The organism is Nitratireductor sp. PBL-C9 (genome assembly GCF_050877045.1).
GTDB classification, from domain to species: domain Bacteria; phylum Pseudomonadota; class Alphaproteobacteria; order Rhizobiales; family Rhizobiaceae; genus Nitratireductor; species Nitratireductor aquimarinus.
In genome coordinates this window covers 628,121-682,397 of the sequence record NZ_JBPAXW010000002.1, presented here as the reverse complement: position 1 = coordinate 682,397, position 54,277 = coordinate 628,121, and the positions used below count along the sequence as shown (strand labels likewise).

The window sequence follows — 54,277 nt, the reverse complement described above, 5'->3', positions numbered from 1 at the left end:
CGCGGCAACGCGATGCTGCAATATTTCTACGTGAACGGGCGGCCGGTGCGCGACAAGCTCCTGACCGGGGCCATTCGCGGCGCGTACATGGACGTGCTGCCGCGCGACCGGCATGCGGTCGTCGCGCTCTTCATCTCGCTCGATCCGGCGCTGGTCGACGTCAATGTGCATCCGGCCAAGGCCGATGTGCGGTTCCGCGATCCGGGCCTTGTGCGCGGTCTCATCGTCGGCGCGGTCCGCCATGCGCTGGAGATCAGCGGCATGCGCGCCTCCACCTCCGGAGCGGACGCCATGCTGGCAGCCTTCCGCCAGCCGGAGCACGCAGCGCCCGGCGGCCTTTCCGGCGGCGGTGTCGAGACCGGCGGCGGCAGCGCACATTATCGCTACACCCCGCCACCGCGCCCCGCGCAGGACTGGCGGCTCGACACCTCCCCCACCCGCCCTCTGGACATGACGGGCAGCGCCTCCATTGCAGGCGCAGCGCCCGCCGCCGGCGGCTTTTCCGCGCCCGCCCAGTCGGCTTTCGATGTCGGTGCCGGCCTGAGCGCCGATGCCCGCGCCGGCGAGGTCGAGGCAGCACCCGAATTGATGCGCTCCCCGCTGGGCGCCGCGCGCGCGCAGGTGCATGAAAACTACATCGTCGCGCAGACGGAGGATTCTCTCGTCATCGTCGACCAGCACGCCGCCCATGAGCGCCTTGTCTACGAGGCCCTGAAGGAGGCGCTCCATTCGCGCGCCCTGCCCGCGCAGATGCTGCTTCTGCCTGAGATCGTGGACATGCCGGAAGAAGACGCCGACCGCGTCGCCGCCCATGCCGAATTCCTCGCCCGTTTCGGGCTGGGGCTGGAGCGTTTCGGCCCCGGAGCCATTGCCGTGCGCGAAACCCCGTCCATGCTGGGCAAGGTCGACGTGCCGCAGCTCGTGCGCGACCTGGCCGACGAGATCGCCGAGAACGACACCGCCGACACGTTGAAGGAGCGCATCGACCACATCGCCGCGACCATGGCCTGCCACGGTTCCGTGCGGTCCGGACGGCGGCTGCGCGCAGAGGAGATGAACGCGCTTCTGCGGCAGATGGAGGCAACGCCCGGCTCCGGCACGTGCAATCATGGCCGCCCGACCTATATCGAGTTGAAGCTGACCGATATCGAGCGCCTGTTCGGCAGGCGTTAGAGCATCGGACCGAAAAGTGGGTACCGGTTTTCGGGTTAATCCGATGAACCAGACCGAGGCCTCACGCGGCCCCGCCGGCGACAAGCAGGTTTACTTGGCGCGGCAGGAAGGTTAAGGCCCAGAGTTGATGACAAGAGGCACCAGACGATGAACCGTTTCGAAGGACCCGGCGCGCGCGAGGCACGCATTCGCTATCTGGATGGCGACTTTCAGGTCATGACCCCCGGCGCTTTCGTGCGCTGCGCCGTCACCGAACAGCCGATCCAGCTCGATGACCTGAAATACTGGAGCGTCGAGCGCCAGGAAGCCTATGTGAGCGCCGATACCTCGCTCGCCCGCGAACTGGAAATGCATCCCGAACTGCGCAAACGCGGTTAATCGGGAACCGGTTTTCCGTCCGGGATTGCGAAAAAACAGAGAGATGGAGCGGTGCAGCGTTTCGGTGAAACGATGAACGGCTCCAGACCTATTTGAGGCTGCGTTCGCGCCAGTTCTCGATCGTGTTTTCGATGATCGTCACCGGCATATCCGCTGCCTCAAACACCGCTTCCACCTGAAGCACCCGGCTTGCCTCGGCCAGTTCGCCGAGCGCACCGCTGCCGCCGCGCAGCCGCACAAGATCCTTCTCCGTCGTGATGAGCTGAAGCCCGTCCCTGCCGGCGGCTGCGATCAGATCGCGCGCGTCGTCATCATCATAGGGGTGATGATCGGGAAAGCTCTTCCCCTCCACCACCGCACCGCCGGCCTCGGCAACGCTGTCGAAGAACTTCTTCGGGTTGCCGATCCCCGCAAAGGCGAGAAACCGCCCGCCCTTGATGGCGCGCATGCCACGCGGCTTGAGCCGCGCCTGAAACACCGGTCGTCCCGCCCGCGAGGTCTGGCGCACCACATGGTCGGCCGCAGTGCCCTCGCCCATGGTCAGCACCGCATCGGCAAAGCGCAGCTGGTCGATCAGCCGCGCCCGCAGCGGGCCGCCTGGAATGACATGGCCATTGCCCAGCCCGCGCCGCGCATCCACCACCATCACCGCGTAATCCATGTGAATGCGCGCGCTCTGGAAACCGTCATCCATGATGATGAAATCGCAGCCGATGCCGACCAGCTCGCGCGCGCCCGTCAGGCGATCCGGCGCTACCATGGTCGGCGCATGCCGCGCCAGAAGCAGCGGCTCGTCACCCACATGGCGCGAGAGATCCTTTTCCGCATCCACCAGATGCGCCGTGGTCATGGAGCCGCCATGCCCGCGCGACAGGAAGCCCGGCTTGCGCCCCAGCTTCCGCGCCTGTTTCGCCAGCGCGATGGAAACGGGCGTCTTGCCCTCGCCGCCAACGGTGAAATTGCCCACGCACAGGACCGGCACATCCACTTTCGCGCGTTTGGCAGACGCCATCCGGTAGCCGGCCACAAAACCGTAAAGCGCAGAGAACGGGGCAAGGCTCCAGGCCCGCCAGTCCGCCGGTTCCCACCAGAACGGAGGCGCCTCGCTGGACCGCCGCGCGTCCATTCGCACGCGCGAAGGACGATCTACACTGTTCACGGAGCATCGGGATGACCGAAAACCGGTTTCCACTTTTCGGCCCGATGCTCTAGCCATGGCCCTCATCGTCCTCAAGACGACTCTTGACGATCAGTGGATGAATATAGGGATCGAGCGCCTGCAGGGTGCGGTTCAGCGCGCCCGACATGTCGTCAACCGCAGCCCGCCCGGCCTTGATCATGGTGCGCCGTGCGGAATAATTGTTGAGCAGGAAGTTCACCCCGCCCGCCAGCATCTCGCCATCGCGCACCAGCCGCGCACCGCCCGCATCGATCAGGCGGCGATAGGCGTCGCGGAAATTCTGCACATTGCAGCCAGAAAGAACCGCCGTGCCCAGACGCGCAGGCTCAATCGGGTTCTGCCCGCCCTCGCCCGTCAGAGACCGGCCCACAAAGGCGATCTCGGTCAGGCGCAGATAAAGTCCCATCTCGCCAATCGTGTCGCCGAGCAGGATATCGACATCGGCAGACACCGCATCATTGCGGCTGCGGCGCGCCACCTTGAGGCCACGCGCCTTGAATTCCTCTTCCAGCCCGTCGGCGCGCTCGGGATGGCGCGGCACGATGATGCTGAGAATGTCGGCATGCCGTGGCTTCAGCTTTTCATGAACATCCGCCGCCACGGTCTCCTCGCCCTCATGGGTGGAGACGGCAGCCCAGGTCTCGCGCTCGCCGATCTGCCCTTCCAGAAGCGCCAGCGCCTCCGGGTCGACCGGCGGAACATGCGTATCGACCTTGAGATTGCCCGAAACGGTCACGGGCCGCGCACCCAGCGTGCGGAAGCGCTCGCCGTCAACTTCCGACTGGGCAACCACATGCGCCAGGTTCTCGAACAGCGCCTCGGCCAGATAGGGCCGCTTCTGCCAGCGCGCGAAAGAGCGATCCGACAGGCGCCCGTTGACGAGAACCTGCGGCACGCGGCGCGCGCCCAGTTCAAGGATCGTCATCGGCCAGATTTCAGACTCGGCCATGATGGCCAGATCCGGCTTCCAGTGGTTCAGAAAGCGGCTGACAGCCGGCTTTAGATCAAGCGGCACATACTGGTGGATCACATTGCCGCCAAGCCGCTCTTCCGCCACCTTGGCGGAGGTCACCGTGCCGGTGGTCAGAACGATATTGATGCCATAGCCAAGCAGATGCTCGATCAGGCCGATCACGGCCGCCGTCTCGCCAACGCTGGCTGCATGCATCCAGATCAGCGGGCCTTCCGGGCGCGGCTTTCCGGCCTTGCCGTAACGCTCGTGCCGGCGCACCCGGTCTTCCTTGCCCTTGCCGGCGCGCCAGACGATATAGCCGCCAATCAGCGGAAAAACCGCCGCGCCTGCCCAGCGATAGGTCGTAAGGATGGTCCGTGCCCAGCGTTCACTCATGGTCATCTATCGTCGACCAGGGCGTAGGCCTTGCGGGTCGCTTCATTGAGCGAATCCGTGACCTCGCGACGCTTCTCTTCCATCACATCCGCATCCGCATCGGCGGCGACAAAAATGGGCTCACCCAGAATGACCGCGCTGCGCCCGAAGGGCAGATTGATGGTTGTCTTGTCCCATGTGCGCTCAAGCACCTTGCGGCGGCTCGTGGCAATGGCGACCGGCACGATTGGCCGGCCGGAAATGCGCGCCAGCGTGACAATGCCAAGCCCCGCCTCGCGCGGCGTGCCATGGGGAATGTCGGCGATCATCGCAACATTGCAGCCGCGGTCGATCGTCTTTTTCAGCGCGATCAGCGCCTTCGCGCCACCCTTGCGGATATCGCGCTCGCCCTTGCGCCCGCCGGAGCCGCGCACCGTATCGAAACCGAGTTTCTCGGCAACGAGCGCATTCAGCTCGGCATCGGCGCTGCGCGAAAAGAGCGCAACGATCTTGTGCTTGCGCGGATTGATCGCCGGACCAAGAATGTGCTGGCCGTGCCAGAGCGCTGCAATGGCCGGCGAATGCTGATCAATCGCCGCCTGCAGGTCGTCAGACCCTTTGACACGCGGATTGGTGCGGTCGATCAGGCGAATTGCGCCCGCCATCAGCGTCGCCAGCGCCTGTTTCACAAAGCGCGACTTCGCCAGCGGCTTGCGAATACGGCGCCACAGCTCCTTGAAAGGGCGCGGTCCCGTCTTCTTCCGCTTTGCGGTTACGGCAGGGGAAGGCGCAGTCGCCTTGTTTTCCATATGTGGGTCCTTGCTATCCCTTGGTCGTTTCCGACGCGGGATCGAGCAGGCGGTGTAGGTGAACGATGAAATAGCGCATATGCGCGTTATCAACGGTCTCCTGCGCTTTTGCGCGCCAGGCCTTTTCGGCAGATTTGTAATCTGGATAGATTCCAACGACGTCGAGATCATCGAGGTCGCGGAAAGTTACTCCGGTCAGCGAGGACAACTCGCCGCCAAAGACCAGATGAAGAAGCTGGGAATTCTCTTTTTTCTCGGACATGACCAAGCCCATTTGCAGACGAATGTGGCAATAAGCAAATCGCTAACCGCCCGTGTAGAGGAAAACCTCGGATTTTGGAACCGTTTAGAGCAACGGACCGAAAACTGGACACCGGTTTTTCCGCTGTTCCGACGCTCCACCAACAATGTACTCCTCGCACCCGTATGAACGCATGACGATCCAACGGATGTCATTGCGTCTTCTCACGGGAAGACGCTTACGGGCGATACTCGGGAAGCGTGGCCGTCATCGTTTCCAGCAACGCGCCACTGCCGGCAGCCAGCGCACCCTTGCGCGGATCAGCCCCGGCATAGACCGGTAATCTGCCATTGGCATCATGCAGCGCCCCACCCGCCTCGCGCAGGATCACATCCGCCCCCGCCAGATCCCAGTCATGGGAATTGGGTTTGACGAAAGTGGCGTCCAGCGCGCCGCTCGCCACCATGGCGATACGATAGGCAAGCGACGGCACATAACCATAGGGCGTCGTCTTCTGGCCGACCTCTTCCGGCAGCGCCTTGACCATGGGCTTGGGGCCAGCAATCACAAACGCATCGCCTGCCGGTTTTACCACAATGCGTTCCCCATTGCGAAACGCACCGCCGCCCTCAAGCCCCTGATAGGTTTCGGAAAGCTCCGGGCACTCCAGAACACCCACGACACTTCTGCCGCGAAACGCAATCCCGATGCTCACGCACCAGATGGGTCGCCCGTCGATGAACGCGCGCGTGCCGTCGATGGGATCGACGATGAACACCCGCTCGCGCGCCAGTTCGTGGTCGACAGCAGCCGTTTCTTCCGAAAGCCAGCCATAGTCCGGGCGCGCCGTCATCAGGCGTTCGCGCAAAAACCGGTCCACCGCCAGATCCGCTTCGCTGACCGGCGACGTGCCGCCCTTCCACCACACTTCCGGATCGCGTCGGAAATATTTCTGCGCAATGCCGCCCGCCTCGCGCGCCACCTCGGTGACCAGCGCCAGGTCGTCCTTCAGAAGATCCTGTGGGCTGTTATTTTCCGGCAAGCGTCATGCCTTCCAGAAGCAGCGTCGGCGCGGCCGTGCCGAAATTGCGGTCAATGTCATTGGCCGGGATCATGTTCAGGAACATGTCCTTCAGATTGGAGGCAATCGTGACCTCCGACACCGGATAGGTGATTTCGCCATTCTCGATCCAGAACCCGGCAGCGCCCCGGCTGTATTCACCGGTCACGAGATTGACGCCCTGGCCGAACACTTCCGTCACGTAGAACCCTGCCTTGATGCCCGCAATGAGCGCCTCCGGCGTCTCCTCGCCCGGCTCCAGCGCCAGATTGGTCGATGACGGGTTGACGGATGACGCACTGCGAACGCCGCGCCCATTGGTGTCGGCCAGACCAAGCTGACGCGCTACCGCAGTGGAAAGGAACCAGTGCCGCAACACGCCATCTTCCACCATGACCAGCTTTTCGCCGGCAACGCCTTCGCCATCGAAGGGGCGCGACGAAGGCCCGCGCCGGCGCAGTGGATCGTCGGTGATGGTGATGCCGGCAGCAGCAACCGTCTTGCCCATCATGTCGCGCAGAAAGCTCGACTTGCGCGCCACCGACGCGCCATTGATGGCAGACGCCAGATGGCCGGCAATGCCGCGCGCCACGCGCGGATCGAAAACGACCGGGAAGCGGCCCGTATCGACCTTGCGGGCGTTGAGGCGCTTGACCGCCCGTTCACCGGCACTGCGACCGATCTTCTCCGGCGCATCGAGATCCAGAAAGTGAAGCCGCGACGAGTAATCATAGTCGCGCTCCATGCCCGTGCCCTCGCCCGCCAGAACGCTGACGGAGCGGGCAAAGCGCGTCGCCTCATACTGACCGATGAAACCGTCGGACGTGGCAAGCACCATGCCGCCAGCGCCGGCGCTCGCACCGCTGCCGGAAGAATTGGTAACCCCGGCAATGTCGAGTGCGGCCGCCTCTGCGGCAAGCGCGTCTTCCTTCAGGCGGTCGGCAGAAACCTCGGTCGCATCGAACAGGTCCAGATCCGCGATGTTCTGCGCCAGCCGGCCGGGCTCGGCAAGGCTCTGATACGGATCTTCGGGCGAAGCCTTGGCCATGGCCACCGCGCGCTCGGCAAGCGGAACCGGATCGGCATTGGCGGGGGCCGAAACACTCGCCACGCGCTTACCAACGAAAACCCGCAGCGACATGTCATCGCTTTCGGAAGCCTCTGTGCCTTCCACCTTGCCCAGGCGCACCGAAACGCTCTTGGAACGGGCGCGCATGACCACCGCATCCGATGCATCCGCACCGGCCTTCCTGGCGGCCTCCACAAGGGCAGCGACGCGGTCGGCCAGCTGCTGCTTTTCGTTCTTGTCTGTCATTGCGATCCCGAATGGAAAAACGTGGCGAAAGGGGAATATCTATTTGTTTCATTTATGGTTCGCGGGCCATATGTGCAATGGTAAGCTGAAATTCCAAACAGAATCCGGAGTATCCATGGCCGTCGAAGCTGCCACACCGCTCTACTACGAACCCCTTCTTCTTCTGGGTGGAGCCGTGATCGCAGCGCCCTTGTTCGCGCGCATAGGTCTGGGCACGATCCTCGGTTATCTGGCAGCCGGCATTGCAATCGGCCCGGTCCTCCTTCTGATCTCCGATGGGCGGGAGCTTCTGCATGTGGCGGAGCTCGGCGTCGTCTTCCTGCTCTTCATCATCGGGCTGGAACTTAAGCCCGCGCGCTTGTGGGCAATGCGACGAAGCATTTTCGGCATGGGCATGATCCAGGTGTCAGCCACCGGTGTGGTGCTGGCGATGATCGCAATGCTCCTGACCGATCTTTCCTATGGCGCGGCCTTTGTCATCGGCTTCGGTCTGGCGCTCTCATCCACGGCCTTTTCCGTTCAGACACTGGAATCCCAGGGCTCACTGAACAGCCGCTATGGCCAGACGGCCTTCTCCATCCTGCTCTTTCAGGATCTCGCCATTGCGCCGCTTCTGGCGCTCATCCCGCTGCTTTCGCCGGGCGCCGAAGGCGCGGACGCCATCAGCCTCGAACGGTTCGCAATCGCGCTTGCAAGCGTTCTCGGACTAATTCTGGCCGGCCGCTACCTGCTCAACCCGCTCTTTCGCGTGATCGCCAACACCGGCGCGAAGGAAGTGATGATCGCGGCCGCTCTCCTCGTGGTGCTGGGTGCCGCCGCCCTGATGGAGGTGGCCGGCCTTTCCATGGCGCTTGGCGCGTTCATCGCCGGCGTGCTTCTGGCTGAATCCTCCTTCCGGCATGAGCTGGAAGCCAATATCGAGCCGTTCCGCGGCATTCTGCTCGGCCTTTTCTTCATGGCCATCGGGCTTTCGCTCGACCTCGGCATGGTCATCGACAACTGGCTGACAATCCTGATTGCGGTGCCCATTCTGATGCTGGTCAAGGCTGTCGTGCTTTACGTGATCAGCCGGGCATTCAGTTGTCAGCACAATGATGCGTTGCGCGTGGCAGCCCTTCTGCCGCAGGGCGGCGAGTTCGGCTTCGTGCTTTTCACGGCCGCTGCCTCCGCCTTCATCTTTCCCCAGGCCATGGCCTCGCTGCTCATCGCCATTGTCACCGTGTCCATGGCGCTGACACCGCTTTCGGTGCGGATCGGCGAAATGCTGGTGCACAATGAACCCGACGAGGAGATGGACGAGGATTTCGAAGGCGCAGGCGCTGGCGTCATGATGATCGGCTTCTCCCGTTTCGGGCAGATGGTCTCGCAGGTGCTTCTTTCGGGCGGCACGGACGTAACCATCATCGATCATTCGGCAGACCGCGTGCGTGCGGCGGCGCGGTTCGGCTTCCGCATCTATTTCGGCGACGGACGGCGCAAGGAAGTGCTGGAAGCCTCCGGCATCCGCCACGCAAAGATCGTTGCCGTCTGCACCAATGGCGCGGCGTCCACCGACCACATCGTCAACCTGATCCGCGCGGAGTTCCCGCATGTGCGGCTCTTCGTGCGCTCCTATGACCGTGCCCACACGCTCTCGCTGCGCGAGCGCGATGTCGAGTACGAGTTACGCGAAACGGTGGAATCGGCGCTGATCTTCGGCGGCAAAACGCTGCAGGCGCTCGGCACAAGCGAAGAGATCGCCAGTGAAATCGTAGAGGATGTGCGCCGACGCGATGAAGAACGCCTGGCGATCCAGGCAGTCAAGGGCATCTATGCCGGCAACGACAAGATGCGGGTGCGCCCGGTCACGCCGGAACCGCTTGTAAAGCCCAAGCGGGAAAGCCAGCGTCTGGATCACGACAGCGAACAGTCCGCATAAAAGAACAGGGCCGCGATGAGGCCCTGTCTACCTTCACGCATGATGCCAGGGAGCATTGCCGGAGCTGTCCGGATGCCCGGGCATGGATCCTCGGGTCAAGCCCGGGGATGACGAGTGTGTTTTGACGCTTGTACGCAACCGTATTCGAACCGGACTGGACACCGTCCCCCATCGTCATCCTCGGGCTTGACCCGAGGATCCATGCCGGATCGTCACAACCGCATGATCACGCAGCCAAAGACTGCCAGCGCCACGGCTAAACCCGCGCTTTCTCGAAATTCGCAACGGCGGCCTCAACCGCCCGCTTCAATTCATCCCGAATGCGCTCTGTTTCACCGAGAATGGCCTCGACCTTCATGAAATCAAGCACCCGGAACCGCGAAACCGGCGGACGGATGAGAATGTCGGGCCGCCCGTGTTCCAGCTTCATAGCGATGATCGACATCATCATCAGCTGGCTCGCACCGAACATGAGCTCGATGGAGGTCGGCGGCTTGCCGCCCGTATCGGACGGAGAGCCCACCACATCGACGGCGATCAGAATATCGGCCTCGCCATCGATCAGGTCGAACGGAACCGGATTGTAGATGCCGCCATCGATCAGGGTGCGCTTGTTGCGCTCGATCGGGCGGAAGACGGCGGGAATGGCGGCGGAAGCGGCCAGCGCCTCCACCAGCGGACCTTGATCCAGAACGACCAGAGAATGGCCAAAGTAGTCCGTCGCGGTAACCTTGAGCGGGATTGCCAGCTCCTCGAAGGTCTCCGGCACCTCAGGCGGCAGGAAGGCGCGGATGATGCGTTCGGCATTGAACTGACCAACGCGGAAACCGCCTTCCATCATCTCGGCGAAATTGCCGGGCCGCGCCTTCCACAGGCGGCTGGCGACTTCCGTGCGGCTGCTGAGGATCGCGCGCGCATGGGCATGGATGTCCGTGCCGCGCATGCCGGCGGCAAAGCCCGCGCCCATCAGCGCTCCGATGGAGGAACCGGCGATGACGGTCGGCTTGATCCCCAGTTCATCGAGCGTTTCGATAACATGAAGATGCGACAGGCCGCGTGCGCCACCACCACCGAGCGCCAGCGCGAAAGTCGGCCCGCTGCCGCTTCCCTCGCCGCCTGTCTTGCCTTTCGTCACCGCCGTTTCCATCGCTTACTCTCCGCCTTGCTTCGCCGGTCCAACCACGAGAAGCGCTGGCTTCTGCGTCAGGAGGCGTGTTGCCGCCTCCTTTACGTCATCCAGTGTTACCGCGTTGATAAGATCGGCACGGCGCTCGATATAATCAACACCCAGATCATCCTCCTGCAGGCCGACAAGCGTGCGGGCAATCGCCGTGGAGGAATCCAGATTGTTGATCGCATAGGAACCGATCACATAGGTCTTGGCTGTGTCGAGCTCTTCCTGCGTCGGCCCTTCATCGCGCAGACCCGCGATCACCTCTTCCATCACCGCAAGCGTTTCATCCGCCTTCTCGGAGCTGGTGGCCGTCTGGATCGCCAGAGACTGGGCGTGGTCGCGGCTCATCAGATAGGACGATGCGCCATAGGCAAGACCGCGCTTCTCGCGCACTTCCTGGAACAGACGCGAAGAGAACACGCCGCCGCCGAGGATCTGGTTCATCAGATAGGCGGAGAAGAACTCCGGATCGTCCCGCTCGATGCCGGGATAGACGAGACGCAGCGTGGTCTGCGGCAGGGGATAGTCGACGCGGACTTCCTGACCGAGCTTCGGTTCGATGTCTTCCACGACCTGCAGCTCCGCCTCTTCCGGGAGCGCGCCGAACACCGTGTCGAGCACGGCGGCCAGACGCTCGGCGTCAATGTCACCGACAACGCCGATGGTGAGGTTGGAGCGGCCAAAGACGCGTTTGTGGAACGCCTTCAGGTCTTCCGGCGTGATGCTCGCAAGCGTCTCCAGCGTGCCTTCCGTCGAACGCGCATAGGGGTGATCGCCATAAAGCGCCTTGGCCAGCGCTTCCCCGCCCTGCTTGCTCGGATTGCGCTCGTCGGCGCGAATGCCAACGGCGATCTGGCTGCGGATGCGCTCCACCGGGTCGATGTCGAAACGCGGGCTGGTCACCGCCAGACGCACGAGATCAAGCACCTCATCGCTGTTTTCCGAAAGCATCCGCACCTGGCCGGAGATGGCGTCGGAGCTCGCATTGAACGACATTTCCGCGCCGAGTTCTTCCATCTTCGTCTGGAAGGCGTCGGAATCGAGGTCGCCCGCACCTTCATCGAACAGGCCCGTCATCAGGTTCGCCAGACCGGCCTTGCCGTCCGGATCCTGCGCAGCACCGCTGTCGAACGAGAACTGCATGGTGATGATCGGCAGCGAATGGTCCTCGACCAGCCACGCCTCAACGCCCTTTTCGGAGGAAACCTCCTGGATTTTCACCGCGGCCTGAACAGGCCCGGCAACGAGAATAAGGGCCAGCAGCGTTCCGGCCTTGAAAAAACTGCGCATGAAAGCACCCGGTATGAAATTCAATGTCTGGCTCATGAACGCTCTTCCCCTTCGGGAAGGAGATAGCCTTTGACCGCACGGTCAAGGTCCAGATAGCGCTCGGCCGCAGCCTTCACGTCTTCCACCGTCACGGCATCAAGCCGCTCGGGCAGGCTCGTAACGTCCTCGACCGTTCCGCCGGTGGTCAGCACCGCGCCGAACAGGTTTGCGCTGCGCACCTGGCTGTCGCGCAGGAAGATCTGGTCGCGCTGGATCTTGGTGCGCGCCGTGTCGAGTTCTTCCTGGGTAACACCCTCGTTCTTGATCTTCTCGATCTGCGCGATGATCGCCTTCTCGACGGTCGCCAGATCCGCGTCGCCACGCGGCTGGCCATAGAGAACGAGCGCGGAATAGTCATAGGCCGAGCCCTGCAGATAGCTGCCGGCGCTTGCCGCGACACCCTGCTTGACCACGAGTTCCTGATAGAGACGGCTGCGCAGCCCCTCGCCCAGGATTTCCGAGAGAATGGCAACGGCCTCGAACTCGCCCTTCTCGGCGGTCCGGTAGGAGGGCACGAACCAGTTGATCGAAAGGTTCGGCACGCTCACGCGCGGATCGCGCAGCGACACTTCGCGTGCGGTCTTCTGCACCGGCTCCATGGGGCGCGCACGCGGCGCAAGGTCCGGCCCGCGCGCGATCTTGCCGTAGGTTTCCTCGGCCATCTCGCGCACGTTCTCTGGGTCCACATCGCCGGCGACCACCAGAACGGCGTTGTTGGGCGTGTAGAAGCGGTCGTAGAAGCTCTTCAGGTCGTCATGGGTCAGACCCTCGATTTCCTGCTGCCAGCCGATCACCGGAATTCCATAAGGGTGGTTCTGGTAAAGCGTGGCGTTCAGCTCTTCCGACAGGATGGAGGACGGCACATTGTCGACGCGCTGGTGGCGTTCTTCGAGAACCACCTTGCGCTCGGTCTCGATGTTTTCTTCCGAAAGCACCAGATTGCGCATGCGATCCGCCTCAAACTGCATCATTTCCGGCAGTTCCGAGGGGGCGACCTGCTGGTAATAGGCCGTGAAATCGTAGGATGTGAAGGCGTTCTCATTGCCGCCGACCGCAGCGATGGCGTCGGAGAACTCGCCCGAAGGATAGGTGCTCGTGCCCTTGAACATCAGATGTTCGAAGAAATGGGCGATGCCCGATTTTCCCGGATCCTCATCGGCGCTGCCAACCTTGTACCACAGCATATGGGTGGCGACAGGTGCCCGGTGATCCGGGATCACGACAACTTCGAGGCCGTTCTCTAAGGTGAAACTGGAAACGGCAGTGTCGTCCTTGGCTTCCTGCGCGATGGCTATGGACGGCGCTGCAACTGCAACGATAACTGCGAATGCCGCATGACGCGCGACACCCGCGATGGGATTTTTCATGGACAAGCCCTGTTTGTTTCTGGTGTGCCCGCGCACAATGGCACGAGCTCATAACAGGGCAAAGCTATCGGTGCAAAAGTGACGAAACTCAGGCGAGCTCGACAAAGCTCGCACAGGAGGTGCCATATTCACGCCGCTCGATAAGGCGGAATCCCTCCGGCGGCTGGAAGGGAGAACCCGCTGCTTCCTCGACCATGATCAGCGCTTCGGGCTTCAGCCAACCGCCTGAACGGGCCGCTGCAAGCGCCTGTTCTCCAAAGCCTTTGCCATAGGGCGGATCGGCCAGAACGAGGTCGAATGGCAGCATCGTCCCCACCTCGCCGAGACGCGTTGCATCACGGCGAAAGATCTTGCTGCGGCCCTGAAGGCCAAGATTCTCGACATTGGTGCGGATCAGGGCGCGGGCCGCCGCCGCTTCTTCCACGAAAAGGGCAAATGACGCCCCCCGCGAAAGCGCTTCCAGCCCGAGCGCGCCCGTGCCGGCGAAGAGGTCGAGAACACGCGCATCCTCGATGCGGTCCGCATAACGGTGCTCAAGAATGTTGAACAGCGCCTGCCGTGTGCGGTCCGTCGTCGGCCGAATGGCGTCCGAAGCGGGCGTCACCAGATTGCGGCCGCGAAACTCTCCACCCACAATCCGCATGGCCTAGCTGTCCCGACCCGGCTTCTTGCCCGCAGGACGCCCCTTGCCCGGGCGCGGCGCGCCACCCGGCTTGCCTGCTCCGGGTTTGCCAAAGGATTTTCCCGCTCCCGGCTTGCCGCCCGGTTTTCCAAAGCTTTTCCCACCGGGCTTGCCGCCCTTTGCGAAACGCGGCTTGTCACCCGATGCTGGACGGTCATCGCGCGAGCGGAAAGGCCTGTCCTGACGGTCCCCGCGTCCTTCACCGGACGGTTTTCCGTCCCGCGAGAAGCGCGGCCTGTCATTGCCGCCGGAGCGCTCGTCACGATCCGGACGGCCCTTGCCGAAAGGCTTGTCGCCACGCGGGCGGAAAGGCCTGTCCTCGCGGTCGCCGCGTCCCTCGCCCGACGGTTTGCCGCCACGGGCAAAACGCGGCCTGTCGCTGCCACCCGAACGCTCGTCACGATCCGGACGGCCCTGTCCGTAAGGCTTGTCGCCGCGCGGACGGAAAGGCCTGTCCTCGCGGTCGCCGCGTCCCTCGCCCGACGGTTTGCCGCCACGGGCAAAACGCGGCCTGTCGCTGCCACCCGAACGCTCGTCACGATCCGGACGGCCCTGACCGTAAGGCTTGTCGCCGCGCGGACGGAAAGGCCTGTCCTCACGGTCGCCACGTCCCTCGCCCGACGGTTTGCCGCCACGGGCAAAACGCGGCCTGTCGCCGCCACCCGAACGCTCGTCACGCTCCGGGCGGCCCTGACCGTAAGGCTTGTCGCCACGCGGGCGGAATGGCTTGCCGCCGCGCTCTGCGCCGCCCGGCTTCGGCCCGCGCTTCATCGGCTGATCGCCGGCGGCTTCCGCCTCGGCCTGTTTCTTCTTGCTCAGCGGCCGGGCGCCGGGCGCCATCCAGACGTGGCTGCCACGGTTCTGGCGCGGTCCACGCTCTTCCTCGCGGCGGGCCGGACGCGTCTGCAGACGGTCACGGGCGGCTTCGCGTTTGTCTTCACGGTCGCGCTTGCGGTTCTTGATGAAGATCTTGCCGCCATCGCGTTCACGACCGGCCTGCTTCTCCTCGGCCTCGGCCTCGCGCTGCTTGTAGCCTGCGCGCACCGGCTTGTTGGAGAACGGGGTCGTGATGGGCGCATCGAAATTCGCACCGGCCTTCTCGACCAGACGCTCGCCAAGCTGCTCGCGCAGGGTGCGGCCCTTTACTTCCTGCACCTCGCCTTCGGCCAGCGCACCAAGCTGGAAGGGACCGTAGGAAATGCGGATCAAGCGCGTGACCTCAAGGCCCAGCGCGCCAAGCACGTTCTTGACCTCACGGTTTTTGCCTTCGCGCAGGCCCAGCGTCAGCCAGGCATTGCTGCCCTGCTCGCGGTCAAGCGACGCCTCGATCGCGCCATAGAACACGCCATCAACGGTAATGCCGTCCTTGAGGCCTTCAAGCGCCGTCGCATCGACCTTGCCGTGAACGCGCACGCGGTAGCGGCGCAGCCAGCCCGTTTCGGGCAGTTCCAGCGCGCGGGCCAGACCACCATCATTGGTCAGAACCAGAAGGCCCTCGGTGTTGATGTCCAGACGGCCGACCGTGATCAGACGCGGGAGCCCTTCGGGCAGCGTGTCGAAAATGGTCTTGCGGCCCTCGGGGTCGCGGTTGGTCGTAACGACACCGCCCGGCTTGTGGAACAGGAAGAGACGCGTGCGCTCGACTGCCGGCAGCGGCTCGCCATCCAGCAGGATGCGATCGGAATCCCCGACATTGAATGCGGGCGTCGTCAGCACCTTTCCGTTCACCGAAACACGACCGGCCTCGATGATCGCCTCGGCGTCGCGGCGCGAGGCAACGCCCGCGCGCGCCAGCCGCTTGGCGATGCGCTCGGTGCCGGCCCTGTCAGCGTCCTGCGGGGCCGCGTCCTTCCGGTGAGCGGATTTCTGCGGTTTGTCTTCCCGGTTTGTATCTTGGGGCCGGTTCGTGTCTTTGGATCGGTCGTTCGTCATGATGGCCTTTTGCCCTGGGTCTCCGCAATGCGCACTATGCGGCGGAAACGCTCCAGTAAATTAAATCAGAGATCGCACGGCGCGAAAATCGATTCCGATTTCAAACCCGATGCTATAGAGGCGGCTAGGTATCAAGTCGCAGTGCCACTTGCGAGCAAAAAGATTGAGCAGACCGACGAAAGCGAACTACACCGGCTTCATGGATGCCGCCCTCGAAGAGGCGCGGCTTGCCGCCGAACGCGGCGAAGTGCCGGTCGGCGCAGTGATTGTCCATGACGGTGCGATCATCGCCCGCGCCGGCAACCGCACCCGCGAATGCAACGATCCCACCGCCCATGCAGAAATCGTCGCCATTCGCGAGGCCTGCGAAAAACTCGGTTCCGAGCGCCTGACCGGCGCTGATCTTTACGTGACGCTGGAACCCTGCGCCATGTGCGCCGGCGCAATCTCGTTCGCCCGCATCCGCCGCCTCTATTTTGGCGCAAGCGACGAGAAAGGCGGTGCCGTCACCAGCGGTGCGCGCTTCTACACGCTTCCCACCTGCCACCACGCGCCGGATGTCTATCCCGGCATCGGTGAAGCAGACGCGGCCAAAATGCTCAAGAGCTTCTTCAAGAAGCAGCGTTGAACGAAACCAGCCTGCTGACGAAAACAGCGGGCCATGGCCCGCTGTGTCTCAATTGATGATCATTCGGCAATGATCATTCGGCGATGATCAGCCGCCCCAGGGCCAGAGACGGCCCAGGTCGAATCCGCCGCCGCCCTTCTGTGCGGCCTTCTTGGCTTCGCGGGCCTTCTTGGCCTCATCGTCACCCAGCACACCTGTCGGCGCGGTGTCTGCCGGCTGGCGATAGGTTGTCGGCGGCTCGCTCAGATAGCGGCGCTGCGTCGGCGTGCCCTGTGCGGAGACGGATGCGGCGCGGCGCTTGAAATATTCCTCGCGCTGCTTCTTGGCGACTTCGGGATTGATGAAGCCGTCATCGCTGCGCGCGTTCACGCCAATGTCGCGCTCGACGGGCGACTTGTAGAAGCGGTTGTCCTGGTTCTCGGTGGCTTCGGCGCGGATGCGGGCAAGCCGCTCTTCCGGCGATTCGGGCCATGCCGGGTTCGATGTCGAAGCCACGTTTTCCTGCGGCGGCGGCAGAACCTCGGTGGAGGACGGCATCACGATGCCGGCGCGCGGCTTGTATTCGATCTTCTCCCTGTCACGCGGACCAAGAGAGAGAACACCCGTCACATCCTCGATAAGCTGCTGGTCGGCCGTTTTGTCGGTGCCATAGGTCGGAGACCCCATGCAGCCGGACAAAAGGACAGCCGAAAGGCACAGCGCGCCCGAAGCCGCAACCGCGCGCACGGAAGGCCGTGACGTTGTGGTTTCCGTTCTCTTCACTGCCACCTCTCTCCCAGAGTGCCGCCGCTCGGGCTTGGCAATCTGCTTGTCGTCCATTGTTCCAGACCGTCGGGGTATTCAGTTTCCGCGTGTCGCGCATGAATCCGGCGACAACGTGGCGTCCCTACCCGGCGGCATTTGTAGCGAAGGCGACCGCGGGAAGCAATCGGCAGCGCCGAAGCTTCCCCCGTATCCGCGAACGCCTGCCCGCCTAAAGGCGGCCAAGCGCCTGCAGTTCATGCAGCGCAGCCGCATCGCGCGCCGACACTTCCGGGAATGCGGGATCGGAGCCCACATCGTCCGTGTAGCGCCAGGAGCGCGCGCATTTCTCTCCACCGGCCCGCGCGAAGACAACACCGACACCCGGCACATCTTCAAGCGTGAACGCATCGGCCGGCGGCGCTTCGTGCCGCACGTCGATGCCGCTGGTGATGCAGATATCGGCCATGTCGCGATCGGCGATGGCCTGCTGCAGGCCCTCATCGTTCACATAGACGACCGGAGCGGCCTCCAGCGAGGAGCCGATGGTCTTTTCCTTGCGTTCGATCTCGAGCGCGCCCGTCACGACACGACGCACCTGGCGGATCTTGCGCCATTTCTCGGCCAGCGCATCGTCGCGCCAATCCTGCGAAATCGCCGGGAACTGCTCCAGATGAACGGAGCGCGCATCGGGATGACGCTCAAGCCATGCCTCTTCCATGGTGAAGGGCAGCATCGGCGCAAGCCAGGTGACGAGGCAGTCGAACAGCGTGCGGACCACCTGAAGCGACGCCTTGCGGCGCACGCTCGACGGCGCATCGCAGTAAAGCGCGTCCTTGCGAACGTCGAAGTAGAACGCCGACAGTTCCACGACCATGAAGTCGAGCAAGGTGCGGATGATCCGCTTGAAGTCGAAATTGTCGTAGCCCTTGCGCACCACCTCGTCGAGTTCGGCGAGGCGGTGGAGCATCAGGCGCTCCAGCTCCGGCATCTCGGCGAAAGGCACATCCTCGCCCGTGTCGTGGGCGAGCGTGCCCAGCATCCAGCGGGTCGTGTTCCTGAGCTTGCGATAGGCGTCGACATTGGTCTGGATGACCGATTTGCCGAGGCGCTGGTCTTCCCAGTAATCGGTCGTGGCGACCCACAGACGCAGAATGTCTGCGCCCGACTGGTTCATGATGTCCTGCGGCACCACGGTGTTGCCCAGCGACTTCGACATCTTGCGGCCGTCCTCGGCCATGGTGAAGCCATGGGTGATGACCGTGTCGTAAGGCGCCCTGCCCCGCGTCGCGCAGCTTTCCAGAAGCGAGGAGTGGAACCAGCCGCGATGCTGGTCGGACCCTTCCAGATAGACATCGGCGGGCCATTTCAGGTCCGGCCGGTCTTCCAGGGTGAAGGTGTGCGTGGAACCGGAATCGAACCACACATCCAGAATGTCCATCACCTGCTTCCAGGGCTCGCTGGCGCGCTCGCCGAGGAAGCGCTCGCGCGCGCCTTCGGCAAACCATGCATCCGCGCCCTCGGCCTCGAAAGCGTCGAGAATGCGCTGGTTGACGGCCTCGTCCTTCAGCACATTGCCGTCTTCATCGGCAAACACGCAGATCGGCACGCCCCAGGCGCGCTGGCGCGACAGCACCCAGTCGGGACGGTCGGCGATCATGGCGCGCAGGCGCGCCTGACCGGCAGAAGGCACGAAACGGGTCTCGTCAATGGCCTTCAGCGCGCGCGAACGCAGCGTCGATGCATCGCCCAGATCCTTGTCCATATAGACAAACCACTGCGGCGTGTTGCGGAAGATGACCGGCTTCTTGGAGCGCCAGGAATGCGGATAGGAGTGTTTTAGCCGCCCGCGCGCGAACAGCATGTTCTTCCCGATCAGCGCTTCGATGACCGCCTTGTTGGCGTCGCCCTTCTTGCCCTTGTCGTCGATGACGCGGGCCGGACCGCCTTCGCGGTCGGGACCGAAGCCCGGCGCATCCTTGGTGAAGTAGCCGGCGTCGTCCACGGTGAAGGGGATCGCCGGGTCGATGCCGCGCGCCTGCAGGTCGCGCGCGCAATCCATCCAGGCGTCAAAGTCTTCGCGGCCATGGCCCGGCGCGGTGTGCACGAAGCCCGTACCCGCATCGTCGGTGACATGATCACCCGGCAGAAGCGGAACGGTGAATTCGTAACCGCCGCCAACGCCCTTGAGCGGATGCGCGCAGACCATCGCGCCGAGTTCGGCAGCCGACACATCGCGCAGGCGCTTGTACTCAAGCTTCGCCTTGGCAAACGACTCTTCTGCCAGCGCATCGGCAAAGATCAGCTTTTCGCCGGCCTGCGGCCCAAAATCGTTCTCCGCACCGGTGACCTCGTAAAGGCCATAGGAGATGCGCGACGAATAGGAGACGGCGCGGTTGCCCGGGATCGTCCAGGGCGTGGTGGTCCAGATGACAACGCATGCGCCGTCAAGATCCGCAGCGCCATCGATCAGCGGAAACTTCACCCAGATCGTGTCGCTCTCGTGATCGTGATACTCGACCTCGGCCTCGGCCAGCGCCGTGCGCTCGACCACCGACCACATCACCGGCTTGGAGCCGCGATAGAGCTGGCCCGACATGGCGAATTTCAGAAGCTCGCCGGCGATCCGGGACTCTGCGTGGAAATCCATCGTCTTGTAGGGCTTCTTGAAATCGCCCTCGATGCCCAGCCGGAGGAACTCATCCGACTGGACCTGGATCCAGTTGGCGGCGAAGTCACGGCATTCCTGACGGAACTCGTTGACCGGAACCTCGTCCTTGTTCTTGCCCTTGGCGCGGTACTGTTCCTCGATCTTCCATTCGATCGGCAGACCGTGGCAATCCCAGCCGGGCACATAGTTGGAATCATATCCGCGCATCTGGAAGGAGCGCGTGATGATGTCCTTGAGAACCTTGTTCAGCGCGTGACCGATATGGATGTTGCCATTGGCGTAGGGCGGGCCGTCATGCAGCACGAATTTGGGACGCCCGGCGGCATCCTCGCGCAGCAGGCGGTAAAGGTCCATGTCCTGCCAGCGCTCAACGAGCTGCGGCTCCTTCTTGGGAAGGCCGGCGCGCATCGGAAACTCGGTCTGCGGCAGGTTGAGGGTTTTGGAATAATCGATCTTTTCGGACGTCTCGGTCATTGTCTCGCCATGAGATGGGCAAAGCAGCGAAGGGCTTCGCCATAGCCATTATCGTAAAACGGAAAAAGCGCGTTTGACGCGCGACAAACCCCGGACCTTCCGCGACGCTCAGGCCGCACGGAAGGCCGGGCCAATAATTCGTATGGCAATCGGTATGAAACCGGCGCGTGTCATCATGGGAACGGCTTTTAGCCGAGGCGGGCCGAAGAATAAAGAGGCGATTGGCGTCAGCCGGCCAGCCCCTCGAACGCCAGCGCCAGATCGAGCGGCCCATGGGGTTTGACATCGCCAAGCAATGCGCGCGCTTCCGCCTCGTCGCGCTTCATCTGCGCGATCAGCGGATCAAGCCCGTCGAACTTCACCTCGCCGCGCAGAAAGCCGAACAGCGAAACCGAGCAGGTTTCGCCGTAAAGATCGCCGTCGAAGTCGAACAGGAAGGTTTCGAGCAACGGCGCACCATCTTCGGTCACCGTCGGGCGGCGGCCAAAACTCGCCACCCCATTGTGCAGGCTGCCATCGGCGCGGCGAAACCGCACCGCATAGATGCCGTGGCGCAGCTCCGCATCCGGCGCGAGCGCCATATTGGCGGTGGGAAAGCCCAGCGTGCGGCCAAGCTTCTGCCCGCCGGTCACCTCTGCCTCCACCGTAAAGCGATAGCCCAGAAGCCCGGCAGCCTCCGCCACCTCGCCCCCGGCCAGAAGGCCACGGATGCGGCTTGATGAAATGACCGCCCCGCCCTCGTCGGAATAGGCGTCGACTACAGTGACGCCAAAACCATTGTCCCGTCCGGCCTCGGCCAGCACCGCCGGTGTGCCGCTGCGGTTCTTGCCAAAATGGAAATCGAAGCCCGTCACCACATGCGATATGCCGAGCCCGTCGACCAGAACCGTTTTGACAAAATCCTGCGGCGACAGGCCGGAGAAGCCACGGTCGAACGCCTGCTCGACCACGGCGTCAAAGCCCAGCGCGCCCAGAAGCCGCGCCTTCATCGGCGCAGGCGTGAGGCGAAAGAGCGGCACGTCCGGTCGAAACACCTGGCGCGGATGCGGCTCGAAAGTGAGCACCAGCGCCGGCACGTTTTCACGCGCGGCGATCTCCAGCGCAGGCTCAAGCACCGACTGGTGCCCGCGATGCACGCCATCGAAATTGCCGATGGCCACCACCCCGCCGCGCAGCGCGGCAGGCAGGCCTTTCACATCGGCAATGCGTTCGATCGGACCGGCCACGCGCAAACCCTGCTATTTGAGCCGTGGAATGGCCGCGACGGGATTGTGGCCATGGGTTTCCAGGAACGCGGCGAGGCGCTCGGCCTCCGGTCCCTGGCCATTGCCATATTCGCGCGCATGAATGCCGTCGGTGACGAACAGCACGTCGATGCCATACTGATCCGCGCCCTTCACGTCGGTCAGCACGCCATCGCCGATGGCCAGCGCCTTGTCGCGTTCAAGCTCACGTCCCATGATCTCGCCCGCCGCCTTGAACGCAGCCTCGTAGATCGGGCGATGCGGCTTGCCCGCAATCAGCGTGCGCCCGCCAAGAAGACCGTAATCGCGCGCCAGCGCGCCGGCGCACCAGATGAGCCGGTCGCCACGCTCGACAATGATGTCGGGATTGGCGCAGATGAAAGGCAGATCGCGCATCCGAAGGCGCTCGAGCATCTGCGCATAATCTTCAGGCGTCTCGTTCTCGTCGTCGAACAGGCCCGTGCAAACGACGCCGGACGCCTCGAAATCCTCGACCAGCTCCACGTCGATCCCGTCGAAAATCGCATGATCGCGGTCAGGCCCGATGTAAAAAAGCCGGCGCGGGGCGCTACGGATCAGATCGCGCGTCACATCGCCGGACGTCACCACCCGGTCCCACGCGTCATCGGGAACGCCGAGCACGCCAAGCTGCTCTTCGACGCCCTGATGCGGCCGCGGCGAATTGGTGATCAGCACCACCGCCTTGCCGGCGGCCCGCGCCCGCGATAACGCGGCGCACGCTTCGGGAAAGATGGAAACGCCGTTGTGGATCACGCCCCAGACGTCGCAGAGAACGGCATCGTAAGAGCCGGTAAGGCGGTCGAGCGTGTCGATAATCTGAGGTGCTTGCGGCATGGGGGAAATATTCGTCTCAAGCATTGGGAGGTCCGGTGAGAAAAGCGCAGGCCCGGAATTATCGGATGCGGGCTTCACTGTCACCCGGTTTTATCACCGCACCCCGGAACTGTCACACATTCGAACAGTGCGGTTAACCTGCCGGGAACCACAAAAACCGACGCGATCGCACTAGTTACGACCGGTTAAGCACTCTACGTGGATGTTTAGCCAGCACTGTAACTTGGGGTGGCACAAATGCTCAGGAATTTCGTGCATGACCGTCGCGGCAATTTCGCCATGATGACGGCGCTGATGATGGCGCCGATCATGGGTGTGACCGCGCTCGCAATCGACTACAGCCAGGTTTCCCGCCAGCGACAGATGACGCTCAACGCGCTCGACGCTGCGGGCATCGCCACGGCCCGATATCTGACGCAGGGCGCGACCGACGCCGAGGCCGAGGCCTATGCGCAGGATTTCTTCGAGGCCAACCTCGGCGGCGTGAAACCCGAAAACGCGACACTCCTGATCACCCTGCCGAACCAGAACACTGGCGGCGGGACGCTGAAGCTGGAGGCGCAGCTCAAATACGCGCCGATCTTCTATCCCGTGTTTCAGAAGCTGCGCGGAGAAAACCCGGGCGGCGACACGAAGATCGACTTCAGGGCCCAGAGCGAGGTTCGGCTCAAGAACACGCTGGAAGTCGCACTCGTGCTCGATAACTCCGGCTCCATGGGCTACACCGGCACCGGCTCCTCCGAAAAACGCCTCGCCATCCTGAAAAGCGCCGCCAAGGAACTGGTCAAGACCATCGCAAAGGAAGGCGCGCAGATGAAGCAGGTGCAAAAGCCGGTTCAGTTCGGCGTCGTGCCCTTCGCCGCTTCGGTCAATGTCGGCCCGGACAACGCAACCGCCACATGGATGGACACGGACGGCCGCTCGCCGATCCACCACGAGAATTTCGACTGGTCGACCATGGCTGCGTTCGATGCGGAAAAGCGCGTCGAACAGAGCAACGGCATTTATTACAAGCGCGGCGAAAACTGGGGCGCTGAAGCCGGCCAGAAGGTCACCCGTTTCACGCTTTACGACGACATCAAGCGCGTTACCAGCACATCAACGGACTGGGCCTATGAATGCACCCGCTTCTACAGTGACGGCTCGTGCAGACGGTATGGCTGGGTGGAGAAAACGACCCGCACACATGGTTCGTTCGCCAGCTGGGGCGGGTGCGTGGAGATGCGGCCCTATCCGCTCAACATCAACGATGCTCCAGCCGACCGCACCAGACCCGAAACGCTTTTCGTGCCCATGTTCGCACCGGACGAAACAGACAAGACCGACGGCAACCGTCGCCCGGCAAACAACAACTGGTGGGATGACTTCACCAGCGGCTCCACCAGCGCGGCCTATGATCAGGCCTATATGCCGAAATACTATGACGACACATATGAAACCCGCGCCATGGGCATGGACGAAGGACCGAATGCAAGTTGCAGCACCAAGCCCATCACGGCGCTGACCGATGTGGGCTCGACCACGGGCCTCAACAAGATCTACACCGCCATCGACGCGATGGAAGCCAATGGCGCGACCAATGTGACCGAGGGGCTGGCATGGGGCTGGCGGGTCGTTTCAGGACGCGCGCCCTTTTCCGAAGGCCGCCCCGACAACGAGACGGGCAATGACAAGGTGGTCATCGTGCTGACCGATGGCGCAAACACCTATTACACGCCCGGCAGCGTGTCGGCCCAGGACTATTCGGGCTCCTATTATCGCTATGGCGGCAATGATCTGGCCGGTTCCAGATCGATCTATTCGAACTATGGCTATGTGCGAAACCGCGCCGGCAACAGCCGCCTTTTCGATGGGGCAACCGGTGCGAGCAGCTATGACTATTCCAACGGCAACTACTCCAAAGCCATGACCTCCCATATGAGTGCGATCTGCGAGAATGCGAAGTCGGACAAGATCATGGTCATGACCGTTGCACTGGACCTTGATGCGACCGACGCCAATGAGAAAAAGCAGATCGACGCACTCAAAACCTGCTCCTCCGAGTCGCGCACCCGCAAGGACGGCAATGGCAAGCCGGTTAAGCTTTTCTGGAACGCCACCAGCGGCGATCTGGACGACGCCTTCAAGGCCATTGGCGACGAACTCTCCAACCTGCGCATTGTCGGCTGACGCCGCCCTTGCCGCTTTGGCCATGATCGGTTAGGACAGCCGCGCCCCCTTCCGGGCGCGGTTTTCTTCATTTTACGGACGGATTTCGACATGGCTAAAAAGGCTGACAAGACCCGGGCGAGGCTCCCACGCGGCTTTGTCGACCGCCATGCGAGCGACATTCGCGCCGTCGAAGAGATGAACGCGCGGATCCGCGAGGTCTATGAGCGTTATGGTTTCGACCCGATCGAGACCCCGATCTTCGAATACACCGATGCGCTCGGCAAGTTCCTGCCGGATCAGGACCGGCCCAATGAAGGCGTGTTCTCGCTGCAGGACGACGACGAGCAGTGGCTTTCGCTGCGCTACGACCTGACCGCCCCGCTGGCGCGTCACGTGGCCGAGAATTTCAACGACATCCAGCTTCCCTACCGCACCTACCGGGCGGGTTATGTGTTCCGCAACGAGAAGCCGGGACCGGGCCGTTTCCGCCAGTTCATGCAGTTCGACGCCGACACGGTGGGCGCGCCGGGCGTGGCCGCCGATGCCGAGATGTGCATGATGATGGCCGATGTGATGGAAGCGCTGGGCATTGCGCGCGGCGACTATGTGATCCGCGTCAACAACCGCAAGGTTCTCGACGGCGTGATGGAAGCCATTGGCGTTTCCGAAGACGGCCAGAAGCTGACCGTGCTGCGCGCCATCGACAAGCTGGACAAGTTCGGACCGGAAGGCGTGAAACTGCTTCTCGGCCCCGGTCGCTGGGACGGCGGCAAGGAAGGCGAAGGCGACTTCACGAAGGGCGCCGGGCTGGATGATGCAAACGCACAGATCGTTCTCGACTACATCGACGGCAAGGCCGGTGGTCTCGAGAACCCGACCTTCCAGTCGGGCGCTTCCGAACTGGCGCAGATCGAAAGCCTGTGCCGCGCAGCCGGCTACGATGAGAGCCGCATCAGCATCGACCCCTCCGTCGTGCGCGGCCTCGAATATTACACCGGTCCCGTTTTCGAGGCCGAGCTGACCGCCGAAATCCCCAACGAGAAGGGCGATATCGTGCGCTTCGGCTCCGTTGGCGGCGGCGGGCGTTATGACGGGCTCGTGTCGCGCTTCCGTGGCCAGCCGGTTCCGGCAACGGGTTTCTCCATCGGCGTATCGCGCCTGATGACAGCGCTGAAGAACCTCGGCAAGCTCGGTCAGGACCCCGTGCTGCCGCCCGTGCTTGTCACCGTCATGGATGGCGACACGGAAGCCATGGCGAAATACCAGCAGTTCACGCAGAAACTGCGCGCTGCCGGCATTCGCGCCGAGATGTATCAGGGCAACTGGAAGAAATTCGGCAACCAGCTGAAATATGCCGACCGGCGCGGCAGCCCGGTCGCCATCATTCAGGGGGCGGACGAGCGCGCCAATGGCGAGATCCAGATCAAGGACCTGCTTGAGGGCAAGCGGCTGTCCGCCGAGATCGAAAGCAATGAAGAATGGCGCGAGGCGCGCGTGGCGCAGCTGACCGTCAGCGAAGACGAGCTGGTGGATGCGGTGCGCAAGATGCTCGCCGCACAGGCCGGCGAGGCGGCGTGATGACAGCCGCCATCGCAAGTTTCAGCAGCGCAGCGCTCGCCCCTCACCCTTACCCTCTCCCCGCCAGCGGGGAGAGGGAGACATCAACCTTGCGGCCATCTTCCTTCTCCCCGCAGGCGGGGAGAAGGTGCCGGCAGGCGGATGAGGGGCAGCGCCGACGCCAGATATCGGGCGAAAACCTTGCCCGCAGCGTGAGGCGGGAGATCGCCCGATGACCTTGCGTGCACCCGACTTCGCCGACGAGATCGTAGCGATCTTCGAAGAACGCGATGCGGCGCTGACCGACATCGCCATCATCCAGCCGGCCGATCCGTTTCTGGACATGGCCGGCGAGGATCTGCGGCGCCGCATCTTCCTGACGGAGAGCGAGACCGGAGCCAATCTTTGCCTCAGGCCGGAATTCACCATTCCCGTCTGCCGCGACCACATCGACAAGCGCGCCGCCACGCCGCAGCGCTATGCCTATCTGGGCGAGGTGTTCCGCCAGCAGCGCGAAGGCGGTGCGGAATTCCTTCAGGCAGGCATTGAGGATCTGGGCACAAGCGACCGGGCGGGAGCCGATGCGCGTTCGCTGGCCGATGCGCATGCGCTTCTGACACGCGTTCTGCCGGGCGAGACACTGTCCGTGACGCTTGGCGATCAGGCGGTGTTTGAAGCGGTGCTGGCGGCCCTTGGCCTGCCGCGCGGCTGGCAGATGCGCCTCACCCGCGCCTTCGGCTCGCAGACGCTTTTACAGGCGGCGCTCGACGACCTCGCCAATCCGCAGGGCACGGCCAATCTGCCGCGCGCGATTGCCGGTCTGGTGGCGCGGGGCGATGAGGCAGCCCTTGCCGAACATGTCGGCACGGTCATGGAAGAGACCGGCCTTTCGCCATCCGCCGGGCGCACGCCCGAAGAGATCGCCCGTCGCCTGATCGAAAAGGCCGAGCTGCGCAGCGTTCGGCTGACGGACGAGGCGATGAGCGCGCTCAAGGCGTTCGTCTCCCTGCGCGTGCCCTTTGCCGAGGCCGGCGAGCGGCTTTCGGCCTTCGCCACCGACAACGGGCTGATCCTCGACGACGCGCTCGAAACCTTTGCCGCGCGTGCCGAACGCATCGAGGCCGAGGGCCTGCCGCTCGACGCGCTGACCTATGACGCCGGCTTTGGCCGTCCGCTCGATTACTACACCGGTTTCGTGTTCGAGATCGCCGCTTCGGATGCAGTGCAGCCGCTGGCCGGCGGCGGGCGCTATGACCGGCTCCTGACGCTTCTGGGCGCAGAGACGCCCATTCCCGGCGTCGGCTTTTCCATCTGGCTCGATCGCGTTGCAGCACTCAGGGAGACGGCGGCATGAGCATCACCATCGCCCTGCCCTCCAAGGGCCGCCTCAAGGAAAACGCGCTGGCCCAGCTCGAAAAGGCCGGCCTGACCGTTCACCTGCCGGAAAACGACCGCAGCTACCGCGCGACGCTGGAAGGCGTGGACGGCGTGGAGATCGCGTTCCTTTCCGCATCCGAAATCGCCCGTGAGCTGGAGCGCGGCACGGTCGACCTCGGCGTGACCGGCGAAGATCTGGTGCGCGAAACCATTCCCGACTGGGAACGCAAGGTGGAGATCGCCGCGCGGCTGGGCTTTGGCCGGGCAGACGTGGTGGTTGCGGTGCCGGAAGTCTGGTTCGACGTGGCCACCATGGCCGATCTGGACGATGTGGCCGCCGATTTCCGCCACCGCCACGGACGCCGCCTGCGGATTGCCACGAAATACTGGCGGCTGACGCAGCAGTTCTTCTCGCAGAAGCACGGCATTCAGGTCTACCGCATCGTGGAAAGCCTCGGCGCGACCGAAGGTGCGCCGGCAGCCGGTTCCGCCGACATCATCGTCGACATCACCTCGACCGGCTCGACGCTCGACGCCAATCACCTGAAGGTGCTCGACGATGGCGTGATCCTGCGTTCCGAAGCCTGCCTCGTGGCAGCGCTGCGCGAGCGTCCGGCAGCCGACGCCGCGGCGCTGGAAGCGTTGACGGCCCGCTTCTCGGTCTAGAGTTCTTGCGCAATTCCGGACGGAAAACCGGTGCCCGCTTTTCCTGGAATTGCTCTGGACATTTCACAGCCAGAGATTTTTCCCGTTTTCGCGAGAATTCGGGAAAAATCGCGGGAATTCGCTCGTTTTAGTGCGTTTTCGGAAATTTTGGACGGGCCATGAAAGAGGCCGTCCAGAACGCCCCCACCATCACCAGCGTGGCTGCGAAGGCGAGCATCAGATAGAGATCATAGCCGCCGCTTGCCGCCCACAGCGCGGCGACGCCCAGCGGGGCCAGCGCCTCGATCGTGCGTGACGGCGTGATGAGCGCGCCGTTGATCGCGCCATAGGCCTCGCGGCTCAGCATTTCGGGAACGGCAAGGCCGCGCACAATGGTCATCATGCCATTGGCTGCGCCGTAAACGGCTGCAATCGCCGCGATCAGAAGCACGTGCGGCGGCGCGAAGGCATAGCCCAGAAGCACCAGCGGAAACACCGCGACCATGGCAGCGCCGATGAGGCGCACGGGCGCATTGGGCGCAAACGTCCAGATCACGATGCGGCCCGCCACCTGCGCCGGGCCGATGACCGCGACGATGCTCACCACTTCGGCGGCACTCAGCCCCCGCTCCAGAAGCAGCGGATAGATGTGGAAGCTCAGGCTGGAGAACACCCCGGCGTAAAGCACCAGGAACAGCGCCAGCGCCCAGAACACCGGCTGACGAAACGCCCAGAACACCGCTTCGCGCCCGTTCATGGCCGGCCGTGCGCCCTCGGCTGCCGGCTCCTTCGGCCTGTCGCGGGCAGGATCGATCACCGCGAAATAGAGGCTCGCGCACACAAAGGCGTTGATCGCGCCCAGCACCATCAGCGCACCGCGCCAGCCGAGCGTCGCGATGAGCCATTGCACCAGCGGCACGAAAACCGTGCTGGCAAAACCGCCCCACAGGGTGAGCGCGGTGATGGCGCGCCGCGCCTCAAGCGCACCGACGCGGCGGGCAAGCACCGCAAAGGCCGGCTCGTAAAGCGTTGCCGCCTGAAGCCCGCCCAGAAGCGGCACAACCACATAGAAGAAGGCAATGCTGTCGACCTGCGACCACAGGAGATAGAGGAGCCCCGCCGTCAGCGATGCGCCGCTCATGACCCAGCGCCCATAGCCCCGGTCGATGGCCGCGCCGACCGGATAGGCGGCGAAGGCTGCCAGAAGAAGCCCCGCCGTCGCACCGCCGTAAAGAAGCGGCTTCGACCAGCCGAGTTCGATGCGCATGGCTTCGGCAATGAGCGGGAAACTGTAGAAGATCGAACCCCAGGAACAGATCTGCGCGATGCCGAGCGCCGTAATCATGCGCCTGTATCCAGGCTCAGCGGTCCGGGCGCGCGCCATCGTCAGTTTTCCCCGGAGCTCTGGGGCTGGCAGCTTTCGACACAGCATTCGTCCACGAGATAACCGATCAGTGCATGCATGGCCGGGTAATGCGCCCGGCAGATCAGCGTGGTGCCCTGCCGCTCGCGCGTGATGAGGCCGGTTTCCAGAAGCTTCTTGCAATGATGCGAAAGGGTGGAGGCGGGCATGGAAAGCCGCTCCTGCAACCCGCCGACGGGCATGCCCTCGCCACCCGCACGCACAAGCATGCGGTAGATGCGCAACCGCACCGGATTGCCGAGCGCTTCAAGCTGGGAGGATGCGGTTTCAAGTTCCATGGTACGGACGCCTAAATCCCAGCGCCCGCACTGTCAATCTTATTTCGAAAATATTCGAACTATTCATCCACGACGCGCAGGCGCAGCTGGCCGGAGCCGGGACCGCCCTCGCCGGTCGGTGGTTTTGGCGCAAGGCGATTGTCGTCCTTTGCCGGTTTCTCCGCCTCGCCCGCGCCCAGTTCCAGCGCCTCGATCTTCTCGCCGCGCTTGGTGACCTTTTCGGTCGAGGTCAGGATCTGATCGATGTCGCGATTGGCCTGCATGAAATGGGTTTGCAGCTTGCGCACCCTTTCATCAAGCCGGCCCACATCCTGCATCAGCCGCACCACCTCGGCCTGAATCAGATGCGCCTGCTCACGCATGCGCGCATCCTTGAGCACTGCCTGAATCACCTGGATCGACAGCATGAGCAGCGACGGAGAAACGATCACCACGCGGGCGCGGTGGGCGCGCTGAACGAGGTTTTCGAAATTCTCGTGGATCTCGGCGAAGATCGATTCCGAGGGCACGAACATGAACGCCGTGTCCTGCGTTTCGCCGGTAAGGAGGTATTTTTCCGAAATCGCCCTGATATGCACATCGATATCGCGCCGGAACGCCGCCTCCGCCCCCTTGCGCGCTTCGGGACTGCCGCCCTCGCCTTCCGAGGCGGCGCGAATGGCGTTCCACGCCTCAAGCGGAAACTTGGCGTCGATCACCAGCGACGGCGCGTCATTGGGCATCTTCACCACGCAGTCGGGCCGGCTGCCATTGGAGAGCGTGGCCTGAAACTCATAGGCGCCATGCGGAAGACCATCGGCAATGATCGCCTCCATGCGCGACTGGCCAAAGGCCCCGCGCGTCTGCTTGTTGGAGAGGATCTGCTGGAGCTGCACCACCTGGCCGGCAAGCGACTGGATGTTGTTCTGTGCGGTATCGATGACCGCCAGCCGCTCCTGCAGCTTCGCCAGATTCTCATGTGTCGACTTGGTTTGCTGGTTAATGGACTGGCCAAGGCGCGTGCTCATGCCATCAAGCCGCTCCGACAGGGCGCGGGTGAGTTCGGCCTGCCGGTTGCCGAACACTTCGGCAATCGACCCCATGCGCCCCTGCAACTCGGCCTGCGCCCGTGTGAGCTCGACCATGCGCGCCTCGGCCTCGCGGGCATGTTGCGCCGCTTCCGCGGCTGCGACCGCGCGCGCCCGTGCAGCGCGCCAGAGCCCGGCGATCAGCAGGAGCATGAGACCAAAGAGCAGAGCGCCGCCAGCCAGCAACAGCTGCCCCAGCGTGAAGGTGCTCGCGCCGAGCTGCGCCACCGGTGCTGCGAAAATGTCGGACATCTGCTTCATCCCGCCATGTTGGAAGCATGGGACCGAAAGGTGAAAACCGGGTTCGGCTATTCCGATGCTCGCTCAATAATTTAGATCGCTCATCGCGCGTCCGAACGGGACACAGGGCGATCTGGTGGATTCGGGATAGCACTATAAGATCAAAACGTGAACAGGCATTGTGTATTGACGTTCCGCCGGTCAGGGCTTACCTGACAGCCATGACCATCAAACCGCTTGTTCTTCTTCCGGACCCGATCCTGCGCGAAACCTCCAAATCGGTGGAGCGCTTTGACGATCAGTTGCGCACATTCGCCGACGACATGCTGGCGACCATGTATGACGCGCCGGGCATCGGCCTTGCCGCCATTCAGGTTGGCGAGCCGCTTCGCATGCTGGTGATCGACGTTGCCGAGAAGGACGAAGAGCCGGCTCCGCTCGTGGTCATCAACCCCGAAATCGTGGCCAGCACCGATGCGCGCAACGTGCATGAGGAAGGCTGCCTTTCCATTCCCGATTACTATGCCGAGGTGGAACGCCCGGCCGGTGTGACGGTGAACTACTTCGATGTCGACGGCAAAGAGCAGACGGTGGAGGCCGACGGCCTGCTCGCCACCTGCCTGCAGCACGAGATCGACCACCTGAACGGCGTTCTGTTCATCGACTATCTGTCGAAGCTGAAGCGCGACATGGTGGTGCGCAAGTTCAGGAAACTCGCCAAGGACCGCCCGCCCGCGCGCATGGTCGGCTGACGCCGCCCCTCTGCTGCCGCGACCGATACGGGCATTTCCGCCTGCGGGGCTTGACCTTCAACCGGTAAATCCGCTTCAAGCACCCGCATGGGCGCTGATGCGCTCATTTCGTTTACTGGACGCATCGGACACGCGGCATGGCACTTCGTCTCATCTTCATGGGCACACCGGATTTCTCGGTCGCCACCCTTCAGGCGCTGGCCGGGGCCGGTCACGAAATCGTGGCCGTCTACTCCCAGCCGCCGCGCCCCGCCGGACGGCGCGGGCTTGAGCTGACCAAATCGCCCGTGCACCGCGCCGCCGAGGAACTGGGCATCGAGGTGCGCACGCCCAAATCGCTGAAAAGCGAGGAAGAACAGGCAGAGTTCAGCGCGCTCAATGCGGATGCGGCGATTGTCGTTGCCTATGGCCTGCTGCTGCCCAAAGCCATTCTGGAAGGCACGCGCCTTGGCTGCTTCAACGGCCATGCCTCGCTTCTGCCGCGCTGGCGCGGCGCGGCTCCGATCCAGCGCGCGATCATGGCCGGCGATGCAGAAACCGGCATGATGGTGATGAAGATGGACGAGGGGCTGGACACCGGCCCCGTCGCCATGACGGAGCGCCTTGCCATCACCCCCGACATGACCGGCGGCGAACTGCATGACGCCATGCGCGAAACAGGCGCGGCGCTGATGGTGAAGGCGATGGATGCGCTTGAGAAAGGCGCGCTTGAACTCACGCCGCAGCCCGAAGACGGCGCGACCTACGCCAGAAAGATCCTCAAGGACGAGACACGGGTGGACTGGTCCCGTCCCGCGAAGGAAGTGCACGATCACATTCGCGGGCTCTCGCCCTTCCCCGGCGCATGGTGCGAAATGCAGTTCGGCAGCAAGCCGGAACGCGTGAAACTTCTGCGCACGGTTCTTTCCAGCGGCGAAGGCGCGCCCGGTGAGGCGCTGGACGACAAGCTGACGATTGCCTGCAGCGATGGCGCGGTGCGGCTGAGCGAAGTGCAGCGCGCCGGTGGCAAGCCGATGAAGGCCGTGGACTTCCTGCGGGGCGCGAAGCTTGAAAAGGGGACCGTGCTCCCATGAGCGCCATCACCATCCGCCCGGAGACTGAGGCCGACCGCGATGCGGTTCATGCCCTGCTGACCGCCGCCTTTGACGACGATGGCGAGGCCGGGCTTGTTGCCGCTCTTCACGCGGCGGGTGACGCCGTGCTGGCGCTGGTGGCCGAAGCCGATGACGGCGCGATCTGCGGTCATGTGCTTTTCTCGCGCCTGACCGTCGAGAGTGACGGCGGCAGCTTTCCGGCAGTGGCGCTCGCGCCGCTTGCCGTTTTGCCAGACCGCCAGCGGCAGGGCATCGGCGCGCAGCTTGTCGAGGAAGCGCATCGGCATCTCAGAGCTGCCGGCGAGACGCTTTCCATCGTGCTCGGCGAGCCGGCCTATTACGGACGTTTCGGCTACACGCATGAGGATGCAGCCGCCTTCGACAGCGACTACCAGTGCGCGGCGCTGCAGGCCGCCCTTTGGGGCGCGACACCAACAACAGGACGGCTGGTCTACGCACCGGCCTTTGGCGGGCTCTGACCATGGCGCGTTTTCGCATCGACATCGAATATGATGGCGGCCCCTATTTCGGCTGGCAGCGCCAGGCCACGCATCATTCGGTGCAGGCCGCGCTGGAGAACGCCATTCTGGCCTTTTCCGGTGAGACGGTTACGCTGTTTGGCGCAGGACGCACCGACACCGGCGTGCATGCGCTGGCGCAGGTGGCCCACTTCAACCTGACGCGTGAATGGACCGCGCGCACCGTGCAGAACGCCATCAATGCGCGGCTGGCCATGGCCAAGGAAACCGTGGCCGTGATCGAGGCCGCCGAGGTGGCCGACGATTTCGACGCCCGGTTTTCCGCCAGGGCGCGCCATTATCTCTATCGCATTCACAACCGCCGCCCGCCGCTGACGGTGGACCGCGCCCATGCCTGGCATGTGGCCGCGCCGCTGGATGTGGACGCCATGAACGAGGCGGCGCAGCGGCTGATCGGCACGCATGACTTCACCACGTTCCGCGCGGCCCAGTGTCAGGCGAAGAGCCCGATCAAGACGCTGGAAAAGCTGGAGGTGACCCGTGACGGCGCGTTTGTGGAGATCCGCGCCTCGGCCCGCTCCTTCCTGCACAATCAGGTGCGGTCCTTCGCCGGAACGCTGAAGCGTGTAGGCGAAGGCGGCTGGGACGCAGACGCGGTGACGCGGGCGCTGGAAGCACGCGACCGCAAGGCCTGCGGCCCGGTGGCGCCCCCGCATGGGCTCTACCTGACGCAGGTGGACTACTAGGCTCTGCGCCCCCCGCACCAGAATGCCGCTGACACAGTGAGAGGAAGCGGCAGCAGAAGCGTTACGCCAAAAACGAACCGTCAGCCCCGGACAGCTGCGGCACCAGCCTTCCCGGCAACGTGATCTGCAAGTTTGTTCAGCGTCTGTGTGCCGAACTCGACTGCACCAAATCCGATAACGGCGGCGCGGCGCTCCGGCGTCGGGTGCATCTGGCGCAGGGTGACAACGGTTTTGCCGTTATCCTGCTCATCAAAAGTGACCAGAAGCCGGAAGCGGTCCGGATCGTTGTCTACATCCCGGCCGTGATCGAGTTCGATCAGAACCGGGGTCTCGATCCGCAGAAACGCCATCCGGTTGGAAAACCGCGTACCGTCGGGGGCGATCATGTCGAACCGCCAGACGCCGTTTGCCCGAATGTCCACTTCATGGGACTCGATCTGGAAACCCTCAGGTCCAAACCACTGCACGATTTGCTTCGGATCGGCCCACGCCTGAAAGACCGTTTCGCGATCAGCATCAACGACACGCGCGATGACGATTTCCTTGTCCAGCGGCCAGGTTTCCCAAGGCGAAGCCGGAGATGCGGGCTTATCAATCATCTGATTTCTCCGTCCTTGTCTTTGCAATGTGAGCTTCAAGACGATCCAGGCGGCTCTCCCATTGTCGCCGTTGGGAAGCCATCCATTCTTCGGCGCTTCTCAAAGCCGATGGATTCAACGAACAGACACGGCTCCGCCCCTCGCGTCTCGACACGATCAGACCTGCATCTTCCAGAACACCAAGGTGCTGCGTGAAGGAGGGCAGCGCCATGTCAAATGGAGCCGCCAACCGGGATACGGTTGCATCCCCTTCGCTTAGCGCCCGGATCACTGCGCGTCGGGTTGGATCAGCAAGCGCAGCGAAAGTCTGCTCAATAGGTGGCTTTTGCTTAGGCATTAACCTAAGCATAGCAGATTCTTCACTTAGGTCAAAACCTAAATGAAAGCGACCGACCTGTATCGCAGCCGCAAGCACTCCACGAAGATCTAGACAATCTCGGCGGGCCGGGCCGCTTTCGGCACCGGCCAGGATGGCGTGACGCCCGGCTGCGGCGGGCGCTCCAGATAGGTGGAGAGCACGACATAGCTGCGTGTCGCCTTGACGCCGGGCGTATCGTAGAGCCGGGCGAGCAGCCCTTCGAGCGCGCGCGTGGAAGCGGCCCGCACCTTCAGGAGCATGCAGGCGTCTCCCGCCACCGAATGCACTTCCTCCACCTCGGGACATTCGGCAATCGCCATCAGCGCCGGTGTCTTGCCCCAGCCGCTTGTGTCGACGTGAATGAAGGCCAGCAGCCCCTTGCCCACCGCGCCGGGATCGATGAGCGCGGCCATCCGGCGGATCGCGCCGCTTTTCTTCAACCGTTTCACGCGCTCATGCGCGGCAGGTGCGGAAAGGCCCACCCGCTTGCCCAGCTCCGCGTAGCTGACCGTCGCGTCTTCGACCAAGACGGCTAATATTTTTCGGTCCATGGGGTCGAGCTGCTGGGTTGCGGAGGCCAGCGCGTGAATATCATCTGTTTCTTTCATGGTTCGGCAAATTCCGATTGAAGCTTAATTTTGTTCGGACATTATGCACATATGTCGAAGCTCAATCAAACACCTGTCGATGGCGACCTGGCGCTTGCGCTGGACACGCGCATTCCGCCAACGGTCTTTCTGCTCACCGGCTGCGTGGCGGTGATCGGCTGCAATTCGCTTGTTCTTTCGCCCATCGCGCCGGAAGTGTCGCGCTCTCTTGGCGCGTCGGTTCAGGGCGTCATGATCGCCTCGGCGGCGTTCGGTCTGGGCACGGCGGGCAGCGCCCTTTTCCTCGCCCGCCACATCGACCGGCTGGGCGCGTGGCGCATGCTGCGGATGGCCTTTGCCGTTCTGGCGTTTGCGCTGGGCGTGAGCGCCGTCGCGCCGCTGCTGGCCGTTCTCGTGGCGGCGCAGCTCGTCGCGGGCCTTGCGGCAGGCATCGCGCTGCCGGCGATCTACACCAATGCGGCGACGGTGGCTCCGTCGGGACGCGAGACCGAAACGGTCGGCATCGTCCTGACCGGCTGGACCCTGAGCCTCGTGGCGGGCGTCTCCCTTTCGGCGGTTCTGGCGGACATGCTGCACTGGCGCGCGGTGTTTGCGCTGGTCTGCCTTCTGGCAGTGGGCGCATTTCTCGTGCTCGCCTTCAACGGACGCCGGGACACGCTCTCAGAGGAGCCCGCCATGGCCCCGCTGGCGGCCCTGCGCACGCCGGGGCTCGTGCCGCTGCTTCTGGCCTGCGGCGCGTTCATGGGCTCCTTCTATGGCGTCTACGCCTATGTCGGCGACCATCTGGCCAATGCGCTCGGCAAGCCGGTCAGCGCCAACGGGCTGCTGACGCTGGTCTACGGTCTCGGTTTCGGGGCGGCGGTTCTGCTCGACAGGCCGGTGCAGAATCTGGGCGTCCGCAATCTCCTGCCTTTCGCCTTCGCCTTTGTGGCGGCGGTCTATCTGGCGATCCTTTGGGGTGCGGACAGTTTCGAGACCCTGCTCGCCATTGCCTTCGTCTGGGGGCTGGCGAACCATCTGGGCCTCAACATGCTGATTGTCCGGCTGACCGGCATCGCGCCCACGCGCCGGGGCGTGATCATGGGGCTGAACAGCGCCACGACCTATATCGCCGCCTTTGCCGGGACGCTCGCTTTCGGGCCGGTCTATGCGGGGTTCGGGCTTGGAGCGACGGCGGCAGTGGCCGCGCTTCTGATGCTGTTTGCAGCCATCGCCGCTGCGCGCTGACCCGCGGCCGCGCCTTGTTCATGGTCCCGATTGCGGGCACTATGCCCTGACTGCATTCGCAATCGGGGTACGCCATGCATCGATTTTGGACCGGGTTCCTGATCCTTCTTCTGCTCGCAGCCCCCATCCGGACAGCCGCCGCACAGCTACAGACCGACACGCCGCCGGACATCGACACGCTGATGATAAGGTGGGATGCTTCGGCTGCCCGCGCGGAAGAAGCGCTCAGAAACCGGCGGGCTTCCACCGATGCGCTTGAGGCGCTGAGGACCGAAATTGCGGGGCAGCGCACAGAAGCGTTCGAGATTATCGAGCGCGGCGACATTCTCACGCTCACCCTGCAGGCGCAGCTTGATGCGCTCGGCCCGCCACCGGCTGACGGCGCGGAGGAAACACCCGCCATCGCCACCCGCCGCGCCGAGCTGACGGAAGCGTTTGACGCCGCCAACAAGCCGATCCTTGCCGCAAAACAGGCCTTCAACCGCGCCGAAGTGCTGATCGACGAGATCGACAAGCTGATACGCTCACGCCAGCGAACGGACCTGTTCGAGCGCATTCCCTCGCCACTTGTGCCAACCCGCTGGCTGCCCGCCTTTGCAGAACTGGGCGACTATCTGAGTGGCGTTGCAAGCGAGGTTTCCGGCGCAGTGCGCGACCCGACGCGCGGCCTGCTTTCGCGCCAGCGCATCCCAATCGCGCTGGCGCTTTTCGGCGGCAGTCTGGTGATGCTGCTGGCGATCCAGCCATTCATTCTGCGCCGGATGGATGCCGGGGTGAATGCCGCGATCCGCCCGATCCGGCGCAACCTGCTCCTCGGCCTTTCGCTGGCACTCCGCTTCATTCTGCCGCTGATTGCCGGCCTGCTCTTCTTCGGCGCATTCGCCAGCCTCGGGCTGACGCTCTATGAAGGGCGCTCGCTCAACACGATTGCGCTAACGCTGCCCATGTTGCTGGTGTTCTCATACTGGCTGGGCCATGCGCTTTTCGCCCCCACCCTGCCCGGTTTTCGCTTTGTTGAAATGTCCGACAGGGCGGCCCGGACCGCGACCCGTATCTGCCTTGGGCTCGGCGGCATGCTGGCGCTGGAAATCATGCTGGAGCAGATGGAGAAGGACTACAGTTTTGCGCCGGAAACACGCTCTGTTCTGGCAACCACGGTGGTCCTTCTGGGAAGCCTGCTCCTGTGGAGACTGGCTTCGCTTCTGGCCAGACCGGACAAGCCGCCGGAAGAATCCACCGCGCGCACAGATGCGGACCATGAGGACGTCACGGCGTTTCATCCCCGCGCGCTGATCGCCTATCTGATCCGCCTTGCCGCCATTGCCGCCGTCGTTTTTTCCCTTGCGGGCTATGTGGAAATCGCCCGCGATGCGCTTGGCCCCATGATCCGCTCGCTTGGCCTGCTTGGTGTGGCGCTTGCCGTCTACCGGCTGCTTGTCTCGGCCTCGCACATCGCGGTTCGCGAGGAGAAGGCCGTCTCTTCGCTGATGCCTTTTGCGGCCGCCACCATCGTGGCGCTTGCCACGCTGCCGCTGTTCGCCCTGATCTGGGGCGCGCGGGAGGCCGACATCTCCGATGTCTGGATCCTGCTGACCGAGGGTGTCGAGTTCGGCGGCACCCGAATTTCGTTCGGCGTGGTGGTGATGCTCGTCGCCATCTTTGTGATCGGCGTGATCCTGACGCGCTGGCTTCAGCGCATGCTGAGCACGACCGTTCTGCCCAAGACACGCCTCGACAGCGGCGGGCGCAATGCGGTGGTGACCGGGCTTGGCTATGTGGGCATCACGCTATCCGCGCTGATCGCGGTGTCGACAGCCGGGCTTGACCTTTCGAGCATCACCATCGTTGCCGGCGCGCTTTCGGTGGGCATCGGCTTCGGCCTGCAGGCCATCGTGTCGAACTTCATTTCAGGCATCATTCTCCTGATCGAGCGGCCCATCAAGGAAGGCGACTGGATCGAGGTGGCGGGAAACTCGGGCATCGTGCGCAAGATTTCCGTGCGTTCCACCCGCATCGAAACCTTCGACCGGCACGAGGTGATCGTGCCCAATGCAGACCTGATCGCCGGCACCGTGACCAACATGACCCTGAGCAGCCACACGGGGCGGCTGATCGTGCCGGTGGGTGTCGCCTATGGCAGTGATCTGGAAAAGACGCGCGAAATCCTTTTGGAGAAAGCGCGGGCGCACCGGCTGGTGCTGAAATATCCGGAACCGGTGGTGCTGTTCATGGGGCTCGGCGAAAGCGCGCTCGACTTCGAGCTGCGCTGCTTCGTCAACGACGTCTATTCCGTGCTGTCGGCCAAATCGGATCTCCTGTTCGAGATCTACAGGGCGCTGAGCGAAGCAGGCATCGAGATACCCTTCCCGCAACGCGATGTGAGCCTGCGCAATGTGGGAGACATTGTCGACGCGGTGACATCCAGACGCGATGGCGGACAGGCGCCGAAACCCGCGCCCGACCCTGCCTAGGGTCAGGACCCTAGAAAGGCTTCACGGGCTGCTTCAGACCCTAGCCTGCGCGCGTCAGCCCCAGAAGCCCCTCAAAGGTGAACAGAACGCCGAGCGAGGCTGCGAACATGGCCGCGAAGACGGCGGAAGCGACGGCTGGCCCCTTGCCGATGGCCGCATTCGTCAGACGCCAGGAGAGCACAAGCGTGCCGATGAAGATGACGAAGGTGAGAAGATTGGCGAGTTCCGCCGCAGCCGGGATGAACAGGCGGATCAGCATGGCCGGCAGCGTGATCCACGAAAAAAGCGCGGACGCCCAGTTGCTCGCCACCACATAGTGCACAAAGCGGTCCGCAATGCCCGCCGGCCGCGCCACCAGCGCAAGAATGGCGAACGGGATGACCCAGGTGGCAATATCCGTGACCATCAGGCGATTGAAGAGCGCGAACCGGGCCGCGACAACCTCGCCGCCCGCCAGCTCGTTTGAGATGGTCACCCACCCGACCACAAGCGGCGGGAAGGCGACCAGAATGGCGAAGAAGGAATTCCAGAACCCGTCAGCCGACAGGTCGAGCAGGCGCAGCCCCTCGGAACGCCCCATCATCATGCGCCAGACGCCGGCAAAATACTGCTGGATCTCGGCAAAGGACGGCATTGTCAGGCGAACCAGTCTTCAAGGAAGCGCAGATAAATCTGCGTGAGGGTTTCCAGATCGGCCAGCGCAACGCGCTCGTCGACCATGTGCATGGTCTGTCCGACAAGGCCGAACTCGACCACCGGGCAATAATCCTTGATGAAACGCGCATCCGACGTGCCGCCGGACGTGGAAAGCTCGGGCCGCGCGCCCACGACGGCTTCGACCGAAGCCGAAAGGGTTGCGACCAGCCTGTCATCACGCGTCAGGAAGACCGGGCTTGGCCGGCCGAGCCATTCGATGTCGAAATCCACCGGCTCGTCCGCATTGCCGCGCAGTCGGTTTGCGGCTGCGGCGCGATCCAGCCGGTTGTGGATTTCGGCCTGCAGGCTTTCCGCGCTCCACGTGTCGTTGAAGCGAATGTTGAAAACAGCGCTTGCGCGCGCCGGAATGACATTGGTGGCCTTGTTGCCCACATCAACCGTGGTCACTTCCAGATTGCTTGGCTGGAAATCCTTCGTGCCTTCATCGAAGGGCTGTTCGAGCAGCGCCTCGAGGAGCTGCATAAGCCCCGGCACCGGATTGTCTGCGCGGTGCGGATAGGCCACATGGCCCTGACGCCCATTGACGGTGACGCGGCCGGACAGCGACCCGCGACGGCCGATCTTGATCATATCGCCGAGCGCATCGGGATTGGTCGGCTCACCGACGATGGAGGCATCCCATTTCTCGCCGCGTTCTGCGGCCCATTCCAGAAGCTTCACCGTGCCATTGATGGCCGGGCCTTCCTCATCGCCCGTGATGAGGAACGAAACGGAGCCATTCGGCTTGCCATGGGTTTTGACATAGCGCGCAAGCGCGGCCACGAAACAGGCAATGCCGCCCTTCATGTCCACCGCGCCACGGCCATACATCTGGCCATCGGCAATCGCCGCGGCAAAGGGCGGGTGCTTCCAGGCGGCTTCATCGCCCGGCGGAACCACATCCGTGTGCCCGGCAAACATCAGATGCGGGCCATCGCCGGCAAGCTTGCCGTAGAGATTCTCAATGTCGGGGGTGCCATCCTCGGAGAAGACGGGACGCTCGACCGTGCAGTCCAGCGCCTTCAACATGCCCTGAAGCACGGAAAGCGCCTGACCTTCGACCGGCGTGACGGAAGGACAGCGGATTAGCTCGGCGAGATTCGCCGCGGGATCGGTAGGCAGTGTCATAGGTGAGAGGGATAATCCAACCGCGCGCGGCTGTCACGCAGCAAGACGCCGCCACCGCCCTCTATTGCTTCGGCGCGTTGGTCCGCTCGCCATATTCGTTTGCGCCAGGATCGCCCGGATAGAGACACAGGACGATGAAGGCGAGGATCGAAACCATCGGAACGAAAAGTGCGAAGGCGAACATGCCGGACTTTCCGAAATCGTGCAGGCGCTTGACGCCAAGCGCGACCGAGGAGAATGCCGACAGCATGAACATGCCCCAGAAGAGCAATGCCCACACGCCGCTGGCGCCGCTGCCTTCCGGCGCCAGGGTGAAGCGGTAAAGCACTAGGGCCTGCAGGACCGCCAGAAGCAGTCCCGCCAGAAAGAAAGCCGCGCGGCTGACCCGTCCGGAGAACCCCAGGAACAGCCATGAGATCTGATTCTTGGTCATCGCGCCGCTCCGCCTGCCCGTTAGTCGCGCAGGAGTTCGTTGATCGAGGTCTTGGAGCGTGTCTTCTCGTCGACACGCTTCACGATCACCGCGCAGTAAAGGCCGGGACCCGGCTCGCCATTGCCCATGGGCTTGCCGGGCATGGAGCCGGCGACAACCACCGAATAGGGCGGCACTTCGCCATAGAAGATTTCGCCCGTGGCGCGATCGACGATCTTGGTCGACTTGCCGATATAGACACCCATGCCGAGCACCGAGCCTTCGCGCACGATACAGCCTTCGACCACTTCCGAACGCGCGCCGATGAAGCAATTGTCCTCGATGATGGTCGGGCCGGCCTGCATGGGCTCAAGCACGCCGCCAATGCCGACGCCGCCGGAAAGGTGGACGTTCTTGCCGATCTGCGCGCAGGAGCCGACGGTCGCCCAGGTGTCGACCATGGTGCCCTCGCCCACATAGGCGCCGAGATTGACGAAGGACGGCATCAGGACAACGCCGGGCGCGATAAAGGCCGAGTGCCGCACAACGGCGTTGGGCACGGCGCGGAAACCGGCCTTCTCGAACTCATTGGCGCTCCAGCCATCGAACTTGGAGGCAACCTTGTCCCACCAGACCGCATCGCCCGGTCCGCCCTTGATGATCTGCATCGGGTTGAGACGGAAGGAAAGAAGGACCGCCTTCTTGAGCCACTGGTTCACCTTCCAGGAGCCATCCTCCTGACGCTCTGCGACGCGGGCCTTGCCGCTGTCGAGCAGACCGAGAGAGGCTTCGACGGCCTCGCGGATCTCACCACGGGTCTCAGTCGAAACGCCGTCGCGCTCTTCGAATGCGTTTTCGATTGTCTTTTCCAGCGCGGCGACATCGATGTTCGTCATGCTTGCGGCTCCATTGAACAAGCTGTTAAGGGCTCAGCCATAAGTTTGGGAGAAGGACCCAAGGCCGGCGCGGAAACTATGCGAAGCGCGTGTGGCGGTCAATCACGGGATCGCGCGCCAGCGCGGCAAAGCACCGAAGGCCAGAGTACCGAAGGACGGAGACAGGAACAGGAACATGAAAACCAAAGACGAGAATGGCTGGACGCCTCTGCCGCATTCCGACGAGGATCTGCGCCGCGCCCGCCAGGTGCCCGATACGCCCCAGACCCGCGCGGACACCTATCGCCTCGCCTGGAATGACGAAGACTTCATGACGCGGCGCGAGCTGCGGCCCGTGCGCCTGCAGCTGGAGCTCTTGAAGCCCGAAATGGTGCTGGCCGAGCGTGGCATCCGCTCGACCGTGATCCTGTTCGGCGGCGCGCGCCTGCCCGAGCCCGGCGGTGACGCCTGGGCGGCCAAGAACGAGACGCAGCGCAAGAACCTCGAAAAGAACAGCCGCTACTATGAAGAGGCGCGCAAATTCGCGCGGCTGTGCTCGGAAGAATCTGCCAAATCCTATTACCGCGAATATGTTGTGGTGACGGGCGGTGGCCCCGGCGTGATGGAAGCCGGCAATCGCGGTGCTGCCGATTGCGGCGCGCCCTCCATCGGTCTCAACATCGTGCTGCCGCATGAGCAGGCGCCGAACGTCTATGTGACGCCGGAACTCTGCTTCAATTTCCACTATTTCGCGATCCGCAAGATGCATTTCATGATGCGCGCGAAGGCCGTGGCCGTGTTCCCCGGCGGTTTTGGCACGATGGACGAGCTGTTCGAATCCCTGACGCTGATCCAGACCGGCCGCATGGAGCGGGTGCCTGTCATTCTGTTCGGCAAGGAATTCTGGGAAGGCGCGATCGACCTCGGGTTCCTCGCCGAGCAGGGCACCATCTCCCCCGGTGACGACGAGCTGATCACCTTCGTCGACACGGCGGAGGAAGCCTGGGAAAAGATCTCCGCATTCTACGAACTGTGAGAGGCTGATCAAAACGCATGAAGGCAAGCCCTGCCGACACGAGCTGGTTTGAAAGCCTGCGCCGCGATGCGAAGCTTTTCGCGGTCGTGGGCCTTCTTTCGCTCGTCATGGGCCTGTTGCAGCCGCTCGCAGTGGCGGCTGCCGCCCCGGCCTCCTACGGCTTCGTCATCTGCACGACCTACGGGGTCGGCAAGGCGGCTGACGGGAACCGCCAGCACCCGCGAAACGCCGAGTGCCCGCTTTGCCTGACAGGGCATTCCTGCAGTTTTCAGTTTGCACCGGCAACGCCGCCGCTTCCCGCGACCGCGCTTCAGACACCGGCGCGCAAACGCAGCGTTCACGTCGCATGGCGGCAACCTGCCCGCCTCTCGACACGGGGCGACACGCCGCCCTCGATCCGCGCACCGCCCCTGACTGCCTGACACCGCCAAACCGGGCTTCGGCCCTTTGAAAGATCAGACAGAAAGACAGACAATGCGCTTCAACATTCTCCTCGCGGCTGCAGCCGCCCTGCCCCTTCTTGCATTCAACGCCAGTGCGGAAAGCACGCCAAAGGCGGACGCGGCGACAAGCGAAACCGCCGACGCCACGATGAGCCATGCCATTCAGGCCGGCGACCTCAGGATCAGCGATCCGTGGGTGCGCGCGATGCTGCCCGGCCAGCCCGCAGGCGGTGGCTATCTGGTGATCGAGAACACCGGCGCGGAAGACGACACGCTCACGGCCCTCGCCTCGCCGCGCGCCGGCAAGGTGGAAATCCACACGATGGAAATGAACAATGACGTGATGGTGATGCGCCCGGTTGAAGGCGGCCTGACCATTCCGGCCGGTGAGAGCGTGACGCTGGAGCCCGGTGGCCTGCACATCATGTTCATGCAGGTGGAGAAGGGTTTTCAGGAAGGCGAGACCGTTCCGGTGACGCTGGAATTCGAGAAGGCCGGCAAGGTGGAACTCGAGCTTATGGCCGGGCCGGCGCGTGGCGGCATGCCCGAAGCGGGGCATAACCACTAGCAACGACGCTCCTGCCATTAGAAGCCCCTGGGGCAAAAGTCATTGGGGCAGAAGCCACCGGGCGGTGCGTGATCGCGCCCGCCCGATTTTCGTTCGGGATCAGACCCGGATGTTCTTCAGGAAATCGGTGAGATTGTCGGTGACGAAATCGACATCGTCTTCTTCATCCGGGTCCTGTTCCCAGATTTCCGCGAACGCCGGTTCGAAATTGTTGGGCACCACGAGAACCGTGGTCATGCCGAGTTTCTTCGGAACGGCCAGATTGCGGGCCAGATCCTCGAACATCACGGCCTTTTCGCCCACCACCCGGTGAAGGGCCAGAAAACGGTCATAGGTGGCCGCAGCCGGCTTGGGCAGAAGGTCGGCGGCGACGATGTCGAAAATATCGTCGAAATGGTCGAGCACGCCGAGCTGACGCGCCGCACGCTCTGCGTGACCGCGATCGCCATTGGTGAAGATGAACTTGCGGCCGGGCAGCGCGCGGATCGCGTCACCAAGCTTCGGATCGGGATCGAGCCACGAATAGTCGATGTCGTGGACCTTTTCGAGGAAGTCGTCCGGGTTGATGTTGTAGCGCTTCATCAGCCCGTTGAGCGTCGTGCCGTATTCCCTGTAGAGATCCTTTTGCAGCGCTCTCGCCTCTGTGCGGTTGAGCTGTAGAAGCTCGGACACATAGGCCGTCATCTTCACATCGATCTGCGAGAACAGATTGCTGTGATGCGGATAGAGCGTGTTGTCGAGGTCAAACACCCAGTCGGTGACGTGGGTGAAGCGGTCGGGAGCGGGCTGGTTTCTCATGCCTTCGTTATGGCAGACCTTCCGCGCCACCGGCAATCCGGTCGCGGGGGTTTTCACCTGCCAGGTGAGCACGCGTCTTGGGCCAGTGCGGCTTCATTGTCCGTCGGATGCCGGGACAGGCAAACGGTCCACGTTCAGTCCCTTTTTGATGCAGAAGGACTGGGTTCGCGAGAGCGTGCCCACGTCCAGGCGGTTCCTCGCATTCTCGCAGGCGCCCGCGCTGTTGAACTCCGCAGACGTCATTCCGACGGTCCGGAAGCCCAGATAGATCGTGACCAGAACGTATTTCATCCTCTGCTCTCCTCGTCTTCAAGAGGGTGGCAGGCCAGCACTTGGATTGGGTCGATCCTGTCTGGGCAGAGGCCTGTAAGTGGCAGTTTTCTTTCGCTGCCGCGGTGACTATACACGTTTGCGACAACATCCCAAGGCAATTGAGCCGGAAGACGACAGAAGGCGAAGCATGGAACTCTGGATACCGATCACCATCGCCGCCGCCTTTCTGCAGAACCTGCGCTCCGTCGGTCAAAAGCACCTCAAGGGTGTGATGGGAACGACCGGGGCGACCTTCGTGCGCTTCGGGTTCGGCATGCCCTTCGTGCTCGCTCTGTGGCTGGCGCTGCATTTTGCGGCCGGATACGAGATCCCCGAAATTCACGGCGCCTTTCTTGCCTGGACCATTCTTGGCGGACTGGGGCAGATCTCCGCGCAGTTTCTGCTGATCTATCTCTTTTCCTTTCGGAATTTCGCTGTCGGCACCGCCTATTCGCGCACCGAACCGGCGCAGGCCGCGATCTTCGGTCTCGTCCTGCTTGGCGAGGTCGCCGGTTTCGGTGCGCTGGTTGCCATCGCGGTGACGGTGATCGGCGTGATGCTGATTTCGGTCGCCCGCGTGCCGATGAGCTGGGGCAATCTGTTCCGCTCGCTGATCAGCCCCACGGCGCTGATCGGCCTTGCCTCGGGCACGCTGTTCGGCGTGACGGCGGTGGCCTATCGCGCGGCCTCGCTCTCGCTTGGCGGGCCGAACTACCTGATGCAGGCGACGACGACGCTCGCCGTCACCATCAGCTTTCAGACCGTCATCATGCTGGCATGGATGCTGTGGCGCGACCGCGCCGAGGTGGGCAGGATCGCGCAGGCCTGGAAGCCTTCGCTCTTCGTGGGCTTCGTCGGCGCTGCGGCATCGCTCGGCTGGTTCACCGCCATGACCCTGCAACAGGCGGCGGTGGTGAAGGCGCTGGCGCAGATCGAGATGATCTTCACCTTCGCCTCCTCCGTCTTCTTCTTCCGTGAACACATCAACCGCACGGAAGTGGCAGGCTGCCTGCTGATCGTCGCGGGCATTCTGCTGCTGGTGCTCTGGTAGGCTGCTTCTGGCAGGCTACTGGCCGTTCCAGGCGGAGGCGTCCGGCGAGCGGGCGCGTTCGCCAAAGAGTTCGAGCGCCGCGTTGAGCCCATTGATGGCCGCCGGCCAGCCGCCATAGGCCGCCATCTGCAGGATCACTTCCAGAATTTCGCGTTCGCCCGCACCCGCCGCCAGCGCATGCTCGATGTTCACCTTGAGCTGGGGCGCTGTCTGCCCGCCAAGCGCCGTGAGCGCTGCCACAGTGGCGAGCTGGCGCGTTTTGAGGTCGAGCCCCTCGCGGGCGTAGAAACGCCCATAGGCGCTTTCGATCAGCGTTTTTGAAAACCCCGGCAGGACCGCATCATAGCGCTCTGACAAAATATCTTCGAGATCGGGATTGAGCCTTGCGGCGATGGCCCGCCCCTTTTCGAGCGCGGACGCATTTGCGGCGGTTTCAGCGACGGTTTCAATGGTCATGGGTCTGGTCCTTCCGGCCGTCTTCGGCGCGGTGGCGCGCTTCGATTTCGGCATAGTTCATGATCTTGTAGTCGAGCAGTTCGACGCATTCCTGAAGTTCGGCGATCTTTGCCAGAACGACCGCACGCTGATGCTCCAGCATCTCGCGGCGTGCGGCGGAGCTTCGTTCGCCCTCACGGCGCAGACGCGCATAGGTCTCGACATCGGCAAGCGGCATGCCCGTGGCCTTCAACAGCTTGATGAAGTTCAGCCATTTGACGATGTTGTCGTCATAGGCGCGCTGGCCGCCCTGCCGCCATGGCGGATCAATGAGGCCGAGCTTTTCGTAATAGCGCAGCGTGTCGATGCTCAGGCCGGTGCGCCTTGCCACTTCGCCAATCTTCATGCGGCCTCCCCGACTGGCGACAGCGCGTCTTCGAGCCGGGCGCTGTCCTCACAGAACTGATAGTGTGTGATCTTGCCTTCGCGCACGCGGCAGCGCAGCACCCATTCGCTGAAGAAGCGCTTTCCGGTCGCGGCGACGATGTGGTCAAGCTGCCCGCTGGCAAAGGCAACGCCCTCACCCGCTCCAAGGTGCTCCACTGTAAGCGACTGGCTTTTGAAGGTGCGTCCGAGTGCGGCAAGGAAGGTGCGGAAGCCATCATGCCCGCAGCGCGCGCCATAGGGCGGAACGGAGGGCTTCGGCTCGGCGCGGACGCCAATGATGACGGCATTTTCCGCCACGAAGGCGCAGGCCCCGTCGACATCGCCTGCCTTCAGCGCCGCAAGGAAATTCTCGATGATGATCTGCTCTTGCATGTGTGCATCTCCATTGTGTGCACACATGCATCTACTTGCTGGAGTGAACTCCAGGTCAAGCGGGTTTTCGCGTTTTTTCCGCAGCCGTCCCTTACGGAACGATCAGCGTGCCCGCGCCATGCTCGGTGAAGAGCTCGAGCAGCACGGAATGCGCGGTCTTGCCGTTGAGGATGACGACACCTTCGACGCCCCGCTCGATGGCCTGGATGCAGGTTTCAACCTTGGGGATCATGCCGCCGGAAATCGTGCCGTCCTTGATGAGCGCGCGCGCTTCGGCGACCGTCAGCTCGTCGATCAGGTTCTTGTCCTTGTCGAGCACGCCCGGCACGTCGGTCAGGAACAGGAGGCGCGTGGCGCGCACAGCACCGGCAATCGCGCCGGCGAACGTATCGGCATTGATGTTGTAGGTGTGACCGTCGCGGCCGGGCGCGACCGGAGCGATGACGGGGATCATTTCAGAATGGGCCAGAAGGTCCAGTAAAGTGCGGTCGACCTCCACCGGCTCGCCGACGAAACCGAGATCGAGCACGCGCTCGATGTTGGAATCGGGATCAACCACCGTCTTGTGCGCCTTTTCGGCAAACACCATGTTGCCGTCCTTGCCGCACAGGCCGATGGCCCATTCGCCCTCGGCGTTGATGAGCGCCACGATTTCCTTGTTGATGGAGCCGGCAAGCACCATCTCGACGATCTCCACGGTCTTCGCGTCGGTCACGCGCAGGCCGCCCTCGAACTTCGATTCGATGCCCATTTTCTTGAGCATGGCCGCGATCTGCGGGCCGCCGCCATGAACGACGATGGGACTGACGCCGGACTGTTTGAGGAGCGCGATATCGCGGGCGAAAGCCTGCCCAAGCGCATTGTCGCCCATGGCGTGACCGCCATATTTCACGACGATGGTCTTGTTCTCATAACGCTGCATGTAAGGCAGCGCCGCCGAAAGAAAGCGCGCCTGTGCTTCTGCAGTTTCCGTCATGTCCGTCATCGCGTTATTCCCCAAAGTCAAAACGGCGGTTTCATAAAGCATTTTTCGCGGCAAGTGAAATGATCTTGCATGCCCCGGACACAAAAAGCCTGATCCGCGCGGCAGTCGCCCCCTTGCCTTTGTCTGTGCGCGCGCTAGCTGAACTGCAAACCAGCCTTCCCACCAGTCGACAATCCGCCTAATCTTCCGCCCATGACGCCAGATGAGATAACGAAGCTGATCTTCAGAACCGCGCTCCGGGAGCGTGCGGCGTTCGATCTGCTTTATCGGCACACGAGCGCGAAACTCTTTGGCGTCTGCCTGCGTGTCTTGAAAGACAGGGCGGAGGCCGAAGAGGCGCTGCAGGAAGTCTATGTGAAGATATGGACCAAGGCCGACCGGTTTGCCGCGTCGGACCTGAGCCCGATCACCTGGCTCGTGGCGGTGGCGCGCAATCACGCCATCGACCGGCTGCGGGCGCGCAAGGCCCCGACGGAAGAACTGGATGAGGCCAACGCAATTGCCGACCCCGCGCCGACCCCCGAGGCCATGGCTCAGGCCGGCAGCGAACGGCGGCGCATTGACGCCTGCCTTGCCGAACTGGAGGCCGACCGCGCCACGGCGGTGCGGGGAGCCTATCTCAACGGCGACAGCTATGCCGAACTTGCAGCACATTTCGACGTGCCGCTCAACACAATGCGAACCTGGCTGCGGCGCAGCCTGCTCAAGCTCAAGGAATGCCTGGAACGATGACGGTGGCAGACGAACACGGACCGGACAGACGCGACGAGGACGATCTCGTTGCAGCCGAATATGTGCTGGGCGTTCTCGCTGCCGATGAGCGCGCCGCCGCCACGCGCCGCATCGAAACGGAACCCGAATTCGCGCGTCTCGTGGAACGGTGGGAGGCGCAGCTTGCCCCCATGGCCGACGCCTATGAACCGGCGGAAGCGCCCGCCCGTGTGAAGACAGCCATCGATGCAAGCCTGTTCGGTGCGGGCCCGCAGACCAGCCGACCGGGGTTATGGTCGAGCCTCGCATTCTGGCGCGGTTTCGCCGTGGCGGCGCTTCTGGCCTTTGCCGCCTATGTCGCGCTGACCTATACCAGCCTGCCCTTCGGCGCACCGCCGGTGGCCGAGCAGCGTTTCGTCGCCTCCCTCGCCCATGACGACACGGATGTGCGTTATCTCGCGGTCTATGACGGGACGAAACGCGACGTCTCGCTCTCGCATGTTTCGGGCGCGCGGCCCGATGGCCGCGACTTCGAACTCTGGGCCATAGAGGGCGACAATGCGCCGGTTTCTCTGGGCATCATTCCGGTCGGGTCCAGCGTTCACGTTGCGCTGAGCCAGGCGCTGGGCGAGGCCATCGACGCCGGTGCGGTCTTCGCCATCACCACGGAGCCGCTGGGCGGATCGCCATCGGGCGCGCCGACGGGTCCGGTGGTTGCGCTCGGCGACCTGCGCGACATCTGATTTCGGCCTTCTTCAAAAAAATCGAACTTTTTTGAAACTCTCCGCGGAAGGCATCCGTGGCTCCTCGTGTTCCCAAAAGGGCCGGCCATGAAGGCGGTCCCGCAAACGAACCTGAGGAGTTTAGACATGCGCAAGTTCACTGCTTCCCTTCTCGCCGGCTCGCTCGCTCTCGCTTTCACGGGATCGGCTCTGGCCGAAAACCCGATGGTTGGCGGCGCAGCCATGTATGCCGACAAGAACATCGTCGAAAACGCGGTCAACTCGAAAGATCACACCACGCTGGTGGCTGCCGTGAAGGCTGCAGGCCTGGTCGACACGCTGTCCGGCGAAGGCCCCTTCACCGTGTTTGCACCGGTCAACGCCGCCTTTGAAAAACTGCCGGACGGCACGGTCGAAACGCTGCTGAAGCCGGAAAACAAGGACCAGCTTTCCACGATCCTGACCTGTCACGTGGTCGCGACCGAAGCCATGTCCGATGCCATCGGCAAGATGATTTCCGATGATGGCGGCAACCACCCGGTCAAGACCGTTGGCGGCTGCATGCTGGAAGCCAAGATGGACGGCGACAACATCACCCTGACCGATGAGAACGGCAATGTGGCGACTGTGACCATTGCCGACGTCGACCAGTCGAATGGCGTCATCCACGTCATCGACACGGTGCTTCTGCCGAAGGGCTGATCGCAGAACGCTTCACGCATCTGGAGGGCGGCTTCGGCTGCCCTTCAGTAACCCCTCATCTCACACCGACTTGACTTGGAGGTGATGGCGCGCCGGGCTTAGGGTCGGCCCGAATCCTCCCCGGTTTTCCCGGCGTTCACTGCACGACATGATGTGCGAAGGAGTTTGACGATGAGACGGCGTAATTTTCTTTATGGCGCGGCGGGCGCTTTCGCGACCCTGACCGGAGGCGCATTTCTGGCGCACAAGCGCCCCGGCGGCAGCGCCATGGCCGAGACCTTCGAGATCACGAAGACCGAAGACGAATGGCGCGCCACCCTGACCGAACAGCAGTTTGCGGTTCTGCGCGAAGAAGCGACGGAACGGGCCTTTACGAGCCCGCTGAACAATGAGAAGCGCGCCGGGCTCTTCCATTGCGCAGGCTGCGACCTGCCGCTCTATTCATCTGAAGTTAAATACGATTCCGGCACCGGCTGGCCAAGCTTCTGGGAAGCGCTGCCGAACGCCATCGGCACGCGGCCGGACAACTCGCTGTTCATGACCCGCACCGAGTGCCACTGCCGCCGCTGCGGCGGCCATCTGGGCCACATTTTCGATGACGGACCGCAACCGACCGGCAAGCGCCACTGCATTAATGGCGTGGCCATGCAGTTCAGGCCCGGCCCCACAATGCCAAGCTAAGTCTGCGCCCGGCTAAGTCTGCTCATTCTCGCCTTCGCGCGTCAGCCGTCCGAGACGGCGCGCGCGATGGCGTTGCGCAGTTCGTCCATGCCATGCCCCTTCTCCGAAGAGGTGGCGACGATCTCCGGATAGGCTGCGGCGCGCTTCTTCAGCTGCGCTTCGGTATCGGCAAGCAGCCGCACCACTGCGGGCGGTTTGATCTTGTCGATCTTGGTGAGCACCACCTGATAGGAAACGGCAGCCTTGTCGAGCAGGTCCATGACCTCCTCGTCATTCTTCTTGATGCCGTGGCGTGCGTCGATCAGCAGGAAGACGCGCTTCAGCGTCACCCGGCCTCTCAGATAATCGAACACCAGTTCCGTCCAGGCGTCGACCTGCGCCTTGGGCGCCTTGGCGAAGCCATAGCCCGGCATGTCGATGATCGCCATGGGGGGCATGTCGCCATCGGCGCCGGAATAGCCATCGGGGACGAAGAAGTTCAGTTCCTGCGTGCGGCCCGGCGTGTTGGAGGTGCGCGCAAGACCACGCTGCGCGATGAGCGCATTGATGAGCGACGACTTGCCCACATTCGAGCGACCGGCGAACGCCACTTCTGGCGGCCCTTCCGGCGGCAGAAACTTCATTGCAGGCGCGCCGCGCAGGAACACCCACGGCCGCAGGAAACTCGTTCGGTCGATCTGCCGGCCGATCTGCTGCTCAGTCTGCGCGTTGCCGGTGGCTGCGCCATCTTCTGATGCGTTCACGCCATCATCTCCATTATCGTTCAGATGACGGCATCAAGACTGGCGAGGCTTTTGTCAACAGCGCTGTTGGGGAAACCGCACCGGACGCACCGCTCAGGCGGTGCCGAGAACCTGCATCGCGCTGAGGTCGCGGCGGCGCGGCTGGCGGCTCGCCTCAAGCAGAGCGCGGCCCAGATAGTCGAGATCGGCAGCTTCCTGCGGCTGCCATCCGCAGGAACAGGAGCCCGGCCCCTGATGCGCATCGGCCGTTTCGCGATAAATCACGCCAATGGCCCGCACGGCCTCGCGCATGACGATCATCGGCGGCAGGCCCGTGCGCTGCATGACCTCGCTCATTTCCTTCATCAACTGCATGCGCAGATGCATTTCCGCCTCTTCGCGGCGACGCTCAAATCCAGTCATCTGTGAAACGCAGTCCCTTCTAATTGCTTGGCTGGCCGGTGCGGGAGCGAGGCGACGAAATTCATGCCCGCCGACGCGGCGTGCAGCTCCCGGCACGCCTCATCGAGTTCGCGCATGGCCTCGAACAGCTTTTCCCGATCCCGGCAGTGCGCGTCGAACAGGGCAACGAACAGCGTGTTTGCGCTGTCATGCGGCTCCGGCGCGTCGTTTGCGCGGGAAAGGCTTTCTGCGGCGGCGGCCTTGGCCGCCTTCACCTTGGAGCGCAGGCGCTCGACACGCAGGAGCTTGCCGCGATGACGTTCCAGCTCCTGCGTTTCGCAAGGATGGTGAGGTGCAAAGTCACCAATCGGATCCAGATGTATCATGTCGCCTGTCTCTCGGCTTTCCGCCCCGAGGGTTCGGAGCGACCCGACCACAGACACAATACTTTACTAAAAAAGTCAAGTTTAATGAGGAAGGGATGAAGGCCGCCTCAGCGGGCAGCCTTCAGGGCCTCCAGATCCGCACCGCGAATGGCCGCAAGGTTGCGGCTGATCTTCTCGGTGGGCCAGGACCACCATGCGATTTCGAGAAGCGCCGCCACGGTTTCCGGCGCAAAGCGCACGCGCAGGACACGGGCCGGATTGCCCACGGCAATCGCATAGGGCGGAACGTCGGAGGCGACCACGGCGTTCGCGCCGATCACCGCCCCGTCGCCAATGGTGACGCCCGGCATGATCTGCGCCTGCCGGCCGATCCACACATCGTTTCCGACAATCGTGTCGCCGCGCCCGTGCTCCAGATAGGTCCCGGCGTCGAAACCTTCCTCCCAGCCATTGCCGAAAATGTTGAAGGGAAAGGTGGAGAAGCCGGTCATGAGGTGATTTGCGCCGTTCATGATGAACGTCGCGCCATAGGCGATGGCCACGAATTTGCCGATGACCAGCCGGTCGCCCAGAAAGTCGAAATGGTAGAGGACATTGTTCTCCTCGAAACGCTCCGCGCCCTGCGGATCGTCGTAATAGGAGAAGTCGCCCACCTCGATATTGGGACGGGTGATGAAATTTTTCAGGAACACGGTGCGGGGAAAGCCGGCCATGGGATATGGCGTGGCGGGATTGGGTCCGTGCATGAGGACCTCCTTGATCTCAACAAAGGGGAAGAAAACACCGCCTCCGGCATGCGGAAAACGGACCGGACCTGAAGTCA

The 54,277-nt window shown here is 63.4% G+C and carries 57 protein-coding genes (1 of these 57 only partly in view); 22 read left to right on the top strand and 35 right to left on the bottom strand.

Annotated elements, in window-relative coordinates; translation table 11 throughout:
* A protein-coding gene (gene mutL / locus ACRTG1_RS07085) for a DNA mismatch repair endonuclease MutL (protein WP_432515978.1) crosses the window boundary here: on the top strand, positions 1–1,173 show its 3' portion. 747 nt of this gene lie to the left of the window's left edge; the window shows 1,173 of its 1,920 coding nt (coding positions 748–1,920); its start codon lies off the left edge, out of view; its stop codon occupies positions 1,171–1,173.
* Positions 1,174–1,320: 147 nt separating this feature from the next.
* Entirely contained in the window at positions 1,321–1,551 is a 231-nt protein-coding gene (locus ACRTG1_RS07080; RefSeq protein WP_113154340.1) for a DUF2093 domain-containing protein, read from the top strand.
* Positions 1,552–1,639: 88 nt separating this feature from the next.
* On the opposite strand, the gene lpxK is transcribed toward ACRTG1_RS07080, so the two are convergent.
* The 6 genes from lpxK to ACRTG1_RS07050 all read right to left on the bottom strand — a co-directional run bounded on the left by lpxK (position 1,640) and on the right by ACRTG1_RS07050 (position 7,483).
* Entirely contained in the window at positions 1,640–2,677 is a 1,038-nt protein-coding gene (lpxK, locus tag ACRTG1_RS07075; protein WP_206547160.1) for a tetraacyldisaccharide 4'-kinase, read from the bottom strand.
* A gap of 82 nt (positions 2,678–2,759) precedes the next feature.
* Positions 2,760–4,079: a lipid IV(A) 3-deoxy-D-manno-octulosonic acid transferase gene (gene waaA, locus ACRTG1_RS07070; RefSeq protein WP_206544733.1), complete on the bottom strand. Its 1,320-nt coding sequence runs from the start codon at positions 4,077–4,079 to the stop codon at positions 2,760–2,762.
* A 2-nt stretch (positions 4,080–4,081) separates the two neighbouring features.
* Positions 4,082–4,867 (bottom strand): lysophospholipid acyltransferase family protein, encoded by a 786-nt coding sequence (locus ACRTG1_RS07065; protein WP_206554383.1) that lies wholly within the window; start codon positions 4,865–4,867, stop codon positions 4,082–4,084.
* A 13-nt stretch (positions 4,868–4,880) separates the two neighbouring features.
* Complete coding sequence (locus ACRTG1_RS07060; protein ID WP_113156194.1) at positions 4,881–5,129, bottom strand: DUF4170 domain-containing protein; 249 nt, start codon at positions 5,127–5,129, stop codon at positions 4,881–4,883.
* A 217-nt stretch (positions 5,130–5,346) separates the two neighbouring features.
* The gene (locus ACRTG1_RS07055) at positions 5,347–6,150 is read right to left on the bottom strand and encodes a 3'(2'),5'-bisphosphate nucleotidase CysQ (RefSeq protein ID WP_432515977.1); all 804 of its coding nucleotides are present in this window, start codon (positions 6,148–6,150) and stop codon (positions 5,347–5,349) included.
* Positions 6,137–7,483 (bottom strand): TldD/PmbA family protein, encoded by a 1,347-nt coding sequence (locus tag ACRTG1_RS07050; protein ID WP_432515976.1) that lies wholly within the window; start codon positions 7,481–7,483, stop codon positions 6,137–6,139. The genes ACRTG1_RS07055 and ACRTG1_RS07050 overlap by 14 nt, the downstream gene beginning before the upstream one ends.
* 115 nt (positions 7,484–7,598) lie before the next feature.
* Between ACRTG1_RS07050 and ACRTG1_RS07045 the strand changes: the two genes are divergently transcribed.
* Positions 7,599–9,401 (top strand): monovalent cation:proton antiporter-2 (CPA2) family protein, encoded by a 1,803-nt coding sequence (locus ACRTG1_RS07045; RefSeq protein WP_432515975.1) that lies wholly within the window; start codon positions 7,599–7,601, stop codon positions 9,399–9,401.
* A 256-nt stretch (positions 9,402–9,657) separates the two neighbouring features.
* Here ACRTG1_RS07045 and ACRTG1_RS07040 read toward each other — a convergent pair whose 3' ends face one another.
* From ACRTG1_RS07040 to ACRTG1_RS07020, 5 genes are all read right to left on the bottom strand, one after another.
* A complete protein-coding gene (locus ACRTG1_RS07040) occupies positions 9,658–10,548 on the bottom strand; it encodes a patatin-like phospholipase family protein (RefSeq protein WP_432515974.1) in 891 nt (296 codons plus the stop codon).
* A 3-nt stretch (positions 10,549–10,551) separates the two neighbouring features.
* Positions 10,552–11,901, bottom strand: coding sequence for a M16 family metallopeptidase (locus tag ACRTG1_RS07035; protein WP_113154333.1), 1,350 nt, complete (start codon positions 11,899–11,901; stop codon positions 10,552–10,554).
* A complete protein-coding gene (locus tag ACRTG1_RS07030; RefSeq protein ID WP_206544727.1) occupies positions 11,898–13,271 on the bottom strand; it encodes a M16 family metallopeptidase in 1,374 nt (457 codons plus the stop codon). Before ACRTG1_RS07030 ends, ACRTG1_RS07035 begins: the two co-directional genes overlap by 4 nt.
* 88 nt (positions 13,272–13,359) lie before the next feature.
* On the bottom strand, positions 13,360–13,914 hold the full coding sequence (gene rsmD, locus ACRTG1_RS07025; RefSeq protein WP_206544726.1) for a 16S rRNA (guanine(966)-N(2))-methyltransferase RsmD: 555 nt from the start codon (positions 13,912–13,914) through the stop codon (positions 13,360–13,362).
* 3 nt (positions 13,915–13,917) lie between these two features.
* Positions 13,918–15,885, bottom strand: a complete 1,968-nt coding sequence (locus ACRTG1_RS07020) for a pseudouridine synthase (protein WP_432515973.1) — start codon at positions 15,883–15,885, stop codon at positions 13,918–13,920.
* A gap of 199 nt (positions 15,886–16,084) precedes the next feature.
* Here ACRTG1_RS07020 and ACRTG1_RS07015 point away from each other — a divergent pair, with 199 nt between their 5' ends.
* Positions 16,085–16,513 (top strand): nucleoside deaminase, encoded by a 429-nt coding sequence (locus tag ACRTG1_RS07015; RefSeq protein WP_297562497.1) that lies wholly within the window; start codon positions 16,085–16,087, stop codon positions 16,511–16,513.
* 87 nt (positions 16,514–16,600) lie between these two features.
* Here the strand turns inward: ACRTG1_RS07015 and ACRTG1_RS07010 are convergent, their stop codons facing one another.
* The 4 genes from ACRTG1_RS07010 to ACRTG1_RS06995 all read right to left on the bottom strand — a co-directional run bounded on the left by ACRTG1_RS07010 (position 16,601) and on the right by ACRTG1_RS06995 (position 22,498).
* Entirely contained in the window at positions 16,601–17,275 is a 675-nt protein-coding gene (locus ACRTG1_RS07010) for a hypothetical protein (RefSeq protein WP_206544724.1), read from the bottom strand.
* Positions 17,276–17,486: 211 nt separating this feature from the next.
* Complete coding sequence (ileS, locus tag ACRTG1_RS07005) at positions 17,487–20,399, bottom strand: isoleucine--tRNA ligase (RefSeq protein WP_432515972.1); 2,913 nt, start codon at positions 20,397–20,399, stop codon at positions 17,487–17,489.
* A gap of 227 nt (positions 20,400–20,626) precedes the next feature.
* Entirely contained in the window at positions 20,627–21,625 is a 999-nt protein-coding gene (locus tag ACRTG1_RS07000; RefSeq protein WP_432515971.1) for a bifunctional riboflavin kinase/FAD synthetase, read from the bottom strand.
* A gap of 12 nt (positions 21,626–21,637) precedes the next feature.
* Positions 21,638–22,498 (bottom strand): TIGR01459 family HAD-type hydrolase, encoded by an 861-nt coding sequence (locus ACRTG1_RS06995; protein ID WP_113154329.1) that lies wholly within the window; start codon positions 22,496–22,498, stop codon positions 21,638–21,640.
* A gap of 237 nt (positions 22,499–22,735) precedes the next feature.
* On the opposite strand from ACRTG1_RS06995, the gene ACRTG1_RS06990 reads away from it, so the two are divergent.
* The 4 genes from ACRTG1_RS06990 to hisG all read left to right on the top strand — a co-directional run bounded on the left by ACRTG1_RS06990 (position 22,736) and on the right by hisG (position 28,249).
* Positions 22,736–24,667 (top strand): pilus assembly protein TadG-related protein, encoded by a 1,932-nt coding sequence (locus ACRTG1_RS06990; RefSeq protein WP_432515970.1) that lies wholly within the window; start codon positions 22,736–22,738, stop codon positions 24,665–24,667.
* A 90-nt stretch (positions 24,668–24,757) separates the two neighbouring features.
* Entirely contained in the window at positions 24,758–26,227 is a 1,470-nt protein-coding gene (hisS, locus tag ACRTG1_RS06985) for a histidine--tRNA ligase (protein WP_113154327.1), read from the top strand.
* 211 nt (positions 26,228–26,438) lie between these two features.
* Positions 26,439–27,560, top strand: a complete 1,122-nt coding sequence (locus ACRTG1_RS06980; protein WP_432515969.1) for an ATP phosphoribosyltransferase regulatory subunit — start codon at positions 26,439–26,441, stop codon at positions 27,558–27,560.
* Complete coding sequence (hisG, locus tag ACRTG1_RS06975; protein ID WP_206544718.1) at positions 27,557–28,249, top strand: ATP phosphoribosyltransferase; 693 nt, start codon at positions 27,557–27,559, stop codon at positions 28,247–28,249. The genes ACRTG1_RS06980 and hisG overlap by 4 nt, the downstream gene beginning before the upstream one ends.
* Before the next feature lie 127 nt (positions 28,250–28,376).
* Here the strand turns inward: hisG and ACRTG1_RS06970 are convergent, their stop codons facing one another.
* Genes ACRTG1_RS06970 through ACRTG1_RS06960 form a run of 3 tightly spaced genes read right to left on the bottom strand, consistent with a single transcriptional unit; the run spans position 28,377 to position 31,257 of the window.
* Positions 28,377–29,573 carry an MFS transporter gene (locus tag ACRTG1_RS06970; RefSeq protein WP_317089158.1) on the bottom strand — a complete coding sequence of 399 codons (1,197 nt, stop codon included), beginning with the start codon at positions 29,571–29,573 and terminating at the stop codon, positions 28,377–28,379.
* 41 nt (positions 29,574–29,614) lie between these two features.
* Entirely contained in the window at positions 29,615–29,929 is a 315-nt protein-coding gene (locus ACRTG1_RS06965) for an ArsR/SmtB family transcription factor (RefSeq protein WP_113154323.1), read from the bottom strand.
* 59 nt (positions 29,930–29,988) lie between these two features.
* Entirely contained in the window at positions 29,989–31,257 is a 1,269-nt protein-coding gene (locus ACRTG1_RS06960) for a DNA recombination protein RmuC (RefSeq protein ID WP_432515968.1), read from the bottom strand.
* A 200-nt stretch (positions 31,258–31,457) separates the two neighbouring features.
* Between ACRTG1_RS06960 and def the strand changes: the two genes are divergently transcribed.
* From def to truA, 4 genes are all read left to right on the top strand, one after another.
* Positions 31,458–31,988 (top strand): peptide deformylase, encoded by a 531-nt coding sequence (gene def / locus ACRTG1_RS06955; RefSeq protein ID WP_113154321.1) that lies wholly within the window; start codon positions 31,458–31,460, stop codon positions 31,986–31,988.
* A 137-nt stretch (positions 31,989–32,125) separates the two neighbouring features.
* Entirely contained in the window at positions 32,126–33,061 is a 936-nt protein-coding gene (gene fmt / locus ACRTG1_RS06950) for a methionyl-tRNA formyltransferase (RefSeq protein ID WP_432515967.1), read from the top strand.
* Positions 33,058–33,561 carry a GNAT family N-acetyltransferase gene (locus ACRTG1_RS06945; RefSeq protein ID WP_432515966.1) on the top strand — a complete coding sequence of 168 codons (504 nt, stop codon included), beginning with the start codon at positions 33,058–33,060 and terminating at the stop codon, positions 33,559–33,561. The genes fmt and ACRTG1_RS06945 overlap by 4 nt, the downstream gene beginning before the upstream one ends.
* A 2-nt stretch (positions 33,562–33,563) precedes the next feature.
* Positions 33,564–34,307 carry a tRNA pseudouridine(38-40) synthase TruA gene (gene truA / locus ACRTG1_RS06940; RefSeq protein WP_113154318.1) on the top strand — a complete coding sequence of 248 codons (744 nt, stop codon included), beginning with the start codon at positions 33,564–33,566 and terminating at the stop codon, positions 34,305–34,307.
* An 80-nt stretch (positions 34,308–34,387) separates the two neighbouring features.
* On the opposite strand, the gene ACRTG1_RS06935 is transcribed toward truA, so the two are convergent.
* From ACRTG1_RS06935 to ACRTG1_RS06925, 3 genes are all read right to left on the bottom strand, one after another.
* Positions 34,388–34,906, bottom strand: a complete 519-nt coding sequence (locus ACRTG1_RS06935; protein WP_432516007.1) for an SRPBCC family protein — start codon at positions 34,904–34,906, stop codon at positions 34,388–34,390.
* Positions 34,899–35,243 carry an ArsR/SmtB family transcription factor gene (locus ACRTG1_RS06930; protein WP_432516006.1) on the bottom strand — a complete coding sequence of 115 codons (345 nt, stop codon included), beginning with the start codon at positions 35,241–35,243 and terminating at the stop codon, positions 34,899–34,901. The genes ACRTG1_RS06935 and ACRTG1_RS06930 overlap by 8 nt, the downstream gene beginning before the upstream one ends.
* 89 nt (positions 35,244–35,332) lie before the next feature.
* Positions 35,333–35,872 carry an Lrp/AsnC family transcriptional regulator gene (locus ACRTG1_RS06925; RefSeq protein ID WP_297562479.1) on the bottom strand — a complete coding sequence of 180 codons (540 nt, stop codon included), beginning with the start codon at positions 35,870–35,872 and terminating at the stop codon, positions 35,333–35,335.
* A 51-nt stretch (positions 35,873–35,923) separates the two neighbouring features.
* Between ACRTG1_RS06925 and ACRTG1_RS06920 the strand changes: the two genes are divergently transcribed.
* Complete coding sequence (locus tag ACRTG1_RS06920) at positions 35,924–37,099, top strand: MFS transporter (RefSeq protein WP_432515965.1); 1,176 nt, start codon at positions 35,924–35,926, stop codon at positions 37,097–37,099.
* Positions 37,100–37,173: 74 nt separating this feature from the next.
* Positions 37,174–39,570, top strand: a complete 2,397-nt coding sequence (locus ACRTG1_RS06915) for a DUF3772 domain-containing protein (protein WP_432515964.1) — start codon at positions 37,174–37,176, stop codon at positions 39,568–39,570.
* Between the two features lie 40 nt (positions 39,571–39,610).
* Here ACRTG1_RS06915 and ACRTG1_RS06910 read toward each other — a convergent pair whose 3' ends face one another.
* The 4 genes from ACRTG1_RS06910 to dapD all read right to left on the bottom strand — a co-directional run bounded on the left by ACRTG1_RS06910 (position 39,611) and on the right by dapD (position 42,702).
* Complete coding sequence (locus ACRTG1_RS06910) at positions 39,611–40,204, bottom strand: transporter (protein ID WP_206544709.1); 594 nt, start codon at positions 40,202–40,204, stop codon at positions 39,611–39,613.
* A gap of 2 nt (positions 40,205–40,206) precedes the next feature.
* Positions 40,207–41,394 carry a succinyl-diaminopimelate desuccinylase gene (dapE, locus tag ACRTG1_RS06905; protein ID WP_432515963.1) on the bottom strand — a complete coding sequence of 396 codons (1,188 nt, stop codon included), beginning with the start codon at positions 41,392–41,394 and terminating at the stop codon, positions 40,207–40,209.
* A 61-nt stretch (positions 41,395–41,455) separates the two neighbouring features.
* Positions 41,456–41,827, bottom strand: coding sequence for a DUF805 domain-containing protein (locus tag ACRTG1_RS06900; RefSeq protein WP_113154312.1), 372 nt, complete (start codon positions 41,825–41,827; stop codon positions 41,456–41,458).
* Between the two features lie 20 nt (positions 41,828–41,847).
* On the bottom strand, positions 41,848–42,702 hold the full coding sequence (dapD, locus tag ACRTG1_RS06895; protein ID WP_113154311.1) for a 2,3,4,5-tetrahydropyridine-2,6-dicarboxylate N-succinyltransferase: 855 nt from the start codon (positions 42,700–42,702) through the stop codon (positions 41,848–41,850).
* A 175-nt stretch (positions 42,703–42,877) separates the two neighbouring features.
* Between dapD and ACRTG1_RS06890 the strand changes: the two genes are divergently transcribed.
* Genes ACRTG1_RS06890 through ACRTG1_RS06880 form a run of 3 tightly spaced genes read left to right on the top strand, consistent with a single transcriptional unit; the run spans position 42,878 to position 44,728 of the window.
* Positions 42,878–43,717, top strand: a complete 840-nt coding sequence (locus tag ACRTG1_RS06890) for an LOG family protein (RefSeq protein ID WP_113154310.1) — start codon at positions 42,878–42,880, stop codon at positions 43,715–43,717.
* Positions 43,718–43,734: 17 nt separating this feature from the next.
* On the top strand, positions 43,735–44,139 hold the full coding sequence (locus tag ACRTG1_RS06885; RefSeq protein WP_432515962.1) for a DUF2946 family protein: 405 nt from the start codon (positions 43,735–43,737) through the stop codon (positions 44,137–44,139).
* 52 nt (positions 44,140–44,191) lie between these two features.
* Positions 44,192–44,728, top strand: coding sequence for a copper chaperone PCu(A)C (locus ACRTG1_RS06880; RefSeq protein ID WP_206547135.1), 537 nt, complete (start codon positions 44,192–44,194; stop codon positions 44,726–44,728).
* 99 nt (positions 44,729–44,827) lie between these two features.
* Here ACRTG1_RS06880 and ACRTG1_RS06875 read toward each other — a convergent pair whose 3' ends face one another.
* The gene (locus tag ACRTG1_RS06875) at positions 44,828–45,526 is read right to left on the bottom strand and encodes a pyrimidine 5'-nucleotidase (RefSeq protein WP_206554402.1); all 699 of its coding nucleotides are present in this window, start codon (positions 45,524–45,526) and stop codon (positions 44,828–44,830) included.
* A gap of 93 nt (positions 45,527–45,619) precedes the next feature.
* A complete protein-coding gene (locus ACRTG1_RS06870) occupies positions 45,620–45,817 on the bottom strand; it encodes a hypothetical protein (RefSeq protein ID WP_206544705.1) in 198 nt (65 codons plus the stop codon).
* Between the two features lie 169 nt (positions 45,818–45,986).
* Here ACRTG1_RS06870 and ACRTG1_RS06865 point away from each other — a divergent pair, with 169 nt between their 5' ends.
* On the top strand, positions 45,987–46,889 hold the full coding sequence (locus ACRTG1_RS06865; RefSeq protein ID WP_297563244.1) for a DMT family transporter: 903 nt from the start codon (positions 45,987–45,989) through the stop codon (positions 46,887–46,889).
* Between the two features lie 15 nt (positions 46,890–46,904).
* Here ACRTG1_RS06865 and ACRTG1_RS06860 read toward each other — a convergent pair whose 3' ends face one another.
* The 4 genes from ACRTG1_RS06860 to argB all read right to left on the bottom strand — a co-directional run bounded on the left by ACRTG1_RS06860 (position 46,905) and on the right by argB (position 49,128).
* On the bottom strand, positions 46,905–47,345 hold the full coding sequence (locus tag ACRTG1_RS06860) for a carboxymuconolactone decarboxylase family protein (protein WP_432515961.1): 441 nt from the start codon (positions 47,343–47,345) through the stop codon (positions 46,905–46,907).
* Positions 47,335–47,730: a MerR family transcriptional regulator gene (locus ACRTG1_RS06855; protein WP_317562015.1), complete on the bottom strand. Its 396-nt coding sequence runs from the start codon at positions 47,728–47,730 to the stop codon at positions 47,335–47,337. The genes ACRTG1_RS06860 and ACRTG1_RS06855 overlap by 11 nt, the downstream gene beginning before the upstream one ends.
* Positions 47,727–48,143 (bottom strand): nuclear transport factor 2 family protein, encoded by a 417-nt coding sequence (locus tag ACRTG1_RS06850; protein ID WP_162742248.1) that lies wholly within the window; start codon positions 48,141–48,143, stop codon positions 47,727–47,729. Before ACRTG1_RS06850 ends, ACRTG1_RS06855 begins: the two co-directional genes overlap by 4 nt.
* A 91-nt stretch (positions 48,144–48,234) precedes the next feature.
* Positions 48,235–49,128, bottom strand: coding sequence for an acetylglutamate kinase (gene argB / locus ACRTG1_RS06845; RefSeq protein ID WP_206544701.1), 894 nt, complete (start codon positions 49,126–49,128; stop codon positions 48,235–48,237).
* Positions 49,129–49,320: 192 nt separating this feature from the next.
* On the opposite strand from argB, the gene ACRTG1_RS06840 reads away from it, so the two are divergent.
* From ACRTG1_RS06840 to msrB, 4 genes are all read left to right on the top strand, one after another.
* Complete coding sequence (locus tag ACRTG1_RS06840) at positions 49,321–49,860, top strand: sigma-70 family RNA polymerase sigma factor (protein ID WP_432515960.1); 540 nt, start codon at positions 49,321–49,323, stop codon at positions 49,858–49,860.
* Entirely contained in the window at positions 49,857–50,582 is a 726-nt protein-coding gene (locus tag ACRTG1_RS06835; protein WP_206544699.1) for an anti-sigma factor, read from the top strand. The genes ACRTG1_RS06840 and ACRTG1_RS06835 overlap by 4 nt, the downstream gene beginning before the upstream one ends.
* 126 nt (positions 50,583–50,708) lie before the next feature.
* Positions 50,709–51,263 carry a fasciclin domain-containing protein gene (locus tag ACRTG1_RS06830; protein WP_206993855.1) on the top strand — a complete coding sequence of 185 codons (555 nt, stop codon included), beginning with the start codon at positions 50,709–50,711 and terminating at the stop codon, positions 51,261–51,263.
* Between the two features lie 171 nt (positions 51,264–51,434).
* Positions 51,435–51,944, top strand: coding sequence for a peptide-methionine (R)-S-oxide reductase MsrB (msrB, locus tag ACRTG1_RS06825; RefSeq protein WP_432515959.1), 510 nt, complete (start codon positions 51,435–51,437; stop codon positions 51,942–51,944).
* A gap of 41 nt (positions 51,945–51,985) precedes the next feature.
* Here the strand turns inward: msrB and yihA are convergent, their stop codons facing one another.
* From yihA to ACRTG1_RS06805, 4 genes are all read right to left on the bottom strand, one after another.
* Entirely contained in the window at positions 51,986–52,633 is a 648-nt protein-coding gene (yihA, locus tag ACRTG1_RS06820; protein ID WP_113156189.1) for a ribosome biogenesis GTP-binding protein YihA/YsxC, read from the bottom strand.
* A gap of 147 nt (positions 52,634–52,780) precedes the next feature.
* Positions 52,781–53,089, bottom strand: coding sequence for a hypothetical protein (locus tag ACRTG1_RS06815; RefSeq protein WP_432515958.1), 309 nt, complete (start codon positions 53,087–53,089; stop codon positions 52,781–52,783).
* Positions 53,086–53,454, bottom strand: a complete 369-nt coding sequence (locus ACRTG1_RS06810; protein WP_206544695.1) for a hypothetical protein — start codon at positions 53,452–53,454, stop codon at positions 53,086–53,088. Before ACRTG1_RS06810 ends, ACRTG1_RS06815 begins: the two co-directional genes overlap by 4 nt.
* Before the next feature lie 107 nt (positions 53,455–53,561).
* On the bottom strand, positions 53,562–54,200 hold the full coding sequence (locus ACRTG1_RS06805) for a CatB-related O-acetyltransferase (protein WP_432515957.1): 639 nt from the start codon (positions 54,198–54,200) through the stop codon (positions 53,562–53,564).
* Between the last annotated feature and the right edge of the window lie 77 nt (positions 54,201–54,277).

Excerpts from the sequence above, each read along its gene's own strand:
- ACRTG1_RS06995 (WP_113154329.1), bottom strand. The coding sequence starts at position 22,498 with ATGCCGCAAGCACCTCAGATTATCGACACGCTCGACCGCCTTACCGGC.
- ileS (WP_432515972.1), bottom strand. The coding sequence starts at position 20,399 with ATGACCGAGACGTCCGAAAAGATCGATTATTCCAAAACCCTCAACCTG.
- ACRTG1_RS06980 (WP_432515969.1), top strand. The coding sequence starts at position 26,439 with ATGACCTTGCGTGCACCCGACTTCGCCGACGAGATCGTAGCGATCTTC.
- ACRTG1_RS06915 (WP_432515964.1), top strand. The coding sequence starts at position 37,174 with ATGCATCGATTTTGGACCGGGTTCCTGATCCTTCTTCTGCTCGCAGCC.
- ACRTG1_RS06830 (WP_206993855.1), top strand. The coding sequence starts at position 50,709 with ATGCGCAAGTTCACTGCTTCCCTTCTCGCCGGCTCGCTCGCTCTCGCT.
- ACRTG1_RS06925 (WP_297562479.1), bottom strand. The coding sequence starts at position 35,872 with ATGAAAGAAACAGATGATATTCACGCGCTGGCCTCCGCAACCCAGCAG.
- ACRTG1_RS06810 (WP_206544695.1), bottom strand. The coding sequence starts at position 53,454 with ATGATACATCTGGATCCGATTGGTGACTTTGCACCTCACCATCCTTGC.
- lpxK (WP_206547160.1), bottom strand. The coding sequence starts at position 2,677 with ATGGACGCGCGGCGGTCCAGCGAGGCGCCTCCGTTCTGGTGGGAACCG.
- hisS (WP_113154327.1), top strand. The coding sequence starts at position 24,758 with ATGGCTAAAAAGGCTGACAAGACCCGGGCGAGGCTCCCACGCGGCTTT.
- ACRTG1_RS06965 (WP_113154323.1), bottom strand. The coding sequence starts at position 29,929 with ATGGAACTTGAAACCGCATCCTCCCAGCTTGAAGCGCTCGGCAATCCG.
- ACRTG1_RS06815 (WP_432515958.1), bottom strand. The coding sequence starts at position 53,089 with ATGACTGGATTTGAGCGTCGCCGCGAAGAGGCGGAAATGCATCTGCGC.
- ACRTG1_RS06840 (WP_432515960.1), top strand. The coding sequence starts at position 49,321 with ATGACGCCAGATGAGATAACGAAGCTGATCTTCAGAACCGCGCTCCGG.
- ACRTG1_RS07035 (WP_113154333.1), bottom strand. The coding sequence starts at position 11,901 with ATGAGCCAGACATTGAATTTCATACCGGGTGCTTTCATGCGCAGTTTT.
- ACRTG1_RS06870 (WP_206544705.1), bottom strand. The coding sequence starts at position 45,817 with ATGAAATACGTTCTGGTCACGATCTATCTGGGCTTCCGGACCGTCGGA.
- msrB (WP_432515959.1), top strand. The coding sequence starts at position 51,435 with ATGAGACGGCGTAATTTTCTTTATGGCGCGGCGGGCGCTTTCGCGACC.
- truA (WP_113154318.1), top strand. The coding sequence starts at position 33,564 with ATGGCGCGTTTTCGCATCGACATCGAATATGATGGCGGCCCCTATTTC.
- def (WP_113154321.1), top strand. The coding sequence starts at position 31,458 with ATGACCATCAAACCGCTTGTTCTTCTTCCGGACCCGATCCTGCGCGAA.
- ACRTG1_RS07045 (WP_432515975.1), top strand. The coding sequence starts at position 7,599 with ATGGCCGTCGAAGCTGCCACACCGCTCTACTACGAACCCCTTCTTCTT.
- ACRTG1_RS06960 (WP_432515968.1), bottom strand. The coding sequence starts at position 31,257 with ATGAAGCAGATGTCCGACATTTTCGCAGCACCGGTGGCGCAGCTCGGC.
- ACRTG1_RS06855 (WP_317562015.1), bottom strand. The coding sequence starts at position 47,730 with ATGAAGATTGGCGAAGTGGCAAGGCGCACCGGCCTGAGCATCGACACG.
- ACRTG1_RS07040 (WP_432515974.1), bottom strand. The coding sequence starts at position 10,548 with ATGGAAACGGCGGTGACGAAAGGCAAGACAGGCGGCGAGGGAAGCGGC.
- dapE (WP_432515963.1), bottom strand. The coding sequence starts at position 41,394 with ATGACACTGCCTACCGATCCCGCGGCGAATCTCGCCGAGCTAATCCGC.
- rsmD (WP_206544726.1), bottom strand. The coding sequence starts at position 13,914 with ATGCGGATTGTGGGTGGAGAGTTTCGCGGCCGCAATCTGGTGACGCCC.
- ACRTG1_RS07065 (WP_206554383.1), bottom strand. The coding sequence starts at position 4,867 with ATGGAAAACAAGGCGACTGCGCCTTCCCCTGCCGTAACCGCAAAGCGG.
- ACRTG1_RS06865 (WP_297563244.1), top strand. The coding sequence starts at position 45,987 with ATGGAACTCTGGATACCGATCACCATCGCCGCCGCCTTTCTGCAGAAC.
- dapD (WP_113154311.1), bottom strand. The coding sequence starts at position 42,702 with ATGACGAACATCGATGTCGCCGCGCTGGAAAAGACAATCGAAAACGCA.
- ACRTG1_RS06850 (WP_162742248.1), bottom strand. The coding sequence starts at position 48,143 with ATGCAAGAGCAGATCATCATCGAGAATTTCCTTGCGGCGCTGAAGGCA.
- ACRTG1_RS07030 (WP_206544727.1), bottom strand. The coding sequence starts at position 13,271 with ATGAAAAATCCCATCGCGGGTGTCGCGCGTCATGCGGCATTCGCAGTT.
- ACRTG1_RS06805 (WP_432515957.1), bottom strand. The coding sequence starts at position 54,200 with ATGCACGGACCCAATCCCGCCACGCCATATCCCATGGCCGGCTTTCCC.
- ACRTG1_RS06835 (WP_206544699.1), top strand. The coding sequence starts at position 49,857 with ATGACGGTGGCAGACGAACACGGACCGGACAGACGCGACGAGGACGAT.
- ACRTG1_RS06875 (WP_206554402.1), bottom strand. The coding sequence starts at position 45,526 with ATGAGAAACCAGCCCGCTCCCGACCGCTTCACCCACGTCACCGACTGG.
- ACRTG1_RS06885 (WP_432515962.1), top strand. The coding sequence starts at position 43,735 with ATGAAGGCAAGCCCTGCCGACACGAGCTGGTTTGAAAGCCTGCGCCGC.
- hisG (WP_206544718.1), top strand. The coding sequence starts at position 27,557 with ATGAGCATCACCATCGCCCTGCCCTCCAAGGGCCGCCTCAAGGAAAAC.
- ACRTG1_RS07080 (WP_113154340.1), top strand. The coding sequence starts at position 1,321 with ATGAACCGTTTCGAAGGACCCGGCGCGCGCGAGGCACGCATTCGCTAT.
- ACRTG1_RS07015 (WP_297562497.1), top strand. The coding sequence starts at position 16,085 with ATGGATGCCGCCCTCGAAGAGGCGCGGCTTGCCGCCGAACGCGGCGAA.
- ACRTG1_RS06910 (WP_206544709.1), bottom strand. The coding sequence starts at position 40,204 with ATGCCGTCCTTTGCCGAGATCCAGCAGTATTTTGCCGGCGTCTGGCGC.
- ACRTG1_RS06880 (WP_206547135.1), top strand. The coding sequence starts at position 44,192 with ATGCGCTTCAACATTCTCCTCGCGGCTGCAGCCGCCCTGCCCCTTCTT.
- argB (WP_206544701.1), bottom strand. The coding sequence starts at position 49,128 with ATGACGGACATGACGGAAACTGCAGAAGCACAGGCGCGCTTTCTTTCG.
- ACRTG1_RS07060 (WP_113156194.1), bottom strand. The coding sequence starts at position 5,129 with ATGTCCGAGAAAAAAGAGAATTCCCAGCTTCTTCATCTGGTCTTTGGC.
- ACRTG1_RS06945 (WP_432515966.1), top strand. The coding sequence starts at position 33,058 with ATGAGCGCCATCACCATCCGCCCGGAGACTGAGGCCGACCGCGATGCG.
- ACRTG1_RS06890 (WP_113154310.1), top strand. The coding sequence starts at position 42,878 with ATGAAAACCAAAGACGAGAATGGCTGGACGCCTCTGCCGCATTCCGAC.
- ACRTG1_RS06935 (WP_432516007.1), bottom strand. The coding sequence starts at position 34,906 with ATGATTGATAAGCCCGCATCTCCGGCTTCGCCTTGGGAAACCTGGCCG.
- waaA (WP_206544733.1), bottom strand. The coding sequence starts at position 4,079 with ATGAGTGAACGCTGGGCACGGACCATCCTTACGACCTATCGCTGGGCA.
- ACRTG1_RS06970 (WP_317089158.1), bottom strand. The coding sequence starts at position 29,573 with ATGATTACGGCGCTCGGCATCGCGCAGATCTGTTCCTGGGGTTCGATC.
- ACRTG1_RS07050 (WP_432515976.1), bottom strand. The coding sequence starts at position 7,483 with ATGACAGACAAGAACGAAAAGCAGCAGCTGGCCGACCGCGTCGCTGCC.
- fmt (WP_432515967.1), top strand. The coding sequence starts at position 32,126 with ATGGCACTTCGTCTCATCTTCATGGGCACACCGGATTTCTCGGTCGCC.
- ACRTG1_RS06900 (WP_113154312.1), bottom strand. The coding sequence starts at position 41,827 with ATGACCAAGAATCAGATCTCATGGCTGTTCCTGGGGTTCTCCGGACGG.
- ACRTG1_RS07020 (WP_432515973.1), bottom strand. The coding sequence starts at position 15,885 with ATGACGAACGACCGATCCAAAGACACGAACCGGCCCCAAGATACAAAC.
- ACRTG1_RS06920 (WP_432515965.1), top strand. The coding sequence starts at position 35,924 with ATGTCGAAGCTCAATCAAACACCTGTCGATGGCGACCTGGCGCTTGCG.
- ACRTG1_RS06990 (WP_432515970.1), top strand. The coding sequence starts at position 22,736 with ATGCTCAGGAATTTCGTGCATGACCGTCGCGGCAATTTCGCCATGATG.
- ACRTG1_RS06860 (WP_432515961.1), bottom strand. The coding sequence starts at position 47,345 with ATGACCATTGAAACCGTCGCTGAAACCGCCGCAAATGCGTCCGCGCTC.
- ACRTG1_RS06930 (WP_432516006.1), bottom strand. The coding sequence starts at position 35,243 with ATGCCTAAGCAAAAGCCACCTATTGAGCAGACTTTCGCTGCGCTTGCT.